The following is a 56,386-nucleotide window of genomic DNA, read 5'->3' as shown; positions in this document are numbered from 1 at the left end:
AGCTGATCCACCGCTGCGACGGGCCCCGCTCGGCGATCACCGGGCGGGTCCGGCCCGCAGGAGCGGCCTGCCCGCCACCGGGGGCGGCCAACCGGCATCCCGGCTGCCCCTTCCGTAGGCTGAAGAGACGCGAAGCTCCCCCGGGAGGTCTCCCCGCAGGCAGGAGACGGCCGTGATCGGACTGGCCGCGGCGTTCGCCGTCGCGGGCGCGGCGAGCAACGCCGTGGGCACCGCCTTCCAGCGCAAGGCCGCGTCGGCGAGCAGCCGCGGCGGGCTCCGGCTGCTCGCGGAGCTGGTCCGCCGGCCCGTCTGGGTGATCGGCATGTGCGGTGTGGTCTGCGCCGCGCTGTTCCAGAGCCTGGCCCTGGTAAACGGCCCGCTCGCGCTGGTGCAGCCGCTGTTCATCCTGGAGCTGCCCTTCGCGCTGCTTGTCGCCGCCCCGCTGATGCACCGGCGGCTGCCCCACTCGGGCTGGTGGGGCGTCGGCGCCTGTGTCGCGGGCCTCGCCGTGCTCCTGGTCGCCGCCGCCCCGCACGGCGCCGTCGACCACGCTCCGCTCAGCCGCTGGATCCCGGCGCTGTGCCTGTGCGTCGGCGGGATGGCCGCCGCGGTGGTGCTGTCCGGCCGCGACCGCTCGCCGGCCCGGCGCGCCGCGCTGCTGGCCGCCGCCTCCGCCACGGGCAACGCGCTGACGGCCGCCCTGCTGAAATCGGCCAGCGGCACCTTCGCCGACCACGGATTCGCGGCGTTCCTGCGGTCCTGGCAGACGTACGGCTTCGCGCTCGCCGGCGTCGCGGCCGTGATCCTGCTGGAGAACGCGCTCCAGGCCGGTCCCCTGGCCGCGGCACAGCCGGCGCTGACCATCGGCGACGCGGTGGTGAGCCTGACGCTCGGCATGACCCTGTTCGGGGAACGGATCCGCACGGGCTGGTGGCTCGTCCCGGAGGCGGCCGGCGCCCTGCTGATCGTCGGCGGCGTGGTGGTGCTCAGCCGGGCCGTCCAGCACATCACCGTGGTGCCGGTCGCGGTGGAGGAACGGGACCTGGCGACCTGAGCCGGGTGAGCCGTACGTCCTCCACGCCCGGCAGGCCTAGGAGCGGGACCCCGCCGACCCGCCGACCGGCGCCGCGGACGCCGCCCCTACCGCCCCGCGATCCCGTCGATCCACAGCTGGAGGCGTTCGCCCTGGTCGGCCATCAGGGCGGGATCGCGCAGGGTGTTGGTGAGGACGGACATGCCCTGGTAGGCGGCGACGAGTTCGACGGCGAGGGCCGCGGCGTCCGCACGGCCCAGCTGGGCGAACTGGGACTCCACCCAGTCGAGCAGGGCCCGCATGACCTTCGCGGCGGCCCGGTCCAAACCGTCGTCGCGCTTGTCGAGCTCGGTGGCGAGGGTGCCGAAGGGGCAGCCGAAGCGGGCCGCGGTCTCCCGCTGGTCGACCCAGCCGGCGACGAGGGCCTTCAGCCGGGCGGCCGGGTCCGGGAGGGCGTCCAACCGGGCTGTGAGCTGGTCCAGGTGCGCGCAGTGGGCGTCCACTGCGGCTTCGACCAGCTGGTCCTTGGTCTTGAAGTAGTAGTAGACGTTGCCGAGCGGCACCTCGGCGGTGCGGGCGATGTCGCCGAGGGTGGTCTTCTCCACGCCCTGCTCGTGGAAGACCTGGACGGCCGCTTCGACCAGGCGCTCACGCTTGCCGCCTCGGCCGGATCGGCCGGGTCGCCCGGCCCGGGCCGCGGCGGGGGAATCTGAGTCAGTCACCTGACTAAGGATAGACAACGCGAGGCGCCCCGGACTAAGGTCTCGACTTAGTTAGTCAACTAACTCAGTTAGCGAAGGAGCTGTCATGATCGTTGTCACGGGCGCCACGGGGAATGTCGGACGGACCCTGGTCGCGACGTTGAGCCGGGCCGGGGAGAGCGTGGCGGCCGTCGCCCGGCGCGTCGGCGCGGCGGACGTGCCGCCGGGAGTGCGCGCGGTGGCCGCCGATCTCGGGGAGCCGCAGAGCCTCGCCCCCGCCCTGGAGGGCGCCGAGGCACTGTTCCTGCTCGTGGCCGGCGAGGATCCGGCCGGCATCCTGCGCCAGGCCACCACGGCCGGGGTGAGGAAGGTGGTACTGCTGTCCTCGCAGGGCGTGGGCACCCGGCCGGACGTCTACGCGCACGCGGCCCGCTTCGAGGCGGCGGTGGCCGACTCAGGGCTGCCGTTCACCGTGCTGCGCTCGGGCGGACTGGCCTCCAACGCGCTGGCCTGGGCCGAGCCGGTCCGCCGGCACCGCATCGCCGCGGCACCCTTCGCCGATGTGGCGCTGCCGTTCGTCGATCCGGACGACGTGGCCGCGGTGGCGGCGGCCGTACTGCGCGAGGACGGACACGGCGGCGCCACGTACACGCTGACCGGCCCGGAGCCCACCACCCCACGACAGCGTGCGGCGGCTGTCGCCGCCGCGCTCGGGGAACCGGTGACGTTCGTGGAACAGAGCCGCGAGGAGGCCCACGCGCAGATGGTCCGCCTCATGCCGCCCGCCGTCGCCGAGGGCACGCTCGCGATCCTGGGCGCGCCCACCCCTGACGAGCAGGCGGTCGGCCCGGATGTGGCGCGCCTGCTCGGCCGCCCCGCGGCCCCCTTCTCCGCCTGGGCGGCACGGAACGTGGCCGCGTTCCGCTGATCCGGTGCGGGCGACGACCTGGAGCCACTGGTGCAGGGCACCGGCCGGGGCACCGTACAGCCGGACGGGTGACGCCCGTGGCGGTTGGCGGCCACTTCGCGCGCCACACCGCATCCAATTAACCAGTTTGTATGTTTATTTCCTCTATGGTGCGAGGCGTCGGGAGTTTCAGGCTGAGGGTGCGCACAACGCGTCACGGCAGGGCGCGGGTTGGGATGGTGGCCATGGGTGGAATCAGCCGCCGTAGCGTGGCACGCCTCGGCCTCGGCGCCGGCATCGGTGTGGCCGCCCTGTCGTTCGCCTCGTGCGAGGGCCGGGGCGGACCGGACGGCTTCCCCGGGAGCCCGGACGAACCGCGGTCGTACCGCCTGATCGGTGACGGCTCGACGGCGTACACCGGTCGCCAGCCGCATCAGCCGGCGTCACCCATGGCTCTCGAACCCGGTCAAACGCCGCCGCAGTTCGTGGTGTTCTCCTGGGACGGCGCCGGCGAGCTGGGCACCGGCCTGTTCCCGCGCTTCCTGGAACTCGCCCGCACCCACGGCGCGCACATGACCTTCTTCCTGTCCGGCCTCTACCTCCTGCCGGAGGACAAGAAGCGGCTCTACGACCCGCCGAACAACCCGCTCGGCGCCTCGGACATCGGCTACCTCACCGACGGACACCTCAAGGAGACGCTGAAGTACGTCCGACAGGCCTGGCTGGACGGCCACGAGATCGGCACACACTTCAACGGACACTTCTGCGAGGGCCCCGGGTCGGTGGCCAACTGGACCCGCGCGCAGTGGCATTCGGAGATCGAACAGGCGAGGTCCTTCGTCAAGTCCTGGCGCACACACACCGGCTGGCACGACGAGCCGTCGCTCCCCTTCGACTACGACAAGGAACTCGTGGGCGGTCGCACCCCGTGTCTGCTCGGGCAGTCGAACCTGCTGCCGGTCGCACGGGAACTCGGCTGGCGCTACGACGCCTCCTCACCGGGCGGGCTGCAGCGCTGGCCGAGGAAGCGGCACGGCGTCTGGGACCTGCCGCTGCAGAGCATCCCCTTCCCCGGGCACACCTTCGAGGTGCTGTCGATGGACTACAACATGCTGGCGAACCAGTCCAAGAACTCGACGCGGGCACCTTCCTACAACTACCCCTACTGGCGGGCCCAGGCGACACAGGCGTACCTGGCCGGATTCCAGCGGGCGTACGAGACCAACCGGGCGCCGCTGTTCATCGGCAACCACTTCGAGCACTGGAACGGCGGCATCTACATGGACGCGGCCGAAGAGGCGCTGAGGCAGATCGCCGACCGGGAGGACGTGCGTCTGGTCTCCTTCCGGCAGTTCGTCGACTGGCTCGACGCCCAGGACCCCGAGATCCTCGCGAAGCTGCGCAGCCTCCAGGTCGGCGAGAAGCCGGAGGGCGGCTGGACACAGTTCCTGCGCCCGGCGAACCGCGAACGAAACGGGGTGGACACCGAGGCGGACGCCGGGGTGGACGCCGGGGCGCAGACTGCCGGGGAGCGGGCGGAGGAGCGCTGAACAGCCGTCCCCCGCACGTCGATCCAGCACTCCGTCTTCAAGGCCACTTTCCGCCGATTGGACTTTGCCCGGGCGGCGTTGGCCTTCCTAGTGTGAGGGTCATGGCACCACAGGAACCCGCCGGTGGCACGCCTGCCGGAGATGTCGTCGTCGGAGTGAGCGACTCGCTCGCCGGGCTGGCCGCGTTGCGCCGCGGCATCCTGGAGGCCCGCAGAACCCGCCGCACGCTGGTGGCCGTGCGAGCCTGGGAACCGCCGGAGGGCGATGCCCTGTACCGGCGGTGGCCGGAGCCGTCGTGGAGCCGGCTGTGGGCCGACGAGGCGCGGCAGCGGCTGGACCGGGCCTTCGAACTGGCAGCCGGCGGAGCCCCGGCCGACCTGCGGATCGTACGGCGGGTCGTCAGGGGCCCCGCGGGGCCGGTGCTGTGCTCGATCGCGGCGTCCCCGGACGACCTGCTGGTCATCGGCGTGGCCAGGCCCCGGGGCCCGGCGGCCCGGCTGCACCGCAGGCCGGTGCACCGGCACGTCCCGGCCCGCGCCCGGTGCGAGGTCCTGGTCGTGGCCGGCCCCCGGCTGCTGCCACGCGAGGCACGGATCCTGCGACGTGGAGAACGGATGCGGCGGCGGGGCCGGGCGAGGGGCCTGGTGTCCTGAGCCGGGCGGGTGCTCGGGCCGTGGACCCGGCCGTGACAGGGGGTGGGATCAACCGGCGCGGCGGCGGGCGACGACCTCGATCTCGATCTTCATGCGGGGGTCGGAGAGGCCGCATTCCAGCATGGTGGCGGCCGGACGGACGGAGCCGAAGCAGCGTCGCAGCACCGGCCAGCAGGGCTCGAAGTCCGCGCGGTCCGGAAGCAGATAGCGCACCCGCACCACGTCGGCGAAGGTGCACTTCGCCTCGGTGAGCGCGGCCTCGATGTTGCGCAGGCACTGCTCGGCCTGCTCCACGACGTCGTCCGCGATGGTCATGGTGGTGTAGTCGAACCCGGTGGTCCCGGACACATGCACCCAGTCGCCGTCGACCACGGCACGGGCGTAACCGATCTGCTCCTCGAACGTCGAGCCGCTGAGGATCGCACGTCGCTCTGTCATGCGCGCAACAGTAGATGACCAGTGCCGGTACGTCTAATACGGACTTCTGGTGATACGGACTTCCGGATGAGCTGATGCCGCCGCCCGTCCGGGCATCGCCCAGCCCCCGTTGAGCGGGCAGATCCGCCGGCCGGAGGAGAAGGTCGGGCTGCGGAGCGGGAGCCCGGCGGCCCGCTGTCCGAGCGGACCCGCCAGGCCGTGCGCCCCGGCGTCCCATCCCCCTCGCCGAGGCGGCGCCCCCATAGGCTGGTCACGCCGGCGCGGCTCAACTCGGCCGTGGACCAAGGCAGACGACCGTCCACACGGCCGCAACCCCCGCCCCGGGGGCGAGTGACATCGCACCCCACCCCTCCAAGGAGCCACATGACCGACACCATCCGACATCGGCCGGTCTTCGCCCACGCCCAGGACGGCACCGCACTCGCCTCTCAGCGGCAGGGCGACGGGCCGCCCCTCGTGCTGCTCGCCGGGCAGGCCAACAACCACCACTGGTGGGATGCGGTACGGGGGGACTTCCACGCCACGCGCAGCACGATCACGCTGGACTACCGGGGCACCGGAGCCAGTGACAAGCCCCACGACGGCTACTCCACCCGGCAGTTTGCCGACGACGTGATCGCCGTCCTCGACGAACTGGGCATAGAACGGGCCGACGTCTACGGCACGTCCATGGGCGGCCGGGTCGCACAGTGGGTGGCCGCCGGCCATCCCGAGCGGGTGCGCCGGCTCGTCCTCGGGTGCACCTCGCCCGGCGGCAGGCACGCCGTGGAACGGGACACCTCGGTACGGCGCGCACTGGCCCAGCCCGACCCGAAGGCCGTGCGACACACCCTGCTCGACCTGATGTACTCCCCCGCCTGGCTCGCCGACCACCCCGGCCCGTACGGCGTCCTCGGCGACCCCGGCATGCCCGCGCACGCCCGACGCGGTCATCTGCGGGCCAGCCACGAGCACGACGCCTGGGACGCGCTCCCCACCATCGGGGCCCCGACGCTGATCCTCCACGGCGGCCAGGACCGCCTCACACCCGTGGCCAACCTCCCCCTGCTCGCCGCCCGCATCCCCGACGCACACACCCATGTGTTCCCCGGGGCCCGGCACGCCTACTTCGAGGAATGCCGTCCAGCGGCGAGCGCGCTCGTCACCGACTTCCTCGAGGGTGAGGTGCGGCCGAAGGCGTAGACCGAGGCGCGACGTGAGCGCGCAGGACTGCAGCTGCAGTGCCGTGCCGAAATTCCCTCGCTGCCCGCTGTCCGATGTGCCAGGCTTGCGGAAGCAGCCCTCTGTGACCAAGGAGACGACCGATGCGCCGACCGTGCATGTCCCACACGAAAGGAATGGCCATCAATCCGAAGGACATGACACTCTGTGCGTACTACGTCTCGCACGCTGAACCTGGGGATCCTGGCGCATGTCGACGCCGGTAAGACGAGCCTGACCGAGCGGCTGCTGTACGCGGCCGGGGTCATCGAGGAGATCGGCAGCGTCGACGCGGGCAGCACCCGGACCGACAGCCTGGAGCTGGAACGCCGACGTGGCATCACCATCAAGACTGCGGTCGCCAACTTCGTGCTCGGCAGCGGCGGTTCGGCCGTCTCGGTGAATCTGGTCGACACCCCGGGACACCCCGATTTCATCGCCGAGGTCGAGCGCGTCCTCGGCGTCCTGGACGGCGCGGTCCTCGTCGTCTCCGCCGTGGAGGGCGTGCAGCCGCAGACCCGAGTGCTGATGCGGACGCTGAAGCGGCTCGGCATCCCCACCCTGCTGTTCATCAACAAGGCCGACCGGCGCGGCGCCGACGACGACCGAGTGCTGCGCGAGATCGAGCGCAGGCTCGCTGTGCCGGTGATCCCCATGGGGCGGATCGCCGACGGTCTCGGCACAGCCGACGCGCGGGCCGTGGCCTTCGCACCGGAGGACAGCGCGTTCACGCGGAACCTCCTGGACGCCCTCACCCTCCACGACGGCACCCTGCTCGACGCGTACGTCACCGACGCGCGCACCGTCACGTACGAGCGGCTGCGTACCGCGCTCGCCGCACAGGCCCGCGCCGGGCGGATCCATCCCGTCTACGTCGGCTCGGCGATCAGCGGCACGGGCATCGCCGAACTCATCGAAGGCGTACGGGAATTCCTCCCCGCGGAGTGTGGGGATGCCGGAGGACCGCTGTCGGGGCGGGTGTTCAAGGTGGAGCGCGACAAGAGCGGCGAGAAGATCGCGTACGTCCGGCTGTTCTCCGGCGAACTCAGGGTCCGCGACCGCGTCCCGGTCGCGGGGCGCGAGGGCAAGGTCACGGACGTGGCCGTCTTCGACCGGGGTGCGGTGGAGCGCCGGATGTCGGTCGGAGCCGGTCAGATCGCGATGCTGCGCGGTCTCGCCGACGTCCGGATCGGGGACGGGATCGGCCGGGAGCCGGACGACCGGCCGTACCGGCATGTCTTCGCGCCGCCCTCGCTGGAGACCGTCGTGGTGCCCGCCGAGCCGGCCGACAGGGGCGCCCTGCACCTGGCCCTGACCCAACTCGCCGAGCAGGACCCGCTGATCGGGCTGCGCCAGGATCCGGAGGGACAGGACCTGTCCGTCTCCCTGTACGGCGAGGTGCAGAAGGAGGTCCTCGCCGCCACGCTGGCCGAGGAGTACGGGCTCAGGGTCGCGTTCCGGGAGACCACCCCGATCTGTGTGGAGCGCGTCACCGGGACCGGAGCGGCGTACGAGATCCTCGACCACGACGGGAACCCGTTCCTGGCCACCGTGGGGCTGCGGGTGGAGCCGGGGCCGGCCGGCGGCGGGGTCGTCTTCCGCCGCGAGGTCGAGCTCGGCTCGCTGCCGCTGGGATACATGCGCGCCGTCGAGGAGACGGTCCACGCCACGCTGCGGCAGGGCCTGTACGGCTGGCAGGTGCCCGATTGCGTGGTGACGATGACCCACTCGGGCTTCTGCAGCATCCGCAGCACGGCCGGCGAGTTCCGCGGCCTGACCCCGCTGGTCCTGATGGCCGCGCTGCGCCGGGCCGGGACTGTCGTGCACGAGCCGATGCACCGCTTCCGCCTGGAGTTCCCGCCGGACGCCTGCGCGGTCGTGTCACCGGCCCTGGCCCGCCGCCGCGCCGTCGCGGACCCGCCCGTGGTGCTCGGGGACGCGTACGTCGTCGAGGGTCATGTGCCCGCCGACCAGGTACTCGGCCTGGAAGCCGAGCTGCCCGAACTCACCGGCGGCGAGGGCGTCCTGGAGACGGCGTTCGACCACCACCGCCCGGCCACGGCTCCGCGAACCCGCACGCGCACCGACCACAACCCACTGCATCGCGAGGCATATCTGCTGCACGCGCACCGCAGGGTGTGAGCCGCCGGGGCCTGCCGCGCAGTCACCACGCCGGGCCGGTGTGCGGCAGGGGCCGCCGGGCGTCCGCCTCGGCGCCCGGCGCTTCGGGACCGGTGTCGTCCCCCAAGGTGCTGAGAGGGGCGGGGCGGTCGGATTCGAACCGACGTCCTCCGAGATGCTGTCGCGGCGCACTACCTCTGTGCTACGACCGGACCGTCCGGGTCGCCGAAGATCAGCATGAGGTGATCGAACAACCAGGCGTGTTCGATCTGCGGGATCGCGTCGGCCTCGCGCCAGACCCGCAGAACGTCCTGGTAGTCGACCTGAGAGGGGGCGGTCATGATTCCGAAGCGAGGCCGGGATGTGTGCGGCATGAGCCGGTAGTCCTTTCGGCATGCGGGGTTTCGTGGTCGGGAACACGGCCCCTGGCGGGCACGGCGCTCACCGGCGTCGCAGTGCCGGGTCGAGCAGCGCGGGCGGAGTGTCGTGCTTCTCCTCGGGGGCGAGGTCGACGCCCGGGGCCACGATCGCGTCTATGGCGTCGAGTACGTCGGCGGTCAACACGATGTCTGCGGCGGCCAGTTGGGACTGAAGGTGGTCAGGCGTCCGGGGTCCGATGAGCGCACTGGTCACCGCGGGGTGCGCGGTCACGAAACCGAGCGCGAGCTGGATGAGCGTGAGCCCGGCCTCGTCGGCGATCCCGGCGAGCCGCTCGACGGCCTCGAGCCTGTTCCTGTTGGCGGGCACGCGGAGGTCGAAGCGCTGCGGCATGAACGCCGAGCGGTTGGTGGTGATGTCCCGGCCCGCGCGGATCGCGCCGGACAGCCAGCCCGAGGCCAGCGGGCTCCACACCAGCACACCGAGCCCGTACTCCTCGGTCACGGGCAGCACATGGCTCTCGATCCCCCGCTGGAGGACGGAGTAGCTGGGCTGTTCGGTGACGTAGCGGCTCAGCCGGTGCTCGCGGGCCGCCCACTGCGCCTGGACGATGCGGTGGGCGGGGAAGGTCGAGGAGCCGAAGTAGCGTATCTTTCCCGCGCGTTGCAGGTCGGTCAGTGCCGACAGGGTCTCCTCGTCGCTGGTGTTCGGATCCCAGCGGTGGATCTGGTAGAGGTCGACGTGGTCGACGCCGAGGCGGCGCAGGCTGTTGTCCAGCGCGGTCACCAGCCAACGGCGCGAGGTGCCCCTGTGGTTGCGCTCGTCACCCATGGGCATGGCGGCCTTCGTCGCCAGGACGATGTCGTCACGGCGACCCGCGACGGCCTTGCCCACCATCTCCTCCGACTCACCGTCACCGTACATGTCGGCGGTGTCGATGAGGTTGATCCCGCTCGCGAGGGCGGCGTCGACGATGGCGGTGGCCTCGCCCTGGGTGGTGCATCCGATCCGGCCGAAGTTCATCGCGCCGAGCGCGAGGGAGCTGACCTGCACGCCGGTGCGGCCCAAAGTGCGGTACTGCATGACCTGTCTCCTCACTGCGAGGGGGAAGCGTCGGGGAAACCGATGACGAGAAGGGGTGGGTCGCGAGAACCGATGCCGGAAGGGGAGCGTCACGGTGCCGGCCATGCCCCGGCCCTGGCCGACCCTCCATGGCGGTGCGCCCGAAGCTCTGACACCATGAGCAAGCGGAACGTCGTTCCGGTAACGACAATACGGAACACTGTTCCGTTTAGCAAGTACGGCTGTGGAAGGAGCGACGCGGTGAGCGACAGCGGCGAGGGGACGAAGCGCGCGGCCCGGTCCAGGCGGAGTGACGCCCGGCGCAACGAGGAGACACTGCTCGAGGCTGCCACGGCGGCCTTCGTCGACTCGGGTGTGGAAGCGCCGGTACGCGACATCGCGACCCGGGCCGGGGTCGGAGTGGGCACGATCTACCGTCACTTCCCGACGCGTGCGGATCTCGTCATCGCCGTGTACCGGCACCAGGTGGAGGGCCTGGCCGAGGCCGGTCCCGCGCTGCTAAAGACAACCACCACCGCCCACGCCGCACTCGGGCGGTGGATCGACCTCTTCGTCGATTTCCTGGTGACCAAGCACGGCCTCGCTGCCGTGCTGAAGCCTGACAGCACGGGCTTCGACGCGCTGCACACCTACTTCCTCGACCGGCTGGTCCCCGTCTGCAGCGAGCTGCTCCAAGCCGCGGCCGCCACCGGCGAGATCCGGTCCGACCTGGAGGCCTATGAGCTCATGCGAGGGGTCGGCAACCTCTGCATCGGCGCGGAGAGCGATCCCCGCTACGACGCACGCCGACTGGTGGCGCTCCTGGTCCAAGGCCTGCACGCCGAACACACCCACCAGGAATCCGGCAGGTGAGCACGACGGGCCACGGCGTGGCCCGTGGCCGGCCGTCCTCTCTCCCTGCGGCCCGCGTGCGCGGCATCCGTATGCTCCCGGCATGAAACTCTTCCGGTCGCGTGGCGCAGACAATGCGGGGAAGCCCGCGACATCGCCGTTGGCCCAGGCCATGAGCCTGTTCAAGGACGGGCGCTACGCCGAGGCGGAGGCCGAGGCCCGCGCCGTGGCCGAGGCCCGGTCGGTGCTGCGCCTCGACACCTACGCGCCACTGGCACTGAGCGTCGCCGCGCTCGCGATGAGCGCCCAGGGCCGCCATGCCGAAGCCCTTGCGCTGTACGACGAACTGCTGCCGGTGTTCGGCAGGACCTTCGGCGCCGAGCATCTGCACACGCTCAAACTCCGCTCGGACCGCGCCCAGACGCTGGTTCCACTCGCCCGGTACGCCGAATGCGAGGCGGAGTGCGCGGCCGTCGCCCGGATCGCCGGCCGGGGCACGGGAGCGCAGATGCCTCTCATAGCGGGGGCCGCCCGGAACGGACTGATCTTCGCCCTCAACAAGCAGGGCCGCTACGAGGAGGCCGAGGCACTCGCCCGCGAGACCCTCGGCGCCCACCCCGCACCGAGCCGGCTGGCCCTGGTCCTGCACCTCGGCCTGGTCCGCAGCCTCAACGGTCAGGGTCGCCACGAGGAGGCTCTTGCCGAGGCCGGACACGCCGACGCGCTGCGCCGGAAAGCGCCCGAGGGCTCCCGCACGGAGACCGGAGCCGTCGAACTGGCCGTCGCCACCGCTCTGTTGGGGCTGGGGCGCACTGCCGAGGCCCGCACCCGGGCCGTGGCCGCCCACGACGCCTGTCGGGCCGAGTTCGGCCCGGACCATCACCGCACCGTCGAGGCCCGGGTGCTGCTCGACCGCATCGACGGGACGTGAAGCGAACAGCCCCTACGGATACCCCGAGAGGCAAGATCAGGGAGGTCCCCCGATGTGCGGGAGCCGACGTGGCGTCAGGCTTGATCCATGACGAATCATCTCCCGCCCAGCGCTCGCCGCGTGCGCCGTAGCCGCCCTGGGGACACTGACCACGGCTCTGCTCGTCGGCGCGACCACCCGCACCGTCCCGTCCCCCACCGACCCCACCCCATGGGCCATGCGCTCCCTTCCCCTTCCTGCCCCAGGCAGCACGAGGCCGCGAACGGACGGTCGCTGTCGGAGGACCTGGCCCGTGCGCCGGATCCCGGCGGAGGTGGGCACGGCGACACGGACACCGGCGCGACACGGACACAGGCCTCGGCCGGGAGTCCTTCCGTGCCCCCCACCCCGGAGACGCCGGGAAGGCAGCGGGAGCGTCACGCGGCTAACAGGAGGGCGCGACATAGCGCGCCAGCTGGTCCTTGACCCACGGGTCGAACACGGCCAGGCGGTGCCGGGCGGCGGGATCGAACGTCGCCAGTTGTCCCGCGACCCATGGGTCGATGCACCGAAGACCATGGTGACGGTGCTGGGCGTGGCCGGCGGGCGCTGCCGTGGCGCCGACGGCCGGGTGCCCGGTGGCACGGGGGGCGGCCGCCGCGGGGCCGCCGCCGGCGAGGAGCGCACCCGCGGCCATCGCGGTGGCAGCGCCGACCGCGCCCGCGTTCCTCGTCAGCCTCTTCATGTTCTTCATGGCCTTCTCCTTCCGATCGGGCCGGTGCCGGGGGACCTATGACCGTCCCTCGCCGGGTACGGGCGTCTACCCCTCAGCTCACTCCTCATTCGTCCCCCGGGCCCGGGCCCGGAACGCGGCGGGGGTCTCCCCGGTGCGCCGCCGGAAGAACCTCGTGAACACGGTGGCGCCGGGAAAGCCGAGGCGGTCGCCGACGGCCGCGGCCGGCAGGTCGGTGTGCCACAGCAGCCGCCGTGCCTCCAGCAGGACCCTGTCGTCGATGAAGGCCTTTGCTCCGGTGCCGGTCGCCGAGCGGGTGGCCCGGGTCAGGGTCCGGACGCTGTAGCCGAGCGCGTGGGCGTAGTCCTCGACCCGGTGGGTCCGGGAGAAGTCACGCTCGACGGCGCGCTGGAAGCGACGGAACGCCTCGCTGCCGGCCCCGGCCGTCTCGCGTACGCCCTGTGCGTGGGACAGCCGGAGCACGAGGACCGACAGCAGGTGCCGTACTACGTCGATCTGGATCTCCAGCGGCAGGTCGGCGAGCCTTCGGTACTCGCTGCGGAGCACCTGGAGTACGGCGTCCAGGGCCGCCCCGTCCGTGTCCGTGGGGGTCAGGGCCGACCGCCAGACGGGCTGGTCGACCCGTGCGGCCTCCACGGTCGCGGGGGTGAGGAACCCGGAGGTGAACAGCACGACGACACCGTCGGCCGCGGCGAGGTCGGAGTCGTACTGGTGGACCTGGCCGGGCCGTACCCACAGCCAGTCACCCGCGGTCATCTCACACGTGCCGAAGTCAAGGAAGCAGCGCAGCCGACCGCCGCGCACCGCGATCAGTTCATGGAAGGTGGGCCGCTTGGCAGCGTAGGGATCAAGGCCGTGGCCGTGGGCACGGCCGGGCAGGGCGGAGAGATCGAGGACCTCCGCGCCGGGCGGGGCGCCGGCTGCGGCACGGTAGGGGACGGGAGTGATCTCGGTCCGGCGGATGGCGCGCGACTGTCCGTTTTTGTCCATGAGCTGTCTTCAGGATACGCCGTCGCCCTCGTAAGGCGCCCTTAGCGTCGAAAAGGCGGTGACCGAAATGGTTGCACCACCGCGCAGGGCCGGACGAATGGAAGGAGCCGAGTCGCGTGCGATTGGTCGTGGGCATGACGGGAGCGACGGGGGCCGTGTTCGGCGTCCGGCTGCTGGAGGCTCTGGCGACGCTCCCGGAGGTGGAGACGCACCTGGTGCTCAGTCGCTGGGCGCGGACCACCATCGAGCTGGAGACCGGCCTCACGGTCCCCGAGGTCACCGCGCTGGCCGATGTCACGTATGCGCCGGAGGACCAGGGGGCGGCCATCTCGTCGGGTTCGTTCCGGACGGACGGCATGATCGTCGTGCCGTGCTCGATGAAGACCCTCGCCGGTATCCGCGCCGGGTATGCCGACGGTCTGGTGGGACGGGCCGCGGACGTGGTGCTGAAGGAGCGGCGCCGGCTGGTCCTCGTCCCCCGTGAGACACCGCTGAGCGAGATCCATCTGGAGAACATGCTCGAACTCGCCCGCAAAGGCGTGCAGTTGGTGCCGCCGATGCCGGCGTTCTACAACCATCCGCAGTCGGTGGACGACATCGTCGACCATGTCGTCACACGCGTCCTCGACCAGTTCGACCTGCCCGCGCCCTCGCCCCGACGGTGGGAGGGCATGCGGGCGGCCCGCGCCCTGCGACCGGCCGGCTGAGGCCACGGTGCCCTCCCGCGCGCCCGGCTCCGGGCAGCACCGGCCCGCTCACCGTCCCTCCCCCCGCGTTCCCGGGTTCCCCCGCGAAAGGACTTCCCCATGCCCTACGACGACCTTCGTGGCTTTCTCGACGCCCTCGACAAGGAGGGTCAGCTTCTCCGGGTCGCGGAACAGGTGCTGCCGGAGCCGGACATCGCCGCCGCGGCGAATGCCGCTCCGCGCCTCGGAGACGCGGCCCCGGCACTGTTCTTCGACAACGTCAAGGGGTTCACTAACGCGCGCATCGCGATGAACGTCCACGGCTCATGGGCCAACCACGCGCTCGCTCTCGGCCTGCCGAAGGAGACCGGCGCCAAGGAGCAGGTCGCCGAGTTCGCCCGGCGCTGGGAGGCGTTCCCGGTCGAGCCCGAGTGGCGCGAGAACCCGCCCTGGGCCCAGAACACCCTCGAGGGCGAAGACGCCGACATTTTCCGGGTCCTGCCGCTCATCCGGCTCAACGACGGCGACGGGGGCTTCTACATCGACAAGGCCGCCGTCGTCTCGAAGGACCCCGACGACCCCGAGCACAGCGGCAAGCAGAACCTCGGCATCTACCGCCTCGAGGTCAAGGGCCGGCGCAGGCTCGCGATCCAGCCCGTGCCGATGCACGACATCGCCCTGCATCTCAAGACCGCCGAGGAGCGGGGCGAGGACCTGCCCGTGGCCATCACCCTCGGCAACGACCCGGTGATCACCATCGCCGCGTCCACCCCCATGAAGTACGAGGAGAACGAGTACGGGCTGGCCGGCGCCCTGCGTGGAGCACCCGCCCCGATCGCCCGGGCACCCCTGACCGGGCTGCCGGTGCCATGGGGCAGCGAGGTGGTGATCGAGGGCGTCATCGAAGGGCGCAGGCGGGAGATCGAGGGGCCGTTCGGCGAGTTCACGGGGCACTACTCGGGTGGGCGCAGCATGCCGGTGATCCGCGTGGACCGGATCTCGTACCGGACCGACCCGGTCTTCGAGCACCTCTATCTCGGGATGCCGTGGACCGAGTGCGACTACCTCATCGCGGCGAACACGTCCGTGCCGTTGTTCCAGCAGCTGAAGGCGGACTTCCCGGAGGTGCAGGCGGTCAACGCCTCCTACACGCACGGACTGGTCGTCATCGTCTCGACGAAGAAGCGGTACGGCGGCTTCGCCAAGGCGGTCGGACTGCGGGTGCTGACGACACCGCACGGGCTCGGCTACGCGACCACGGTCATCATGGTGGACGAGGACGTCGACCCGTTCAGCCTGCCACAGGTGATGTGGGCGCTGTCGACCAAGATGAACCCGGCCGAAGACCTGATCACCGTCCCCCGTCTGCCGGTCGTCGAACTTGCACCGCAGGCGCAGACGCCCGGCATCGTGGACAAGCTCGTCATCGACGCCACGACGCCCGTCGCCCCCGACCGTCGCGGCACCTACGGCAACCCGGTCCGGGACCTGCCCGAGACGGCCGCATGGCTCACGCGACTGCAGGCTCTCGCCGCCCGCCACTGACCGCCCGCACTCCTCTCCCCACACCCCGGCAAGGAGACCCGTCATGGCCGAACCCACCCACCCCGGCTGCCCGCGCTGCGCGCACGGGGAGACCGAGCACATCCACGCCTCCCCCGTCCCCGGGGTCTGGGACGTGCTGCAGTGCCCGCGCTGCCTGTACATGTGGCGCACCAGCGAACCGGCGCGGCGTACCCGGCGCGAGAACTATCCCGAGGGCTTCCGGCTGACCGTGGCGGACCTCGCGAACACCGACGAGGTGCCGGCCGTGCCCCCGCTGCGCCAGGCGCCCTGACCCGGCGCCACGCATGCGCGCACCGGAGGGAGTTGTCCGCCTCCGGTGCGCCCGATGCGGCCGCGCACACTGTGCCGACCGCGGCGGCAGGCTTATGGTGGGCCATCACTTGCGTCCGCTCTGAGGGGAACTGATGGAGCCCGGGACCAGGATCGCGCGCTACGCCGCCGTCTGCGCGGCAGCCCTTCTGCTCTGCACCGGCCTCACCACCACTGCCTCCGCCGGGACACTCACGGCCTCCGCCGGGACACTGACGACGGCCGGCGACAGCCTCCTGCCGTCCGTCGGCGCCACCACGGAGTCCGGCCACGGCGCCATGGACGGCCCGGGCACACTCGCCGACCAGCTCGACGCCTACTGGACGCCGGCGCGCATGGAGGCAGCGCTGCCCGCCGACGCCCGCAAAGGAACCGGAACGGCTGCCCCGGCGGGCGGCGTGTCCCCTGCCGTGGACGGCCCCCGGCCGGGCGAGTACATCCCGCCCAGCAGGAGCTTCGACGGCATCCCCCAGGCCGGCACCTTCTTCTGGACGGACGTCAGTGGTACCGGCCGCACGTGCAGCGGCTCCGTCGTGCGCAGTCCCGGCCATGACCTGGTGCTGAGCGCCGGCCACTGTCTGAAGGGCTACGCGGGCACCTCACCCAAGAGGCACCTGGCCTTCGTCCCGCAGTACCACGACAGCCTCAAGCCGTTCGGGATCTTCCCCGTGCGGACCAACGGCGTCTATGTCGCCCAGCAGTACTACGACCTTGGTGAACACGCGGGCGCCGCCTATGACTTCGCCTTCGCGGTCACGGAGCCCAACCAGGAGGGAACACGCCTTCAGGACGCGGTCGGTGGCGTGCGGCTGCTCACCGGGACCGGCTACTACCACGCCCCGGTGCGGATGATCGGCTACCCGGCGGGGGCGGAGAAGCCGCTGGAGTGCTGGAGCTGGACCACCAGGTGGGACAGCGACGACCCGGCCGACCCGGGCACGTTCCCGCGCATCGCCTGCGACGCCTTCGTGGGCGGGACCAGCGGTGGCCCCATGCTCGTGCCCTGGCCCGGCGGCTGGGCGGTTTTCGGGGTGATCGGCGGCTATCACACCGGCGGCAACACCCCGCAGGTCTCGTACAGCGCCTACTTCGGCGCCGCCACGCAGGCCCTCTACCGCGCAGCGGTCACCGGCGCCCCACCGGCCGGACCGCGCCTCACCTCCGGTTGAGCGCTGAGCGCCTGTGCCCCGGGCAGGCTCGTCCGCGTCGGAAACCGGTGCCTGCACGTCGAGCGCCATGACCGCGTCAGCGTGGCACGATAGTGATGCATATCACCCTATCGAGGGGGTGCTCCATGGCCGTTTCAGAGGCGACGCCCGGCCCGAAGACCCACAAACCCGGGCTTCGGCGGGAGATCGGCTTCATCGGACTCATCTGGGCCTCGGAGGGGTCGATCATCGGATCCGGGTGGCTGTTCGGCGCACAGGGCGCCCTGGCGGCGGCGGGTCCGGCGGCGATCATCTCCTGGGTCATCGGCGGCATCGCGATCCTGATCCTGGCGCTGGTGCACGCGGAGCTGGGCGGCATGTACCCGGTCTCGGGCGGCACCGCGCGCTTCCCGCACTACGCCTTCGGCGGCGCCGCAGGCGCGTCGTTCGGCTGGTTCTCCTGGCTGCAGGCGGCCACGGTGGCACCCATCGAGGTGCTGGCGATGATCACCTACGGCCAGCACTACTCCTGGGCCAGCGGCTGGGAGAAGGTCAAGGGCGGCGAGCACGTCCTGACCCCGCCCGGCATCGCCGTCGCGGTGGGGCTGATGGCGGTCATCACCGCCATCAACTTCCTCAGCATCCGGCTCCTGGCCCGCACCAACAGCGCCGCGACCTGGTGGAAGGTCGGCATCCCCCTGCTGACGATCTTCGTGTTCGCCATCGCCCAGTTCCACACCGCCAACTTCACCGCGGCGGACGGTTTCAACCCGTACGGGGCCAAGGGCATCCTGTCGGCCGTCTCCACCAGTGGCATCATCTTCGCGCTGCTGGGTTTCGAGCAGGCCGACCAGCTCGCCGGCGAGAGCGCCAACCCCAAGCGGGACATCCCGCGGGCGGTGATCGGGTCGATCCTGCTCGGCATCCTGATCTACATCCTGCTGCAGGTCACCTTCCTCGCCGCGCTGCCCGCCTCGCAGATCGGCAGCCACTGGGCCAACTCCGCGTTCACCGCGCTGAGTGGGCCGTTCGCGCAGGTCGCCACGCTCATCAGCCTGGGCTGGCTGGCGACCGTCCTGTATCTCGACGCCGTGATCTCCCCCGCCGGCACCGGACTGATCTACATCACCGGCTCCTCCCGGGTGTCGTACGGCCTCAGCCGTAACGGTTACGTGCCCTCCGCCTTCGAGAACACCAACCGGCGCGGCGTTCCCTGGGTCGGCCTGATCACCGCCTTCGTGGTCGGCTGCATCTGCTTCCTGCCCTTCCCCAGCTGGCGTTCGCTGGTCGGCCTGATCACCAGTGCGAGCGTGCTGATGTACGCCGGTGCGCCGCTCTCCTTCGGGGTGTTCCGCAACCGGCTGCCCGAGGCCCACCGTCCCTACCGGCTGCCCGGCGGCGGCGTGCTGTCGCCGCTCGCCTTCATCGTCGCCAACCTGCTGATCCTGTGGTCGGGGTGGACCACCGACTGGAAGCTCGGCGTCGCCATCCTGATCGGCTACGTCATCCTGATCGCGAACCGGGTGTTCAAGATGAACCCCATCACCCCGCAGCTCGACCTGCGTGCCGCGCAGTGGCTGCCGGCCTATCTGGTGGGCATGGGGCTCATCGTCTACCTCAGCGACTTCGGGCCCCTGAAGCACCCCTGGTTCCCGCTGTGGTGGGACATCGCGGTCACGGCCGTGTTCAGCCTCGCCATCTACTACTGGGCCATGGCGGTGGCCCTGCCCAGCGAACAGATCCAGCGGCTCATCGACCAGGTCGTCGTACCGGAGGAAGAGGACATCCTCTGACGGCGCCTTCCGACGCACCGTCAGATGCCATCGGCGGCCCGGAAGCCGTCCCTGTCACCCCAGGGGGAACTTCTGGGCCGACGAGCCGTTGCAGTCCCAGATCTGCAGCCGCGTGCCATTGGCCGTCGCCCCACTGGGAGAGTCCAGACACCGCCCCGACTGCGGATTCAGCAGCGAACCATCACCCTGCTGCACCCACCTCTGCCCACCCACACCGTCGCAGTCCCACAACTCCACCTTCGTCCCGGCCGCCGTCCCATTGCCGTCGATGTCCAGACACCGGCCCAGCGTGCGCAGGCTGCCGTCGGCATAGTGCGTCCAGTGCTGGTCCTCCGCGTACGACTGGCAGTCCCACAGCTGCACGGCCGCGCCGTCGGTGCCGGTGTCGTCGGCGGCGACGTCGACGCACTTGCCGCCGGGGCCGGTGATGGTGCCCTGGGGGCCGTTGGGGACGTTCGTCTCGCCGGAGTAGCCGACGGAGACGATGTTGGCCTGGACGGCGTTCTCGGCCGCGTCGGCCGGGTAGCCGGAGACCATCACGCCCTCGAAGAACGTGCCCATGTTCCAGTTGCTGTTGTCGCCGCCCGTGCCGAGGATGATGCCGCCCTCCTGGTGCATGGGCTGATATCCGCCGCGCGTGGGCAGGGCGCCGTCCCACCAGGTGGAGAGCCCGCCGGACTGTGCGTCACCGCCCTTGAGCGCGTACCGCGTCCGCCCGTCGTTCTTCAGTACGGCGGTGACGAAGGTGCTCGCGTTGCCCCGGTTGGCGGTGTTGGAGCCGTTGTCGCCCTGGAACATGCCGTTCTCCAGGTCGGCCTCGACCCAGGGCCCGGAGCCGGTGCACGGCGCGAAGTAGCAGGTGGTCGCGAGGCTGACCGCGTCCATGTGGCCGTTGCCGGTGTCGGCCGGTGTGCTCTCGGCGTTTCCGTAGTCGAAGCAGCAGGCGGAGCCCACATGGGTGCCGCTGGCCACCATGTAGGCGCCCTCCGGTTGCCCGTTCACGGCGACACCCGGGGCGGCACCCGTGTACCGGTAACCGACTCCCGGTGAGATCCACACGCCGTACACCTTGTGGCCGCCCGCGGTGACGGCGATCTCGGACGCGTCCGCGCCCCGGTCCGCGCCCATGCCGGAGGTACCCGCCGGGCCCGGGGTGAGGTCGTTGTGCCGGGCTGTCTGGTCGTAGATCTTCGTGATGGCGCATGTGGTGTCCGCACAGAACCTGTCCTGCTGTCCCGCGTCGGCGTAACCGCCCGGCGACAGCAGCCCGATGTCGGCGCCGGCCCCGTCCAAGGCGCGGGTCACCCGGTACAGCGGGCCGTCGTAGGAGGAGAAGAGCGCGCGCACCGTGCTGTGCGCGGCGACGCAGGGGGTGCCGGCGGCGCCGTAGATGTCACAGGGCAGTGAACCAGCGGCCTGCGTCGGTGCGGGCATACCGAGCAACGCGCCCAGGACCAGGCCGATGACGGCCAGGAGCGACGCGAGCGATCTGGGGCTTCCGCGCATGCTGGGCTCCTCGATGGGGGGTGATGGGGGTGGGGAGCGGTCGAGTTGGAGCTCCGGAGCGGCCGCTGCGGAACGTACGCACAGTGGTGGTTGCCGTCAAGATTTGTGGCTTTGGCCTTATGAAAAGTTTTGGACTTGCGCCAAGTCGGCGCCTTCCCCCGTGATGTGATGTCCCGTCAGGCAAGCGGCTGGTTCTGCACCGCGCGTCCTTGACAGCAGGGGCTGAAGGGGCAACCTTCGGGACAACGTTGTCGAAGGGACATGGTCACGATGGTGCCTTTCCGCCTTCTGTCCGTGCTGGCCACTGGCGCCCTGGTCCTGGGTGCCCTCTCCGCCCCCGCCCACGCCGATCCCGTCTCCCTCGTGCCGGTCGCCGATCCGGCCGCTGTCGTGAATCCGTTCATCGGGACCTCGCACGCCGCCGACGACTTCCCGGGCGCCGACACCCCGTTCGGGATGGTCCAGTGGAGCCCCGACACCAGCCCGCACCGGCCGGACGGCGGCGGCTACGAGTACGCCGACTCGGCCATCACCGGATTCGGCCTCACCCATATCGCGGGACCGGGCTGCCGGGCCGCCGGCGACATCCCGGTGCTGCCGACCGTCGGCGCGGTCGACACTCGGGCCACGGTCGGCTTCTCGCACGCCAACGAGTCCGCGAGCCCCGGTGCGTACACGGTGTCCCTGGACAACGGCGTGAAGACGGAACTGACCGCCACCACCCGCAGCGGCATGGCCCGTTTCACCTTCCCGTCCACCGGTCGGGCGAACCTGCTGTTCAAGCTCACGGACAGCGAGAACGGCGTCAGCGCCGCCGAGTTCGACGTGGTGAACGACAGAGAAGTCAGAGGCAAGGTCACCAGCGGCAACTTCTGCGGCGAGGGCAACTCCTACACCGTCTACTACGACATGGTCTTCGACCAGCCGTTCCGCCACAGCGGCACCGCGCTGGCCGCCGTCACGCCCACCACGCCCAGGAGCAACGCCTCCTCCAGCGCACCCGAGGCACCGAACAAGCCCACACTGCACGGCACCGTGCCCCGTACGCCCCGCGGCTTCGCTCCCCGGGCGAGCGGCTCCGACGGTTATGTCACGTTCGACACCACCTCCCACCGGGCCGTTCAGGCCAAGGTCGGTATCTCGTACGTGTCGGCCGCCGGCGCCGTGGGCAACCGGCAGGCGGAGAACAGTGGCTGGGACCTGGACAGGGTGCGCGGCGCGGCGCACAACGCCTGGAAGTCGCTCCTCGGCCGGGTGCGGATCGCCGGCGGGACGCCCGAGCGGCAGACCGTGTTCTACACCGCGCTCTATCACGCGCTGCTGCATCCGAACGTGATCAGTGACACCGACCGCCGCTATCCCGGCTTCGACGGCAGGGTTCACACCGTCGACACGGGCCACGGCGCCGCCTACGCCAACTACTCGGGCTGGGACGTCTACCGCTCGCAGGCCCAGCTCGAGGCCCTGGTCGCGCCGCGGACCGCCGCCGACACCGCCCAGTCGATGGTCGACGACTACCGCCAGACCGGCCTGTTCCCGAAGTGGTCGGAGAACAATGGCGAGACCTACGTCATGGTCGGCGATCCTGCGGACGAGATCATCGCCGACTACTACGCCTTCGGGGCCAGGAACTTCGACACCGCGACCGCGCTCAAGGGCATGATCGCGGAGGCCACCGTGCCCAACGACAACCGGCCCGGGCTCGCCTATCTGGAGCAGCTGGGCCGGCTGCCCAGCAACGGAAAGTACGGTTGCTGCAACTTCTACGGGGCGGCGTCCACCACGCTCGAGTACGACTCGGCCGACTTCGCCGTCTCGGCCTTCGCCGGTGCCCTCGGACACACCGCGGACCAGCACCGGTTCGCCGACCGGGCGCAGGACTGGCAGAACCTGTTCGACTTCGGCAGCGGTTTCGTCCGGCCGCGCGACGCCTCGGGCACCTGGACGGCCGGCTTCTCGCCCACCTCGGGGAAGAACTTCGTCGAGGGCGACTCCTGGCAGTACACGCCGATGGTGCCGTTCAACGTGCACGGACTGGCGACCGCCATGGGCGGTGACGCGGCCCTGGCCAAGTACCTGGACACCGACCTGTCCTCGCTGACCGGCGCCGGCGGATACACCAACCTGGGCAACGAGCCCAGCCTCAACATCCCCTGGGAGTACGACTACATCGGCCGCCCCTATCAGACGCAGAAGGTCGTCCGGCAGGTCCAGGACCAGATCTGGACCGACGAACCGTCCGGTCTGGCGGGCAACGACGACCTGGGCGAGATGAGCTCGTGGTACGTGTGGTCCGCCCTCGGCATGTATCCGGAGACCCCCGGCACCGCCGATCTTGCCCTCGGCAGCCCGCTCTTCGGCCAGGCGGTGATCACCCTGCCGTCCGGCCACACCCTCACGATCAACGGCACGGGGGCCGCGGACGACGCGCCGTACGTCCAGTCCGCCACCTGGAACGGCACGGCATGGAACGCGGCACACGCGCCGGACGGTGCCCTCACCCGCGGCGGCACCCTGACCTACGTGCTCGGCACCTCCCCCAACACCTCCTGGGCGTCGGACGCCTCCGCCGCCCCGCGCTCCTACCCGGGCGCGCCCGGCTACACCGATGTCGGCACGTCCGGCGACGCCGCCGCGGCCTCGGCCAATTTCGACGGCGCGGGCTACAGCTACTCCGCGCACGCCCTGGCCGCCGCGGGAGTCACCCCCGGCTCGAAGGTCACGGTCAACGGGGTCACGTTCACCTGGCCCCAGGTGGCGGCGGGCGCCGCGGACAACTACGAGGCGAACGGGCAGACGGTACGGACGTCCGGCTCCGGCAGCATCTCCTTCCTGGGCGCCGCCAACAACGGCCCGGTGTCCGGCACCGCGACCGTCACCTACACGGACGGCACGGCCCAGTCGGTCGCCCTCGGTCTCTCCGACTGGACGCTGAGCGCCGGCGCGGCCTCACCGCTCGCCGACAACACCGTCGCGGTGACCATGCCCTACCGCAACCACGCGGGCACCGCGTCCGACAGCACGCCCACCTATGTGTTCGCCACGACGCCGGTGGCCCTGAGTCCGGGCAAGACGGTCAGCAGCGTGCGCCTGCCGTCCGATGTCGCCGCCGGGGGCCTGCACGTCTTCGCGATCGGCTTCGGCGGCTCCTCCTCGGCACGGGGACGGAGCTGACCGCGGGAACATGCCGTTGAGTGGAGCAATCACGGGGGTACGGGGGCGCGGCACACCAGGCTGGACGGGTGCAGCACGGACGGACCGGCCGGGAGCCGGAGCAGGACGGAACCACACAGCCCCGGGTACCGGCCCCTCCGGCGTGGCTGCGCTGGCTGCCCGTCCTGTACGTGGCGGCCGTGCTGCTGGTGGAGCCGCTCACGCCCGTCGACTGGCCGGTGAGCTTCGCGCTGATCGCCGTGCCCGTACTGGCCGCCTTCGGCCACGGGCCCGTGGTCGTCGGCGCCGCCACGGTGTTCGCCGTCGGCCTCGAAGCGGTGCTGGCCGGTACTCCCTGCTGTGCCGGCCGGTCCGCCGGCTATCTGTGGGACCGTCACTACATCGCGTCCTACATCTGTACGGCCCTGGTGGGCGGCCTCGGCGCGATCCTGGCCGCCCACCGGATCCGGCGTGAACGCACGCTCGCCGACGTGCGGTTCGTGGCCGAGACCGCGCAGCGCGTGCTGCTCCGCCCCCTGCCGCACCGGATCGGCAACCTCCGTCTGCAGAGCCTGTACCTCTCCGCCGCCGCCGAGGCACGTATCGGCGGCGACCTCTACGAGGCGGTCCCCACCCGGTTCGGAGTCCGCCTGCTCATCGGGGACGTCCGCGGCAAGGGACTGGTGGCGGTCGAGACCGCGGCCGCCTTGCTCGGGGCGTTCCGCGAGGTGGCGTACGACGAACCCGATCTGCTCGCGCTGGCCGACCGGGTGGACACGAGTATGCGCCGCAGGGCGACGCAGCTCGGCGGGACGGAGACGAGCGAACGGTTCGTCACCGCGGTCTTCGCCGAGATCCCTGCCGACGACCACATCGTCCGCATCGTCAACTGCGGCCATCCGCCACCCGTCCGGCTCCGGGCCGGCGAGGTGCGCGAACTGGACGGCGGGCGCCCGGCGCCGCCCCTGAACCTCGGCATGCTGGTCGAGGACCCGTATCACCTCGACACCCACTCGTTCCGGCCCGGCGATCTGCTGTTGCTGTACACGGACGGTGTCACGGAGACGCGGGACGCGACGGGCGCCTTCTACCCGCTGCTAGACCGCCTGCGCTGCTGGGGTCCCCTCCCGCCGGCGGAGCTGCTCGCACGCCTCCACGACGACCTGCTGGCCTACAGCCACAAGGGTCTTCAGGACGACACCGCGGCGCTCGCGGTCTGTCAGCTGCCCGTGGAACCCCCGGAGGACCCGCCGGCCGGGTGAGCGCGGCGCGGGTCAGAACGCGGTGTGGGCGAACCAGTTGTCGAGGACCGCGGCCGGTCCCGAGACCTCGAAGGCGGAGTCCTGGTACGACCGCCGCCCGTAGAGGAGGAGCAGCAGGTCCGCAGCCTGCCCGCGCACCGCCGCCGTGACCGGCTCGGCCTCCCCGGCCCCGGGGTCCACCGGACGGAAGCCGTCCCCCTCCAGCCGCATCCGCCACTCCTCACCCGGGCCGCCCTCACCGCCCGTGCTGCGGAAGGCGAGGGTCTCGCCGTCACCGCGCAGCTTCGTGACACCGGGGGCGAACAGGCCCGCGTGGGGGAGGTTGACGAGGAACTCGTCCACGCCGTCCGCCGCGAGCACGGGGTCGATGTCCGAGGGCAGGCCGACGGCGTGCTCCGCGTCGACCCGGTGCACCAGCGTCTCGAACAGCATCCGGCGGGCCCAGAACCGGGCGTGCCGGTCCTCGCCCCACACCCACATCGGTGCCTCGGGGTCCGTGTCCCGCAGGACGGCCGCGACGTCCGGCACCCCCGCCGCCACCCAGTCGGGATAGTCCCGTACGTCCTGAGGCAGCCCGAGCTCGACGTCCCGGCTGCGCGGAGGCTCCTGCACCCGCCGGGTCAGCAGGGTGGCGAACCAGCGCTGCAGCGCTCCGACGTGCTGGGTGAGGTCGGTCAGGGTCCAGCCGGGGCATGAGAGCACGGGGACCGTCGGGTCGGCGCCCTTGACCACCTCGGAAAAGCGCAGGGTCTCGCGGGCGACGGCCTCGCGGTAGGTGGCGTACGGCAGCGGGTGCCCCGCCCGGTGTGTCACTGTCATCGGCTGGCGCCGTCCTGTTCTGTGCTCGGCCCGGATGGTCGTCGGGGTCAGTCTGGATGCTGGAGTCCACTCGAAGGCAAATCCCGGTGGCGGGGGATCTCCTGATCGGCCCAGATGATCTTGCCGTCGCCGGTGTACCGGGCGCCCCAGCGCTGGGCGAGCTGGGCCACCAGGAAGAGCCCGCGGCCGCCCTCGTCCGTGCTCCTGGCATGCCTGAGCCGGGGGGCCGTACTGCTGGCGTCGGCGACCTCGCAGGTGAGGCGGGTGTCGCGGAGGAGCCGCAGCCGTATGGGAGTCGCGGCGTAGCGGATGGCGTTGGTGACGAGTTCGCTCACGACGAGTTCGGTCGTCATGGCCAGCTCTCCGAGGCCCCAGTCCTCGACCTGGCGGGTGGCCAGGGAGCGCAGGGTGCCGACGGCGGCCGGGTCGGCCGGTACGTCCCAGCAGGCGACCCGGTCGGCTCCCAGGGTGTGGGTGCGGGTGAGGAGCAGGGCGATGTCGTCGGGCTGGGGCACGGGCACGAGCTGCCGTACGGCGGACGCGCACAGCGTGTCCAGGTCGTCCCCGGTGTGGGCGAGGACCTCGCCGAGCCGGGCCATGCCCCGTTCGACGTCTTGGTCGCAGCCCTCGATGAGACCGTTGGTGTACAGCCCCAGGAGGCTGCCCTCGGCCAGTTCCACCTCGGTGGCCTCGAAGGCCATGCCGCCCAGCCCGAGCGGGGGCCCGGCGGGGATCTGCGGGAAGTAGGCGTGTCCGTCCGGTGCCACGACGACGGGCGGCGGGTGGCCGGCCCGCGCCATCGCACACCGCCTGCTGACCGGGTCGTAGACGGCGTAGAGGCAGGTGGCGCCGATGAAGGTGCTGCGGGCGGCCGTGCCGGCGGCCGCCTCCTCGTCGCTCAGCCGGAGCACGAGGTCGTCGAGATGGGCGAGCAGGTCGTCGGGGGGCATCTCCATGGCGGCGAGGGTCTGCACCGCGGTGCGCAGTCGGCCCATGCTCGCCGCCGCGCCGATGCCGTGGCCCACCACATCGCCGATGACGAGGCCGACCCGTGCGCCGGACAGCGCTATCACGTCGAACCAGTCGCCGCCGACGCCGCCGGAGGGGTCGGCCGGCAGATAGGAGGAGGCCACGTCCAGCGCGCTGCCGCCGGTCAGGACCGGGGGCAGCAGGCTGCGCTGGAGGGTGATCGCCGCCGTGTGCTCCCGGGTGTAGCGGCGGGCGTTGTCGACGCACACCGCCGCGCGTGCCACCAGTTCCCGGGCCAGCAGGACGTCGTCGGGCCCGAAGGAGACGGGGTTGAGCGACCGGGCGAACGTGGCGAGGCCGAGGGGGGTGTTCCGCGCCCGCATCGGCACGGCGATGAGCGAGTGCAGGCCGTACTCGCGGATGCGTTGTGTGCGCTCGGCGTCCCGGGCGACCCACAGTTCGTCGGACGGGTCCAGGACCGGGATGAGCAGCGGCTCACCGTCGAGGATGAGGTGCCCGTCGTGCGGCGGCGGGAGGAAGTCGACGCGCCCGCCGATCGCGACGACGGCCTCGGGGGCGCCCTCACGCACGGAACGCAGTGCCGCCCGGCGCATCACGGGCCTGACGGGCGCCGGGCCCGCGTCGGTCAGCCACGCCCCGTGGCCCTCGGTGCTGAGCACGGGTTCCAGCAGGTCGACGATGACGAAGTCGGCGAAGCGGGGGACGGCGAAGTCGGCCAGCTCCTGGGCGGTCCGCGTCACGTCGAGTGTGGTGCCGATGCTGGTGCCGGCTTCGTTGACCATCGTCAGCAGTTGCCGGGCGTTCCACCGCTCGGTGACGTCCTGGACCATGTAGCAGACGCCGGTGATGGAGTCGTCGGCGTCGACCAGGGGGAAGAACGAGGTCGAGTAGGCGTGCCGGCGGTGCGGGTCGGCCCAGCTCCAGCCGGTGTACTCGTAGTCGGTCACCGGCAGGCCCGTCGCGAGCACCTTGCGCATCAGACTCTCCAGGGCCTCCGCCTGCACTCCGGGCAGCAGCTCGTTCAGCCGCCGTCCGAGCCGCTCCTCCCGGGGGACCCCGCCGAACCGTTCCAGGGTGTCGTTCAGCCAGACGTAGCGAAGCTCGGTGTCCATGACGGCCATGCCGACCGGCGAGCGGGTCAGGAACCCGTCCAGGACCGACTGGCCCATGGTCCACCGCTGCCGTTGTTCCCGGGCCGAGACCAGGAAGCACTCGGTGTCGCCGACCCGGAACGAGGCCGAGACCCGCAGCTGTACATCGAGGCTGCGGCCGTCGCGGTGCCGTACGGCGATCTGCCCGCTCCAGCCGTTTCCGCACCGGCACCGCTCCACGACCCCGGCGAGCCGTACGGGATCCTCGGGCATGGCGAGCAGGCGCGCGGCGGAGGTGCCCACGACATCCCGTGCCGTGTGGCCGAGGAACGCCTCGGCGCTGCGGGTCCAGCCGACCACGACGCCGTGTTCCGATATCACCGCTGCCGCGTCGGTGGACGCGTCGAAGAGATCACCCGGTCCCCGTGGCGTGGCTGCGGCGAAGCCCTCAGGCGCAGATTCCATCAGTTCCACCCATACACCACTATGGGACTGTTTGCTCCGTGATGTGCATGGATACAGCGGGAGGTGTGATGCCGCCCGGCCGGTGGAGGTGAACCCGCCATGGCAGTGGACTCCTTCGAAGCCGGCCACGAGAAGCGCGACGGCGAGACCCCCCGGCCGACCGGGCTGCTGGACGTGCTCAGCGTGGCGGCGGTGGCCCTGGACACCCGCGGACGTATCGTCTTCTGGACCCCGCAGGCCGAGGACCTCTTCGGATTCTCCGCGGAGGAGGCCCTCGGCAAGCCCGCGGCGCACCTGCTGGTGCACCCGGAGCATCTGCAGGCCGTGGTGGGTCTGTTCGCCGAGGTGCTGGAGACCGGCCGGGGCTGGGCCGGCGCGTTCCCCATCCGGCACAAGGACGGCAGCAGCCGGCTGACCGAGTTCCGCACCATGCGGCTGCTGGACGACCTCGGGGACGTCTACGCCCTCGGCATCGCCGCCGACCACACCCTGCTCCAGCGGGTCGAGACCGACCTGGCGCTGTGCGAGCGGCTGATCAACCAGTCCCCGATCGGCCTGGCCCTGCTGGACCCCGAGCTGCGGTACGTCCTGGTCAACCCGGCGCTGGAGCGGATCGACGGCACTCTCGCCGAGGACCACATCGGCCGCCATCTCAGGGAGACCCTGCCGTTCCCGGACGTCGACACCGTCGAGTCCGCGCTGCGCCAGGTACTCACCACCGGCACGCCCCTGCTGGACCAGTACCACGTCGGGCGGCCGCCGGCCGATCCCGGCCACGAGCACGCCTGGTCGCTGTCCTTCTACCGGCTGGAGGACCCCGGTGGCCGGGTGCTGGGTGCGGCCGTCTCGGTCGTGGACGTCACCGAGCGGCACCGCGCGGCCGCCGAGGCCGACCGGGCCCGGCGGCGCCTGGCGCTCATCGCGGACGCCTCCGCCCGGGTCGGCACCGCGCTGGACGTGGAGCAGACCGCCCACGAACTGGCCGAGATCGCGGCGCCGGCGCTCGCCGACGTGGTCGCCGTGGACGTCCTGGACTCCGCCCTGTCCTGCCGTCGTATGCGCAGACCGGACAACGGCCCCGAGCTGTTCCGCGCCCTCGCCCTGAAGGCGGCCCACCCCACGGTCGCGCTGCGCGCCGCCGACCCTCCCGGCGATGTCGCCTGCTACGAGGGCGACCGCCTGGTCACCCTGTGCGTCCACACCGGGCGGCCGGTTCTGGTACGGCAGGTCGGGCCGCACGATCTGCCGCGAATCGCCCGGGACGCCGCGGCCGGCACCCTGCTCGCCGAGGCCGGCGTCCACTCGTATCTCGCCGTGCCGCTGATCGCCCACGGCGAGGTGCTCGGCGTCCTCGACCTCAAGCGGACCCGCAACGCGGCACCGTTCGACGACGACGACATCGTCCTGGCCACCGAACTCGCCGGCCGGGCCGCGGTGGCCATCGACAACGCCCGCTGGTTCCAGAGCGTCCGCAACACCGCCCTCACCCTGCAGCGCAGTCTGCTGCCCGAGCACGCGGCGCACCACACGGGCCTGGAGCTCGCCTCCCGCTACCAGCCCGCGCAGGCCACCAGCGAGGTCGGCGGCGACTGGTACGACGTCATCCCGCTGACCGGCGAGAAGACCGCCCTGGTGGTGGGTGACGTCATGGGCAACGGCATCGACGCGGCCGCCACCATGGGCCGGCTGCGCACCGCCACCTGCGCCTACGCCGATCTCGACCTCGAGCCCGGCGCGGTGCTCCAGCACCTGGACAAGATCACCTGCGATCTGGAGCACTACATCGTCACCTGTCTGTACGCGGTGTACGACCCCGCGACCGGGGAGTGCAGCGTCGCCAACGCCGGACACATGCCGCCCGCGCTCGCGCGGCCCGGTGACGCGCCGAGATTCCTGGACCTGCCGACCGCGGCACCGCTCGGTGTCGGCGGCGTCCGGTTCGAGACCACGGCGGTCGCCCTGCGCCCCGCTGATGTGCTGGTCCTCTATACCGACGGGCTCGTGGAGACCCGTCAGCACGCGATCGACGACCGGCTGAACGCCCTGCTGGACCTCCTGGACGAGCCGCGCCGTCCGCTGGAGGAGACCTGCGACGTGCTGCTGTACGGCCTGCGCCACCCGGACGACCACGACGACGTGGCCCTGCTGATCGCCCGGGCCCTGTAGGCCGCGCGCCCAGGCGAGTCGGGGCTCGCGGGTCGGCTGCTGCCGGCGCCCGGACGCCCTACTGTGGCCTCGCCTCGCCCGACGCGGCCGCGGACGGCCGGTCGGCGGATCCCCGCACGAGCAGCAGGAGGGCGTCGACCAGGTCCTCGGCGGGGCTGCCCGTGGCCAGACGCCGCAGTTGCAGGCCCATCACCAGGGCGACCGTCGTGGCGGCCAGACGCTCGGCGTCGGGGACGCCCAGCGCGGTCAGGATCCGGGCGGCGAGCAGGTCGTAGGCCCGGAAGGCCTCGGCCGCCGCCTCGCGCAGCCGCTCGTCACGCCCCGCCTGGAGGTACAGCTCGAACGGCGCCAGATGGGCGCTGTCCAGCGCCGAGCCGCAGGCCACCTGGCCGGCCAGCGAGGCCGCTTCCTCGACGTCCAGGCCCTCGGTCCGGCACTGGTCGGCCAGTTCGGTGAAGTGCCGGGCCTCCTCGCGCACGAAGTGCAGCAGGCTCTCCCGCAGCAGTTCGTGCTGGGTCTCGAAGTGGTAGGTGACCGAACCGAGGGACACGCCCGCTTCCCTGGCGATCCGCCGGTTGGTGACCGCCGCGACTCCGTCCTCGCCGATGATGCGCAGGACGGCGGTGATGATGCGCTGGCGCATCGGGGCGGCGGGGGCGGCGTGCGGCATGGCGTGCATTCTTCCATCACCGGTTTCCCTCGCCGGTGGACAGGGCTGCCGGACCTCCCTATTGTTCGTTCGAACGAACAGGACTGTGGAGGGTGGTAGTCGTGCACATTGCCGGGTCAACCGTTCTGCTCACCGGTGTCACCGGCGGCATCGGCGGCGCGCTCGCCGCCGACCTGTCCGCCCGCGGCGCACGTCTCGTGCTCACCGGCCGCCGGGTCGAGGCGCTCGCGCCCCTCGCCGATCGCTACGGCGCCCGCACCGTCGCGGCGGACCTCGCCGACCCCGACGATGTGCGGCGGCTGGCCGAGGAGGCCGCGGGCGCGGACATCCTGATCGCCAACGCGGCCCTGCCGTCCAGCGGCGACGTCCTCGACTACACGCCGGAGCAGATCGACCGGGCCCTGGCCGTCAACCTGCGGGCCCCGGCGATGCTCGCCCGGCTGCTCGCCCCCGCCATGGTGGCCGCCGGTCGCGGTCACATCTGCTTCGTCGGGTCGCTGTCCGGCATGGCCGCCACCAAGTCGTCGTCGCTGTACACCGCGACGAAGTTCGGGCTGCGCGGCTTCTCGCTGGCGTTCCGCCAGGATCTGCACGGCACGGGCGTCGGCGTCTCGATCGTCCAGCCGGGTTTCGTACGCGATCTGGGCATGTTCGCGAAGACGGGCTCGGGGACACCCGGCGGGGTCCGCACCGTCTCCCCGGCGCAGGTCTGCAAGGGCGTGACGCGGGCGATCGAACGCGATCTCGCCGAGGTCAACGTGGCGCCGCCCGAGCTGCGTTTCCTCACCAAGGTCGCCTCGCAGTTCCCCGGATTCGCGGAGCGGGTGCAGCGGCTGGCCGGGGCGGAGCCCACGGTGAAGGCGATCGTGGCCGCACAGCGCTCGCGCCGCTGACCCGCGCGGCGCGTCCAGCTCACTTGTCATGCACACCCACGCCATGGCAGGATCCGGTGACTTCACCAGCACGTCCGACCACTCGTCACGAAGGACTGAGGTCCATGGTTCCGGCGTCCCCCAGCGGCCGCCGTCGGTACTGAGCCGCCGCCCGACGCCGGCGCTCCGCGGTACCGTTCCCGTCTCCTCACGGCGGCCCGACGACGCGGTGTCCCACACCGCCCGCCTCCTCGCGGAGGTCTTTCCCTTGTGCCCGTCCACACCGTGAGGTCCTCATCGTGCGCACCGATGTCCAGAGCTTTGCCGTCGCCCACCTCCTGCGCCGCCCGGCGGCGCGGGAAGTCGGCGGCTTCGTCGTGGGGTTCGACCCCTCGACGACCAGCTCCTACGTCAACTACGCCACCCCCCACCCCGGCGCCGAGCCCACCGCCCGGGACATCGCCGACCTGATCGCCGCGTTCCGCGAGCGCGGGCTCAGGCCCCGGCTGGAGTTCGCCCCGGACGCCGCCCCCGCCGTCGAACCCGCGCTGCGCCGGGCCGGTTTCGGTACGGAGGCGATGCACGAGTACCTGGTCTGCACGCCCGCCACGCTGGTCACGCCGGGCTCCGGCCCCGGCCCGGCGGGGCCGGTCGAGGTGGTGGCCCCGGCCACGGACGCGGACTACCGCGCGATCGACCTCGCGCTGTCGGAAGCCTTCGGCGGCGAGTGGGCCCCGTCACCTCAGGGCGCGGCACGGTTGCGGCGCACCGAGGAGGGCGGCGGAGCCGTCCGGTTCGTCCGCGCTCCCGGCGGAGGCTGCGCCGGCGGCGCGATCTGCTCGGCGCCGGCCGAGGGCACGGCGGAGCTGGCGGGCGTGGGCACGCTTCCCGCGTACCGGGGACGCGGCATCGCCGGCGCGGTCACCGCGACCCTGGCCGGGACCTTGTTCGGCCGGGGAGCGCGATCCGTGTGGCTCGAGTACTCGGGCGAGGGCTCCCGCCGTGTGTACGAGAGGGTCGGCTTCCGGCCCGGCGGCACACGGCTGTACGTCTCGCTGGACGCGTGACCTGCCGGGCCGGCGGGGCCCGTGTCCCCGCCGGCCCGCGTCGTCGGCCATCGTGGGGCGGTCGTCAGCCTTCGTGGGGCAACGGGTTGTCCTTCACGAACCGGCGGATCTCCTCCGTGAGCGCCGCCGGGTTGTCCAGCTGGACCAGCGTGCGGGCGTCGGGAATCTCCACATACCGGGCGGCCGGCAGCAGTGCGGCCAGACGGCGGCCCGTCGCGGGCGGCATCATGCGGTCCTCGGCGCCCCAGGCGACCAGTGCCGGGCGGGTGAAATCCGGGAGGTTCCGGGCCGCTTGCAGGTAGCAGTCCTTCCGGGTCGACCGGAGGAACTTGGTGAAGTCCCGTCGGATGTGACGGCTCGCCAGCAGAGGGCCGTACCAGCGTGCGACGAGTTCCCTCGGGAGCCGCTTCTTCGCCATTCCGCCGAGCGAGGTCTGCATGCGGGCGAGGAAGGGGAAGCGGAAGGACTGCAGAAGGAGGAAGACGCCACCGGGGATCCGGCGGGCGGCGTTCAGGATGCGGCCCTGGACGCCGGGCGGGTAGTTGTCCAGGGCCTCGCACGAGGTCAGGACCAGCCGGGCGATGCGTTCGTCCCGTACACCGACGAGGAGTTGGGCCGTGCCGGTGTCGTTCTGGACAAGAGTGACGTCCCGCAGGTCCAGGCGGTCCATGAACTCGGCCAGCAGGCGGGCGACGCCGTGCGCGGAGAGATCCGCGTCCGGCCGCATGGGGCGCCGGTGGCTGCCGAGGGGCAGCACGGGGACCAGGACCCGGAAGTCGGGGCGCAGGGCGGAGACGACGTCGGCCCAGACCGAGTCGTCGAAGCCGAGGCCGTGGACGAGGACCACGGTGGGACCGTCACCTCCGGTGTCCTGGTAGTCGATGGTTCCCGCGCTCAGCTCGATCTCCGGCATGCCCGTGCCTCCGCCCGTCCGGCCGCCTCGACTGTCTCTTGATAGATCGTTCTAGTGACAGAATAGGCGCCGACCGCCCTTGGGCAACAGCGGCTCCCCGGAGGTGCCAACGATGAGCGACGGCAAGGCCGTCAGCACGCATGAGACCCGCCGGCGCATCGTGCACGCGGGCACCGAGCTCTTCCGGCGCTCGGGCTACACCGGCACCGGGATGAAGCAGATCGCCGAGGCCGCCGAGGCGCCCTTCGGCTCGATCTACCACTTCTTCCCCGGCGGGAAGGCACAGCTGGGCGAGGAGGTGATCCGCACCTCGGGGGCCGTCTACCTGGAGCTCATCACCACGCTCATGGAGCCGTACGAGGACCGGGTGGCGGCCACCGCCGACGCCTTCACCGCCGCGGCCGGCACCCTGGCCGAGCTGGACTTCGCCGACCCGTGTCCCATCGCGACCGTCGCGATGGAGGTCGCGAGCACCAACGACACGCTGCGACGGGCCACTTCGGAGGTCTTCGACAGCTGGATCGACCGTCTGGCCGCCTACTACGCCCAGGGCGGCATCCCCGGGCCCGCCGCCCGGGAGACGGCGAGTTCGGTCATCGCCCTGCTGGAAGGCGCCTTCATGCTGGGCCGGGCCGCGCGCAGCACGGAACCGGTACTGGCCGCGGGCACGGCGGCCGCGGCGATCGTACGAGCGGCGGTGGCCGGGAGTTGATCCGGCGCGGCCGTCAGATCCGCCGGATCCGCCCGCTCACCCGGTAGAGGTCGCGCAGCAGGGCGATCTCGGCTCCGTGGTGCAGCACCTCCTGGTTGACCCACCACACGATGTCGAGGAAGGGCTCCTCCGCGTCGCTGCCGTACGGATAGCTGCAGTACCCGACCGCGTCGAGCGCCGCGTCATCTGCGCCCAGCAGTGCCTGCCGCCAGGCGGCGACTCCGGTCTCGAACGCCGCGATCGCGCCGGTGGCGTCCCCGCTGACCGGATGGTCTTCCCGGGTCGCCGAGCGGCTGCCGGAGGTGTGGTCGGCGCGCAGCGACAGCATCTCGGTGAGGTGGCTGAGCCGCCAGGCGAGGGTCGTGACGGGCGGTGGCCAGGGGTGCGGGTACGGCGCGGCATCCCGAGCCCACGGGCCACTGCCGTCCAGGGAGGTCGCCCGCGGACCGGGCCCGTCCGCGCGTCGTCGGACCGACCAGCAGCCGGGCACCGGTTCCCAGAAGTACTCGTCATCGGTCATGGGCTCGACCCGGGTGTCCCCGCCGTCACCGCTGTCCATGACGGGCCCGGCCAGGCGGCGCAGCAGGCGCTCGCACGCGAAGTCGAACTGGTCCAGCAGCGGGACGAGCCGGGGCGGGGTTGTCGTCATCGGACACTCCTGGCTGGGCGGTCCGGCCCCTGCGGAGCCGGCCGGTGCGTCGGACGGGGCGGACGTCGTGCGACCGGCCAGCCTGACACAGCCGGTCCCGCGGTCGCGCGCCTTTTTCGGCGCGCGCCACTCCTCGGCGGCTAGCCGCGGGCCGCGTACCGGTCGGTCGCCGCGACCAGCGCCTGCGCCACACCCGGCGTCCCGGTCGTGTGACCGGTGTCGTCGACGATCACCAAGTCGCTGTCGGGCCACGCCCGTTGAAGGCGCCAGACGATGCCGAGGAGGTTACCGAAGTCGAGACTTCCCTGCACCAGGGTGCCGGGGATGCCCTTGAGCAGGTGGGCGTCGCGCAGGACCACGCCTTCGTCGTTGCCCTCGCCGACGAAGTGGCCGTTGCCCCAGTAGTGCGTGACGGTGCGGGCGAAGCCCATGCGGAAGACGGGGTCCGCGTAGCGGGCGACGGAGCGCGGCGGCGCGGGGATGGTGGCGGTCTCCCAGTCGGTCCAGGCCCGGGCGGCGCGTTCCCGCACCTCGGGGTCGGGTGATTCGAGCAGCCGGTTGTAGGCGGCGGCGAGGTTGCCGTCCCGCTCGCCGGCCGGCAGCAGGGACCGGAACCCGGCGAAGGCGTCCGGGAAGATCTGCCCGAGCCCGCGGGTCAGCAGCTCCACCTCTGTCGTCAAACTCCCGTCTGCCCCGCGACGACGGGAGTTTGACGACAGGACCTAGCGTGCGGTGTGGACCGGCCGCAGCCGAGCTGGTCGAGGAGGACGATCCGGTAGGCGGCCGGGTCGAAGAGGCGCCGGGGGTACGGGGTGCACCCGGATCCCGGTCCGCCGTGCAGGACGACGGCGGGCTTGCCGTCGGGGTTGCCGCAGGTCTCCCAGTGGACGTGGTTGCCGTCGCCCACGTCGAGCATGCCGCGCGCGTACGGTTGGATCTCCGGATAGAGGGCCATCCGGGCACCGTAGCGCCGCCCGGGGCGTCCTCCCCAGCCGTTTCCGGCCGCCCCCTGTCCTGCGCGCTCACAGCTGCCGTCGTACGCCGGCCTCCCGTTCCGCCTGGTCCAGTTGGTGGCCGAGGTCGCCCTGCAGGGAAGTTCGGGCGCGGCCCCGGCGGCCCAGCGGGAGGACGGTGCGCTGGGCGGTCTCCTCCAGCAGGAGGGCCAGGCCGCCGTACAGGGCGAAGACGGCCAGGGCCACGCCGGTCCAGCCGGACGCGGTGCGCAGGACGGCCGCACCGCCCGCCTCGTACGCTCCGGTCAGGGCGAATCGGCACGCTCCGATCAGCAGCAGCGCGGCGAACAGCGGCTTGCCGGGAATCGCGGCGGCGCTCAGCACGAGCATCAGCGGGGCGACGCTCAGCAGGAACACCGCCAGCCCGGCACTGGGCCGGCCCGGTGGCCCGGTCAGGGTGACCAGCGCGGTGCCCGCCCAGGCGCAGCCCAGCACGGACAGGGCGCAGGCCGCGCCACTGTCGCGGGCCAGGAAGGCGAACACGCCGGAGAGCAGTTCCAGGGGCACGACGAACACCAGGACCAGCAGTGTCACCGGCCGGGTCTGCATCAGGGGCACCCACTGCAGCTGCACGGCGCTGAGCAGGACGCTGCCGGTACCGAAGGCGAAGAAGCCCAGCGGAAGGCTGCTGGCCAGCGGCCTGAGCATGATCCGCGTCAGCGCCTCGGGCCGCGGCGGCCCGGTGTCCGTGTCGTACCTCCGCGCTCCTGGTGGCGGCATCCGGATCACCCCGTCCCTGGCGTCTGAGCCGTAGTACCGCATCGGTCGTACGACACGGTGTACCCCGTTCTCCAGGGTGTCCTCCGCCCCTCCGGTGCCGTTGGTCATGCGTGGCATCTGTCGCGGAAGTGCCCCGGAATTGTCCGTGATCGGTAACAGCCGGATCCCGCGCTCAACCCTGGCCGTCCTGACAGGTGCACGGAACACCGGTGCACAAGAAAACAGGGACACGGCACGGAACGGGGCGGGGCATGGCGCGGCACGGTGGGCGGGGTTGGTACGGCCGGATGGTCGCGGCGGCGGTCGGGGTCACCGCGGTGGCGGCCGCCGCGTCGGTGTGGACCGCGCAGGCCGGCCAGCCCGGTGGCGGTCCGGCGAGGGCGGGTGGCTCGACCGGCTCGGTCCGGCACGCCGCGCCGAGGACGACGACCGTGTCCGCCGACATCGCCCATGCCTCGGAGGCGGGCGCGCACGCGGTCAACATCACGATCGACGACGGCCCGGACCCGGTCTGGACCCCGCAGGTGCTCCAAGTGCTGCGCGAGAACGGCGTGAAGGCGACGTTCTGCATGATCGGCCCGCAGGCCCAGGCCCATCCGGACCTGGTCCGGCAGGTGGTGGCGGCCGGGCACCGGCTGTGCGACCACACGGTGTCGCACGACACCACGATGGACAAGAAGCCCGAGGCCTACCAGTCGCAGGAGATCCTTCGGGCGCAGCAGCAGATCACCCAGGCGTCCGGCGGGGTAGCGCCGATGTACTACCGGGCTCCGGGCGGCGCCTTCACCCCGTACAGCCGGCACCTGGCGGCTTCGCACGGGATGCGTCCGCTCGGCTGGAACGTGGACTCCAAGGACTTCGAGCGGCCGGGCACGGGCGCCATCGTCGCCACCGTCCAGCGGGAGGTCGCCAACGGGCCGACGATCCTCTTCCACGACGCGGGCGGCGACCGCTCGCAGACGGTGGCCGCGCTGCGCACCCTGCTGCCGTGGCTGAAGCAGCAGGGCTACTCCTTCGGTTTCCCGGTGCGCTGAACGGGCCTGTCGACATACCTCTATGACGATGGGAGTCGTGCGCCCGTACTGAGAGGGGAGCCGTACGCCCGCTTTCGGCCACGCGCCGGTGAACCCCGGGGGAAATCTCGGTCATCGAAGTCCCGGGACGGCTGTTCGGATCCGGACGGGTGCCTACCATGAGGCCGCTGCGTACTACGTCGTCCCGGAAAGGCTCGCCATGCCGTTGCCTCGCCTCGGCACGCGGTCCGCTCGTCTCCGGACGGCGCCCGCCGTGTTCGTCGTCCTCGGCGTGGCCCTCGGGGGCACGCTCCTGGCGGTCTCTCCGGGCGGGCCGCGGCACGGCCGGGCCGCCGGCGATCCGTCGGGGCACACCGTCATCGAGGTGTCGGAGAGCCACTGCGGCCGTGGCTGGACCCGGCCCGGGCCCGGGGTACGGACCTTCGACCTGCACAACACCTCCGACGGCCCCGCCGAGGTCTACCTGGAGGACCCGGGCAGCCAGGCGGTGTACGGCGAGGTGGAGGGCATCGGCCCCGGCACGACACGGCAGTTGACGGTCCGGCTGGGCAAGGGGGCGTACGCCTTCAAGTGCGTGCCCGACGACGCCGACGCCGTGACCGGCCCCACGGTGCACATCACCGCCGGTCGGCGCGGCCCGGGCGTCGCGCCGGTCTCGGAGCACGACCTGATCCCGCCCGCGCTCGCCTACCAGAAGTGGGTCGGCGGCGGGCTCGACGAGGTCGTCCGGCTGACGACCCGGCTGAAGGACGCGATCGACCGGGCCGACCTCGCCGCCGCGCGGTCGGCCTGGCTGCCGGCGCATCTGGAGTACGAGCGGCTGGGCGCGGCGTACGACGCCTTCGGGGACGCCGACGCGGCGGTCAACGGCACCGACGCAGGGCTGCCCGGCGGGGTGCACGACAAGGACTTCGCCGGGTTCCACCGCCTCGAGTACGGGCTGTGGCACGGCGAGCCGGCCGGTGGGCTGCGGGCCCCCGCCGCGGCGCTGGTGAAGGCGGTGACCGGGCTGCGGGACACCTGGTCGCAGACCCGTATGGACCCCGCCCAGCTGGGTCTGCGCGCGCACGAGATCCTGGAGAACACCGTGCAGTTCGAGCTGACCGGCCGCACCGACTACGGCAGTGGCAGCAACCTCGCCACCGCCCGCGCCAACCTCGACGGCACCCGGGAGGTGCTGGACCGGCTGCGCCCGCTGCTCACCCCCCGGTACGCCGGTCTGCCGGGCCTGGACAAGGACCTGGACCGGGCCCGGCAGACCCTCGACGGGCTCCGGCACGGCGACCGCTGGACCCCGCTCGGCGAACTGAGCCGCGCCCAGCGCGAGCAGACGGACGCGGTCCTCGGCGACCTGGTCGAGCGCCTGGCGTCGGTGGCCACCCTGTGCGACCCCCGGAGGACCGTGTGAGCGACATCGAACGGGCCGCGGAAACGGTCGGGCGTGAGGGTCGCCCCGCGGAACCGGGCCGGCTCGGCACCGACCACCCCGAGGGACGAAGCCGGCGCTCCCTCGGCCGGTCTGACGGCCTGGCCCGGCGCGGTTTTCTGCGCGGTGCCACGCTGGCCGGTGCAGGGCTCGCCGCCGGTGCCGCCACGCCCAGCAGCTCGGCGACCGGCGCCCCCGAGGCCCGCTCGACGGCCGTCGCCCCCTTCCACGGCGTCCGTCAGGCCTCCGCGGTCGCCGCCCCGCGCCGCTGTTGCGTGTTCGCCTCCCTCGACGTGACCGCCGAGAGCCGAGCCGAACTCACCGACCTGCTGCGCACGCTCACCGACCGGGCCCGCTTCCTCACCTCGGGCGGTATGCCGTCCCCGGTGGGCATCACCGGCCCTCCCTCCGACTCGGGCGTCCTCGGCGGCCGGCTGCCCGCCGGGCAACTGGCCGTGACGGTCGGCGTCGGCGCCTCGCTGTTCGACGACCGGTTCGGGCTGGCCGCGCTCAGGCCCCGGCGGCTGACCGCCATGCCCGCGTTCCCCGACGACGACCTGCAGGCCGACTGGTGCCACGGTGACCTCAGCCTCCAGCTGCACGCCGACGAACCGGACACCACCCTGCACGCGCTGCGCGACATCGCCCGGCACACCCGGGGCGCCGCTCAGGTCCGCTGGCGGCTCGACGGCTTCGCCAGCCCGCCCCGGCCCTCCGGCACCCCGCGCAATCTGCTGGGGTTCAAGGACGGCACCGCCAATCCGGACGCCGGCAGCGCCCGCGAGATGGACCGGCTGGTGTGGGTGGGCCGGGGCATGGGCGAGCCGGACTGGGCGGTCGGCGGCAGCTATCAGGTCGTACGGCTGATCCGGATGCTGGTGGAGTTCTGGGACCGGGTCTCGCTCGGCGAGCAGGAGCGGATGTTCGGGCGGGTGAAGGAGTCCGGCGCGCCGCTGGACGGCGACCACGAGCGCGACACGCCGAAGTACGCCGACGACCCCAAGGGTGACGTCATCCCGCTGGACGCGCACATACGGCTCGCCAACCCGCGCACCCCGGCCACCGCCGACCAGCGTCTGCTGCGCCGCGCGTACAACTACGACCGGGGCATGGACGCGAGCGGCAACCTCGACATGGGTCTGCTGTTCACGTGCTACCAGCAGGATCTGAGGCGGCAGTTCGAGACGGTGCAGCACCGGCTGGCGGGTGAGCCGCTGACGGACTACATCAGCCCGTTCGGCGGCGGCTACTTCTTCGCGCTGCCCGGCGTGCGGGACGCCCAGGACTGGTACGGGCGTGGCCTGTTCGGCTGAACCTGTCCGGACAACTCGGAACCCGAATGGGTCAACACACAGTCAAGTTTTGCCCCAGCATCCCTGACTCGGTGTTCACCCGCACGCCATCATGGCTCCTTCGGCGCGTCCGGCAACGGGCGCAGCATCCCTGCTCGTACGACGCACAGACGTTCAGTCCGGAGGGGTTGACCACCATGGCCAGCAGAGGAAGACGAGCCGCTATGCGGAGCCTGGGAGCGCTCGCGGGAGCCGCGGCGCTCACCGTGCTCGGCAGCAACGCGCCCGGCTGGGCGGCGGCGCCCGCCGCGGCGCAGGGCGGGAACTCCTCGACCGTGACGCCGATCAAGCACGTCGTCGTGCTCTTCGACGAGAACATCTCCTTCGACCACTACTTCGCCACGTACCCGAAGGCCGCCAACACCGACGGCACGAAGTTCACCGCGTCGAAGAACACCCCGAAGGACATCGACACCCTCGCGCACGCCGGGCTGCTGAAGAACAACCCGAACCAGTACGCGCCGAAGCGGCTGTCCCCGTCCCAGGCGATGACCTGCGACCAGAACCACAACTACGGTGCCGAGCAGCTGGCGTACAACGGCGGCAGGGCCGACCAGTTCGTGCAGAACACCGAGGTCGACAAGTGCAGCGGCGGCCTGTTCGGCGAGCCGGGCCTGGTGATGGACTACTACGACGGCAACACCGTCACCGCGCTGTGGAACTACGCCCAGCACTACTCCCTGTCCGACCGCAGCTTCAGCTCGGTCTACGGCCCCTCCACGCCCGGCGCGCTGAACCTGATCTCCGGTCAGACGCACGGGGTCGTCTCCATGGACCCGGCCAGCGGCACGGAGAACCCGAAGCAGACGTCGACGCCCGACGCGTACACGGTGAAGTCCCCCGACGCCAAGGGCGTGGGCACGGTCATCAACGACCCCGACCCGGCCTACGACGACTGCTCGGACAAGGACCACACCAGCACCAACGCGCTGGCCTCGATGCAGGGCAGGAACATCGGTGACCTGCTCAACGCCAGGAAGGTGAGCTGGGGCTGGTTCCAGGGCGGCTTCCGCCCGTCGACCGCGTGGAACGGCACGTCCGGCTCGTACGCCAAGTGCGACACCACGCACACCAACCTGGGCGGGGCCGCCGTGGCGGACTACAGCCCGCACCACAACCCGTTCGCGTACTACAAGTCGACGGCGAACCCGCACCACCTGGCGCCGAAGACCGTCTCGGAGATCGGCCACAACGGCCAGGCCAACCACAACTACGACCTGACGGACTTCTCCGCCGCGCTGAAGGCGGGCAAGCTGCCGGCCGTCAGCTTCGTCAAGGCCGGTGAGTACCAGGACGGCCACGCCGGCTACTCCGACCCGACCGACGAGCAGCACTTCCTGGTGAACCAGATCAACGCGATCCAGAGCTCGCCGCAGTGGAAGTCCACCGCGATCGTGGTCGCCTACGACGACTCCGACGGCTGGTACGACCACGCCTACGTCGCCCCGAAGAACGGCTCGGCGGACACCTCGCTCGGCTCCAACGGCAAGGCCACCGACAGCCCGGCCTGCCAGAACGGCCCGCAGGCGTCCGGCGGTTACGCCGACCGCTGCGGCCCGGGCACCCGCCAGCCGCTGCTCGTCATCTCGCCGTACAGCAAGGTCAACAAGGTCGACCACACGCTGACCAACCAGGCGTCCATCACCCGGTTCATCGAGGACAACTGGTGCACCGGCCGCATCGGCGACCACTCCTTCGACGCCACGGCCGGCTCCCTCGCGGGCATGTTCGACTTCCGGCACCCGAACAACAAGCAGGTGCTGCTGAACGCCGACGGCTCGGTCCGGCACGTCGGCCCGATCCGGCACGTCGCCGCGGTGTCCACCAGCATCACTCCGGGCCCGGCCATGCAGAACACGGCCGCGACGACCGGCACCTCCGGCTTCCCGGTCCTGCCGGTCGGCCTCGGCGTGGGCGCCCTGCTGGCCGCGGGTGCGACCGGCACGTACCTGACGCTGCGCCGCAAGCAGCAGGCCTGATCACGCGGTCCCGCACACCATGACGCGCCCCCGGTCGGTGACCGGGGGCGCGTTCGTCCGCCCGGAGGCGCTGCCCGGGGCATGACCTGCGGCAAAAACAGGGTGACCGGGTCCCCACCGTGGTGGTGGGATGGCACCGTGCAACGTGAGTTCTCGATCGTCGTCGACCGGAGCAAGTACCAGTACGCCCCGACTCCGTGGGAGCAGGAGTCGTGGCGGGCCTCGGCCCTGGACTGGGTGGTGGAGCAGCTCGCCTCCCACGGCCTGCGGGCGAGCGGCGAGTTGAGGGTGCGGCTGCGGCCGTGGTCCGTGCTGGTGCGGGTGGCCGTGCAGGGGCGGGACGCGGTCTGGTTCAAGGCGAATCCGCCGGCCAGCGCCTTCGAGGGCCCGTTGACCGCCGCACTGGCCCGCTGGGTCCCGGAACACGTCCTGCGGCCGCTGGCCCTCGACGCCGAGCGTGCCTGGGTGCTGCTGCCCGACGGAGGCGAGCTGTTCCGCGACGTGCTCGCCCGGGAGCCGGTCGAGCCGCGGACCTGGGAGGAGCTGCTGCGCCAGTACGCGAGCATGCAACAGGCCCTCACCCCGCACGCGCACGAGATCGAGCGGCTCGGGGTGCCCGCCACCCGGACCCCCGACCTGCCCGAGGCGTTCGACGAGCTGCTCACCCACAGCACCGCGCTGCGCCCGGAGGCCCGCGAACGGCTGGAGCGGCTGCGGCCCCGGCTCGTGGACTGGTGCGCCGAACTCGCCTCCCTCGGCGTCGAGGACAGCCTCGACCACGCGGACCTGCACGACGGCCAGCTGTTCCGTCCGGTGCCGGGCCGGTTCACCTTCTTCGACTGGGGCGACGCGGTCGTCTCGCACCCCTTCTGCAGCCTGCGGGTCCCCGCCGAGAAGGCACGCGTGCGGTACGGGCCGCAGGTCGTGGCCCGGCTGCTCGACGCCTACCTGGAGCCCTGGACCGGCCACGGCCGCTCGCCGGCGGAGTTGCGGCGCGCCGCGCATCTCGCCTGGCGCCTGAGCGTCCTGGGGCGGGCCGCGTCCTGGGGCCGCGCGTTTCCCGACGCGTCCGGCACCGGCCCGGGCGCCGAGCAGAGCTCCGAGTCCCTGCTGGAGATCTTCGTCGACCCGCCCTTCTAGGTGAGTTGGGTCCCGAGCCTTCGATCGCGTCCGGGCGCCGCCGCGCCGGGTGCCGCCGCGCCGGACGCAGGACGGCCGAGGAGCCGGGGGCAGCGCGGGGTGCCGATCCGGAGGTCCGGGACCTCGGTCGGCCCCGGTCGGCGGCGGCGATCGCTCGCCCCTGGCGGCGAGGCGGGGCGCGAGGCCGGTAGCCGGTGCGCCGACCCGCCGTGGCCGCTTCGAACGCCTCGGCCGCCGGCGCCCGTGCCCGCGGCCACTCGCCGAGCCCCTGCCGCGCGGCGGACACTGGGCCGTATGACCCGTAGCCGTCCGCCCGCCGCTCCCCCGCCCGGCCGCCGTACCGTGCTGGCGGCCTTCGCCGGTGTCGCGCTCGGCACGGCGGGCTGTTCCGGCCGCACGCCCCGGGCCGCGAACCCGTCCCGGAAGACCACGACCGCGCACCCGTTCCCGCAGTCCACCGCAGGCGCCGGGCCGCCGTCCCCCTCCCCCGCCCTGCCGCGCACCACCCCCTGGCGGCCCACGTCCGCCGAGGTCCAGCCGGCCGCGAAGCTGCGCGCCGTGCGGCTGGTGGAGGCGATCGGCGCCTGGGCCGGCGGGCACGGCGGCGCGGCGGCGGCGCGGACACGGGTCGCGGCGCTCGGGCTGTCCCCGGCCCTCGTCGGGCAAGCCGGGCCACTGCTGCCGGCGGCCGACCAGGCGGCGCTGCAGGTCGTGGACGCGCAGTACGGCGGGATCCTGTCCCGGTCGGCCAGCGTGCTGGTGGTGTGCCGGCAGTGGACCCGGCACGCCGGCACGGTGAGCGCCGGCGGGACCACGGTCGATGTACGCCTGTCCCGGTCGTCCTCGGGCTGGACCGTCGATGCCCTGCATCCGGCGCAACCGGGACCGGCCGCCCGCTCGTTGGTCCCGGACGTCCGGGGCGTGCTGTCCGACGACCGGATCGTGCTGCCGCCCGCCGCCGTGGCGGACCTGCGCAGTGGTCAGGTGCACACGAGTGTGGCGACGGCGATGCTGGCGCTGGCGCGGACGTACCGGCTGGAGGTGAGCGTCGTCCGCTCCGGGCACCCGCTGGACGTGTTCGGCACCAGCCGGCCCAGCGACCACCCGCGGGGCCGGGCCTTCGACGTGTGGCGGATCGACGGCCACCCGGTGGTGGATCCGCCGACCTCACGCGCGCTGATCGAGCGGTTCATGCGGGACGCGGCGGCCACCGGGTCGTACAACGTGGGCGGCCCCGTGCTGCTGTCGGGCGGCGGTGCCGGTCAGTTCTTCAGCGACGCCACCCATCACGACCACGTGCACATCGGCTTCCGCACCTGACCGCACCCCACGGCGTCACCCGTTCGGCCGTACCGCCGGTGGCCCCGGTCCGGCGTGCTCGCGCGGCCCGCCGACCGGTGCTCCCGCGCCTCCGCGGGTTGCGCGGGCCGCGCGGGCGTCGGGACGCTGGTGCGAACACGTATCCGGGAGGCGAAGTGGGTCCAGCACACGACACCACGCCGCCGGACGGCCTCGGCCGCCGGCGGTTCCTGGTCCTCTCCGCGGGCCTGGGCCTGGGCACGGCCGCCGCGTGCACGGCGGCACCGCCGCATCGGCATGCCGCCGCGGCCCCCGACGGACGGCTGCGGCCCGAGGCGGAGCGGGACGCGCCGGGCACCGCCGACTGGCGTCTGGCCTCCACCGGCCCGCCGGACGCGGTGGCGGGCTACCCGGACCGGGTGAGCGTGACCCCGGGCGAGCAGTTCGGGCTGCATGTGTCGACCACCGCCGCCGCGTTCCGGGTGTCCGCCTTCCGGGTCGGCTGGTACGGCGGCCGGCAGGCCCGCCGGATCTGGAGGTCCGAGCGCATACCCGGCCGCGCCCAGCCGGCGCCGCGCGTGCTGCCCGCCACCCGCACGGTGCGCGCCGACTGGCCGGTGACCCTCCGGGTGGACACCGCCGGCTGGCCGGAGGGCGCCTATCTGCTGCGGCTGGAGGCGGAATCCGGCCACCAGCGGTACGTTCCGCTGATCGTCCGCTCCACCGACGGCACGGGCCGTACGGTCCTGCTGCACGCCCCGGCCACCTGGCAGGCGTACAACCGCTGGGGCGGCAGCAGCCTCTACAACGGCGCGTCCGGCGCGTACGCGACCCGCTCCCTCGCGGTGAGCTTCGACCGCCCCTACGACGGCGAGGGAGCCGAGAAGTTCCAGGTGTACGAGTGGGCGCTGGTGGTGCTGGCCGAGCGCCTCGCCATCCCGCTGGCCTACACGACCGGCGTCGACGTCCACCGGGACCCAGGGGTGCTGCGCGGCGCGCACGCCGTCGTCTGCCTGGGCCACGACGAGTACTGGACGCCGGAGCAGCGGGCCCATGTGACCGCCGCCCGGGACGCCGGCACCAACATCGCCTTCCTCGGCGCGAACACCTGCTTCCGCCGCATACGGCTGGAGCCCGGGGAGGCCGCGGACGACCGTACGGTGGTCTGCTACAAGACCGCCTACCGCGCCGACCCCTGCTACGACTCGCACCCGGCCCTGGTCACCACCGACTACCGGCTCCCGCCCGCCCCGGACCCCGAGTCCTCCCTGACCGGCGTGCTCTACGAGGGCTATCCGGTCGACGCCCCCTATGTCGTCCGGGCCGCCGACCACTGGCTGTACGAGGGCACCGGCGCACGTCCCGGCGAAGGCTTCGCCCATCTCGTCGGTGTGGAGTACGACCGGGTCACCCCCGGTGCCCCCACGCCCGGCCCGCTGGAGATCATCGCGCACTCCCCGCTGATCTGCGGCGGGCGGGCCGGCCACAGCGACTCGGCGTACTACACGGCCCCCAGCGGCGCCGGGGTGTTCGCGACCGGCACCATGCGCTGGGTGGAGGGTCTGGTGGCGGGGACCGGCATGTTCGGGCGTGACCACGGCATGGACGCCCGCACCCGCGCCTTCGTCACCCGCACGACGGAGAACCTCCTGCGCACGTTCGCGAAGGGTCCCGCTGCCCGGCACGCCCCGCCGCCGCGCGCCAACGTCCGTACGGTGTACGGCGCCTGAGGCCAGGGCACGTCCGTACGGTGCGGCGCCCGGGATCAGGGCAGCGGGGTGCCGCCGGTCGCGTTGAGGATCTCGGCGGTGATGTAACTCGCCTGCGGGGAGGCCAGGTACACATAGGCCGGGGCCAGTTCGGCGGGCTGGGCCGGGCGGCCGAGCGGGGCCTGCTTGCCGAACTCCTTGGTGTCCGGAAGGGTCGAGGGGATCAGCGGTGTCCACACCGGCCCCGGCGCCACCGCGTTGACCCGGACACCGCGCTCGGCGACCATCTGCGCGAGACCCTGGGTGAAGGTGACGATCGCGCCCTTGGTCGTGGCGTAGTCCAGCAGGTGCGGGCTGGGCTTGTACGCCTGCACGGACGTGGAGTTGATGACGCAGCCGCCGGCCGGGATGTGCGGCAGGGCGAACTTGGTGAGCCAGAACATTCCGTACAGGTTGGTCCTCATCACCCGGTCGAACTGCTCCGTGCTGATCGCCTCGATGCCCTCTGGCTGGGACATCTGGTAGGCGGCGTTGTTGACGAGGACGTCGATGCGGCCGAACTCGGCGACGGCCCGCTCGATCAGCGCCCGGCAGTTGGCCTCCTCGCGGATGTCGCAGGAGACGGCGACCGCCTTGCGTCCGGCGTCCTCCACCAGGCGGGACGTCTCGCGGGCCTCGTTCTCCTCCTCGGCGAGGTATGTGAACAGCACATCGGCGCCCTCGCGGGCGAAGGCCAGGGCGACCGCCCGGCCGATGCCGGAGTCCCCGCCCGTGATCACGGTCTTGCGGCCGTCCAGCCGGCCCGCGCCGCGGTAGGAGTCCTCGCCGTGGTCGGGCGGCGGGTCCATCGGGCCGGTCCAGCCCGGGTGCGGCTGGTCCTGGGAGGGAAAGTCGGGGCGTGGGTGCTGTGTGACCGGGTTCGGCCGGTCACCGCGCTGGTCCGTCACGGCGGCCTCCTGCGTCTTCGGCGGACGGGACGGCGACCGGGTTCCCGGACCGCGCGGGCCGAAAAGCCGGTCAGTCCCTCCCGGGGTGCCCGCCGGAGCGCAGGTGGTCCCGGCGGGCGTTGTTGTAGATCCGCAGGAGATGCTTGGCGACGGCACAGGCCGCGCCGTCGGCATGGCACTGGCGGCAGGTCCGCACGTGCTGCTCGTAGGTGAGGCGCGCGTTGTGCAACGCGTCGTTGGAGGACTCGGACATCTCGGCATCTCCGGGCAGGGCACGGCCTGGGACCGCGCCAAGTTGACTGACTGGTAACCCGGAACCAAGGTGATCATGTTACTGGCGGTACTGGGAAACCCGTGCCGAAACTCACCGCTGCGCGGTGGTGTTCGCGCCGTCGAGCGCCTCCCGGATGATGTCCGCGTGCCCGGCGTGCTGGGCGGTCTCGCGGATCAGGTGCAGCAGGATGCGCCGGGCGGACCAGTGGACGGTCTCGGGCGGCGACCAGGGGGTCCTGGGCAGCGGCACGGTCCGGCCCAGGCCGGGCAGAGCCGCGACGGCCGCCTCGAGTGCGCGGGTGCCGGCCGCGTACTCCGCCAGCAGCGCGGCGAGGGTGTCGCCGTCGGCCATCCGGTACCGGCCGAGGTCGAGCATCCCTTCCGGCAGCTCGCCGTCGCCCTTCGCCATGATCCGCGCCCACACCCGCTCTCCGCGCGCCAGGTGCTTGACGATCCCGCCCAGGGTCAGTTCGCTCACCGTGGTCCGGCGGGCGGCCTCGGCATCGGTCAGTCCGCGCACGGTGATCAGCAGCAGCTCCCGCTGCTCGGCCAGGGCCTGCAGCAGCTCGGCGCGCTCGTCGGACGTCAGAGACTCGTGGTGCTCCGAAGAAGTGACCATGGGCCGACCGTAGACCGCAACTAGGCCAGATTCTGTCCGCTACGCCCGCGGGACTTGTCGAGGACGTGGCGCATCAGGCGTCCGACCGGGCCAGGAGGGCGCGTGCGTGGTTCATGACGGCAGCCAGGCCCACCTCGAAGGCACGGTCGGCGCGGCCCTCGCCCACGGCGGCGAGCGCTTCCGCCAGACGCGGGGTGGGTATGCGGTCCGTCAGCTCCCACATCGTCTCGGGCGCGGCGAGATCGAGGGCGGAGCCCAGCACCAGGTTCTCCAGGGCGATGATCAGCGGCATGATCCCGGCCCGGTCGAAGCCGGCGTCGAGCAGGAGGCTCACCGCACGCTCGTACTGCTCCAGCACCCGGGGCGCACGCACCGGCGAGGTCATGAGCAGCGGGATCGTGCGGGGGTGAGCCGCGAAGGCGGCGCGGTAGGAGCGGGCCCAGGCCTCGACGGCCGTGTCCCAGGGGGTCAGTTCCAGGGTCCCCGGGTCGATCGCCGCGCAGACCCGCTCCCGCAGCAGTTCCACTATGCCGTCGCGGCCTTCCACGTGGTGGTACACCGAGCCCGTCTGCGCGCCGAGCCGCCGGGCGATCTGCGGGACGCTGAAGTCACCGGTCTCGTCGACCAGTTGCAGCGCGGTGGTGGTGATGCGCTCGCGATCGAGGAGCGGTGTGCGCGGCCGTGCCATGGTCAGCGTTCTCCCTGAGGTCTTCCCGGATGCCCACCGGCAGGCTACATTGCCGAAACCGAAAGGCTTTAGGTTTACGGCTCCGGGCGCCCGCCATCCCTCCTGCGCACCCGGAGACGCGGGCATGGGCGGCCCACCCCCGGCCCGGCCTGCCGACACCGCGAACCCGGCTGCCCCACCACCGGCGCCCCCTCCTTTCCGCTGCCAGAAGGGCTCCCCCGTATGTCCGTGTCCTCCTCCGAGCCCCCGGAGCCGCCGGCGCCGTCCGGTGCGGCCGGCCTCCGGTCCGGTTCGCTCGGCACCGCCGACATCGCCTTCTTCGTCGTCTCCGCCGCCGCTCCCCTGACCGTCATGGCCGGGGTCGCACCGCTCGCCATCCTGCTCGGCGGCATCGGCGCGCCGGTCGGCTATCTCCTGGCCGGCCTGACCCTCGCCGTCTTCGCCGTGGGCTTCACCACCATGAGCCGCCATGTGACCAGCGGCGGTGCCTTCTACGCCTACATCAGCCGCGGCCTCGGCCGCCCGGTCGGCATCGGCGCCGCCCTGCTGGCGCTGATCGGCTACAACGGCATGGAGATCGGCGTCTACGGCCTGCTCGCCACGACCAGCCGCGACACCCTGCACACCCTCTTCGGCGCCGCCGTGCCCTGGCTGCCCGTCTCCCTGGCCGGCCTGCTGCTGATCGGCTACGGCGGCTACCGCTCGATCGACTTCGGCGCCAAGGTCCTCGGCGTCCTGCTCGTCTGCGAGACGGGGATACTGGTGCTGCTCGCCGGCGGGGTGCTGGCGAAGGGCGGCGCCCACGGGCTGTCCCTGGCCTCACTGGCTCCGGCGCATGTGCTGGTGCCCGGGATGGCGGCCGTACTCGCCTTCGCCTTCGCCGCGTTCACCGGCTTCGAGTCGACCGTGATCTACCGCCGCGAGGCCCGCGACCCCGGGCGCACGGTCCCGCGCGCCACGTACCTGGCCGTCGGATTCCTCGGCCTGTTCTACGCGTTCGTCGTCTGGATCGCCGTACAGGCCTTCGGTGACGACCAGGTGGTGCGCGCGGCCGGCATGGATCCGGCCGGCCTGTTCTTCACCGCGATCAGCACCTACGTGGGTGGCTGGGCCGCCGACCTGATGCACGTCTTCATCGTCACCAGCGTCATCGCCTCCCTCCTCGCCTTCCACAACGCCATCAACCGCTATGTCCTGGCTCTCGCCGAGGAGGGGGTACTGCCCCGCCCGCTCGGCCGGATCCACCCGCGCCACCGCTCCCCGTACCTCGCCGGCATCGCCCAGACCGTCCTCGGCGCCGTCGTCGTCCTCGCGTTCTGGTCCGCGCACGCCGACCCCTACCAGCAGCTGCTGCTGTGGGTGAACACCCCCGGAATGATCGGCCTGTTGCTGCTGCAACTGCTCGCCGCGATCGCCGTGCCGTGCTACTTCCGGCGGGTACGCCACACCGAGGGAGCCGTGCGCACGGTGCTGGCGCCGGTGCTCGCCACCGTCCTGCTGGCCACCGCGATCGCGCTGGTCGTGACCCACATCGACCTGTTCACCGGCGCGTCCGCGACCGTGAACATCCTGCTCGTCGTCGTGGCACCGGCCGTGTTCCTGCTCGGCCTGCCGCTGGCCTGGTGGCTGCGCCGCTCCCGACCGGAGGTCTACGCCCGGTTCGCCATGGACCCCGGTGAACAGACCCGGCCGGGCGCGGACTCGGCTCCCGGTCGGAGCCGGCGCACCGGTCCCGGCCAGGACACCGTTCCCGGCCAGGACGCCGGTCCGGCCGCAGTCGTCGCACCCGCCGAGTGACCCAGAACGCCCGCTTCCCCCCTACAGGAGTTGACCGATGCCCGCTGCCGACCTCGTCATCGCCGGCGCCCACGTCCGCACCCTCGACCCCGCCCGCCCCACCGCCTCCGCCGTCGCGGTGCGGGACGGGGTGATCACCGCGGTCGGCGAGGCGGAGGACGTGCGGGACTGGCGCGGCCCCGGCACCGAGGTCGTCGACCTGCACGGCGCCCACCTCGTGCCCGGCCTGGTCGACGCGCACAGCCATCCGGTGTGGGGGCTGGACATGGCGACGGGCACGGACCTGTCGGGCGTCACCGACCTGGCAGGGCTGCGCGCCGCGCTCGCCCGGGCCGAGCGGATCGAGGGCTGGGTCGTCGGCCACGGCCTGGACCACAACGCGTTCGAGGACCGCCCCATCCACCACGGCCTGGTGGCGGAGGTGCTCGACGGCACCCCGGCCTTCCTGCGCCTGTACGACGGCCACTCCGCCCTCGCGAACGCCGCCGCCCTCACCGCGGCCGGGGTGACCGGCCCGCGCACCTTCGCCCAGCACGCGGAGGTGGTGTGCGACCCCTCGGGCCGGCCCACCGGCCATCTGGTCGAGCACGCCGCGATGGACCTGGTCGCGGACATCGTGCCCAGGCCGTCGTACGCGCAGCGGCGGGCTCGGTTGCTGGAGTTGCTGTCCGCCATGGCCGCGACGGGGCTCACCGGCGCCCATGTGATGGACGGCGGCGACCTCGACCTGGTGGCGGCGGTGGCCGAGGAGACGGTCCTGCCGCTACGGCTGCGGTTCGCGCCCTGGTGCATGCCGGGCGCCGACGAGGACGCGCTGCGCGAGTTGGTGGGGCTGCAGGGCCGGGGCGGGCGGCACTGGCTGGTCGGCGGCGTCAAGTTCTTCATGGACGGCACCGTCGAGGGCGGCACGGCCTGGCTGGAGCATCCCGACTGCCACGGCCGGGGCACCACCGCGTTCTGGCCGGATCCGCGCGCCTACGCCGAGGCCGTGCGCACCCTGCACGCGGCGGGCGTCCGCACCGCCACCCACGCCATCGGGGACGCGGCCGTACGGCATGTCCTGGACACCGTCGCCTCCCTCGGGCCGAGCGGGCGCGGCGCCCACCGGATCGAGCACATCGAGACCGCTCCGGACGAACTGCTGCCGCGCTTCGCAGAGTTGGGAGTCGCTGCCTCGCTGCAGCCGCCGCACACCGGGTACACGCGCGACGACGGCAGCGACGAGTGGTCCCGCCGACTGGGCGGCGACCGGGCGGCCCGTGCCTGGCGGCTGCGCGATCTGCGGGAGGCGGGCGCCACGCTCGCCCTCGGCTCGGACTGGCCCATCGCTCACTACGACGTCCGGGCCGTGCTGGCCACGGCCCGCCGGCCGAAGGGCGCCGCGGCCCACCGGCCGGGCCTGACCCCGGCGCAGGCGCTGGAGGGCTGCACCAGCCACGCGGCGGCCGCCGCCGGCGAGTCCGCCGTCGCCGGCCGTGTCGCGCCCGGCTGCCGGGCCGACCTCACCGCACTGGCCGTGGACCCCCTGCACGCGCCCGGCGACGAACTCGCCGAGTCTCCGGTGGCGTTGACGGTCACCGGCGGGCACGTGACGCACCGGGGCGTCTGACGGTGGCCTTCGGCACGGCGGCAGGCTTGAACGCTGTCGACGCGCCCTGGCGTCCCCGGCTAGGATCGTCGGTGGCATCGCGTGCCGGTCACCGGCCGGGTGAGGCATGGAGGTGCCAGGACATGCCGTGGAGGCATTCCTTGTCGGTCCAGTTCAACCACACCATCGTCCATGCCCGGGACAACCGGGAGTCCGCCGAGTTCTTCGCCGGACTGCTCGGTCTCGAGATCACCGCGGAATGGGGCCCGTTCGTCGCGGTCGCCCTCGCGGGCGGAGTCACCCTGGACTTCGCCACCCTCCCCGAGGAACACATCACCCCCCAGCACTACGCCTTCCTGGTCTCCGAGGAGGAGTTCGACGCCGCGTACGCGCGGATCGTCGAGCGGGGCATCGAGCACTACGCGGATCCGCACCGCAAGCAGCCCGGCACGATCAACCACAATGACGGCGGCCGCGGCGTGTACTTCATGGATCCGGCGGGCCACGCCATGGAGCTGATCACCGTCCCCTACGGCGGTTGGCCTTCGTAACCGGCACGCTTCACCTGCCGAACCCCTCCTTCCTTACGAGGTCGAGGAAGGCACTCACATGCCCCTCGGTGACGGCCTCGCGCACCAGCGCGTGTGCGAGGCCGGCACGGGAGGTGAAGCGCCCGGGCAGGCGGCCGGGGGCCAGCCGGTAGTCGCCGACCTCGGTCGTGTCGAAGAGGCCGGCGGGCCGGCGGCCCACCCCCGGGTCCGGCGGCAGGCGACGGAACGGTTCGTGGCCCCGCCGCGCTCGGCGGGGATCTCGGGGCGTTGCTGCAGATCCTGGCGCCCGAGGCCACGCCGTGGACGGACGGCGGCGGCAAGGCGCAGGCGGCCCCGCGGCCGATCCGCGGCCGGGACAAGGTGGCACGGGCACTGACCGGCTACGCCACGCGTTCGGCGGCGGGGCTGGAGTCCAGCACCGGGAGATCAACGGCGACGCGGCGCGGGCCGCGAGGTCTACCTGGTCACCACCCCGGCGAAGCCGCCTGGATCAGCGTGATCACTCACCGGGCGCCAGGATCCGGGCCACGATCCGTGCCGCCTCCGCGACCAGCGCGTCGTCCGCCGGTGCGTCCTGGGCGGGCTTGGCCGACAGCACGGTCAGCAGGACCGGCGTTCCCCGCGTCGTCCAGGCCACGCCGATGTCGTTGCCGGACCCGTAGTCGCCCGTTCCGGTCTTGTCCGCCAGCACCCAGTCGCCCGGAAGTCCGGCGCGGAACCGCGCGGCGCTGGTGGTGTTGCCCTTGAGCCATGTGACCAGCTGTTCCCGGTCGGCGTCGGCCAGGGCCCGACCCAGCGTCAGCCGCTCGAAGCTGCGGCCGAGGGACCGTGGGGTCGTGGTGTCGCGCGGATCGCCGGGGATCGCGCTGCCCAGGTCCGTCTCCCACCGGTCGAGCCGGCTCACCCGGTCGCCCAGCGACCGGAAGAAGCCCGTGAGGCCGGTGGGGCCGCCGATCTGGCGCAGCAGCAGATTGCCCGCCGCGTTGTCGCTGTACTGGATCGCCGCCGCGCACAGCTCCGCCACCGTCATGCCGGTGTCCACGTGTTCCGCGGTGCGGGGGGAGTTGGGCAGGATGTCGTACGGCGGATAGTGGATCACCTTGTCCAGCGGGGCGCAGCCGCCGTGGTCGCGCAGCACGGCCGCAGCGGCGAACGCCTTGAACGTCGAACACATCGCGAACCGCTCCCCCGCCCGGTGGGACACGGTCCGTCCGGTGCGGGCATTGCGCGCGTACACGCCGAGCCGGGCCCCGTGCCGCCGCTCGAGTTCGGTCAACTCGGCACCGACACCGGGAACTTCACTGTCCGGCACAGCCGACGCGGACGGGGCGGAGACGGCGGTGGCGGCCACGGCCGCCGTGGTGAGGGCGAGGCCCGCCTTGAACAGGCGCCGCCGGGCGAGGGAGTGGGAGTGGTCGGGGCTGGTCATGAGCACAGTCCTCCTGGGCGTCCGTGCCTGATCGCCTTCCTGCGATCTTCGACGGGGACAGCGAAACAGCCGGGCACCACTCATGTCCAAGAGCCAACTTTGAACCCTCCATGTCTTATTGATATGAGTTCGGGATGGATCTCCTCGCGCATCTCGAGGCCTATGTCGCGACGGCCGACGAAAAGAGCTTCTCCAGAGCCGCGGACCGGCTGGATGTCGCCCAGCCGCTGCTCAGCCGCCGAATCAAGACGCTGGAGGAGCACTTCGGCGGCCTGCTGTTCGACCGCTCGCGGCGGCAGATCACGATCACGGAGCTGGGCGCGCTGCTCCTGCCGTACGCGCGTGACGTGCTCGACCGGGTCCAGCGGCTGGGGCAGGTCGCCGGTGCGGCCGGACGGGCACGTGTGCGAGCCGTCGGGGTGCCCACGCACTGCGCCCCGGCGGCGCTGGCACGCGCGATCCGCGCCGGCGCCGGGCGCGGGATCACCCTCGGCATACGCGAACTGGCGCCCGGGGAACGGGTTGCCGGGCTGGCCGACGGCTCGCTCTCCTACGCACTCGTGCGGGTTCCGCCGGAGCGGGGCGCCCTCCGGGTGCCGCTGGGCCTGGCGTCGGCGCCGGAGCCGGGGGCGCCGGACGAAGCGGGCCCGGAGTGCGCAGGCGGGCGGCGCGCGGTCCATCTGGAGGATCTGCGGCCGCGCCGCGGCCGTGGCGCCGAAAGTGCGGCTGCGCTGCCGGTGTTGACCCTGCCGGAGGACCAGGTGGCGTCCCACGAGGACCGTCTGGAGCGCGCCGTGGCCCGGGCCGGGCTGCCGCCTGGCCGGTTCCGGCCGGCCGGGCCCGCGGCCACCGCACTCGCCGAGACCCTGGCCGGGCGGGCGCTGCTGCTGTGCGCCGAGCCCTTGGCCCGGCAGTACGGGGCGCGCTGGGCTCCGCTGGGCGACCGGTCGCTGCACCGGGGGTACGACGTGAACGCCGGCCAGGGCCGGAACGGCGCGGCGGACGTGCCGGGCTGGCTGGTCCCGCTGCTGGCGTCGGCCGTGGGGGCCGCCGGCCGCGGCTCCGGCGCGGCACCCTCCGAAAGCGGCGCCGCGCAGGCGTCGGCACGGCTGGCGGCCCGCGGATGAGCGCGCTGCCCGTGCACCGCCCTGCGTACGTCGGGGACGACGGCGCCCTGCTGGACGTCGCCGAGGCGATCGCCGCGGACTGGGCGGCCCTCGGCGTGCGTGGCTCGTTCCTCGCCAGGAACCTGGACACTGGTGAGCAACTCGGCTTCTGCGTAGATGAGTTGATGCCGCTCGCGTCGGTCGTGAAGGTTCCCCTCGCCCTCGTCGTACTGGACCGGATCGCGGCCGGCGAGCTCGATCCGGCGCAGCCGGTGACGGTCGATCCCGCGAGCAGCAGCGTCGGTCCCACCGGGCTCGCCGCGTTCGCGC

General features: G+C 72.4%; 50 protein-coding genes, 1 tRNA gene and 2 pseudogenes (2 of these 53 cut by a window edge). 32 read left to right on the top strand and 21 right to left on the bottom strand.

The genetic code is table 11. The annotated features are described in order from the left end of the window. Both FB563_RS38680 and FB563_RS38675 read left to right on the top strand, forming a co-directional pair. On the top strand, positions 1-6 hold the final stretch of the coding sequence (locus FB563_RS38680; RefSeq protein ID WP_055707530.1) for a glycosyl hydrolase family 18 protein. It extends 1,743 nt beyond the left edge of the window; only the last 6 of its 1,749 coding nucleotides appear in the window; its start codon lies beyond the left edge, outside the window; it ends in the stop codon at positions 4-6. A gap of 166 nt (positions 7-172) precedes the next feature. Further along, entirely contained in the window at positions 173-1,054 is an 882-nt protein-coding gene (locus FB563_RS38675) for a DMT family transporter (RefSeq protein WP_055707529.1), read from the top strand. Positions 1,055-1,140: 86 nt separating this feature from the next. Here the strand turns inward: FB563_RS38675 and FB563_RS38670 are convergent, their stop codons facing one another. Beyond that, complete coding sequence (locus tag FB563_RS38670) at positions 1,141-1,755, bottom strand: TetR/AcrR family transcriptional regulator (RefSeq protein ID WP_079048895.1); 615 nt, start codon at positions 1,753-1,755, stop codon at positions 1,141-1,143. Between the two features lie 85 nt (positions 1,756-1,840). On the opposite strand from FB563_RS38670, the gene FB563_RS38665 reads away from it, so the two are divergent. From FB563_RS38665 to FB563_RS38655, 3 genes are all read left to right on the top strand, one after another. Next, positions 1,841-2,662, top strand: coding sequence for an SDR family oxidoreductase (locus tag FB563_RS38665; RefSeq protein WP_055707528.1), 822 nt, complete (start codon positions 1,841-1,843; stop codon positions 2,660-2,662). Between the two features lie 224 nt (positions 2,663-2,886). Beyond that, on the top strand, positions 2,887-4,191 hold the full coding sequence (locus tag FB563_RS38660; protein WP_055707536.1) for a polysaccharide deacetylase family protein: 1,305 nt from the start codon (positions 2,887-2,889) through the stop codon (positions 4,189-4,191). A 101-nt stretch (positions 4,192-4,292) separates the two neighbouring features. Then, positions 4,293-4,844 carry a universal stress protein gene (locus FB563_RS38655; RefSeq protein ID WP_079048894.1) on the top strand — a complete coding sequence of 184 codons (552 nt, stop codon included), beginning with the start codon at positions 4,293-4,295 and terminating at the stop codon, positions 4,842-4,844. Positions 4,845-4,892: 48 nt separating this feature from the next. Here FB563_RS38655 and FB563_RS38650 read toward each other — a convergent pair whose 3' ends face one another. Then, the gene (locus FB563_RS38650; RefSeq protein ID WP_055707526.1) at positions 4,893-5,282 is read right to left on the bottom strand and encodes a RidA family protein; all 390 of its coding nucleotides are present in this window, start codon (positions 5,280-5,282) and stop codon (positions 4,893-4,895) included. Positions 5,283-5,645: 363 nt separating this feature from the next. Between FB563_RS38650 and FB563_RS38645 the strand changes: the two genes are divergently transcribed. Together FB563_RS38645 and FB563_RS38640 are read left to right on the top strand one after the other, a co-directional pair. Next, positions 5,646-6,464, top strand: a complete 819-nt coding sequence (locus FB563_RS38645) for an alpha/beta fold hydrolase (RefSeq protein WP_055709912.1) — start codon at positions 5,646-5,648, stop codon at positions 6,462-6,464. A gap of 186 nt (positions 6,465-6,650) precedes the next feature. Then, positions 6,651-8,624 carry an elongation factor G gene (locus FB563_RS38640; RefSeq protein ID WP_055709911.1) on the top strand — a complete coding sequence of 658 codons (1,974 nt, stop codon included), beginning with the start codon at positions 6,651-6,653 and terminating at the stop codon, positions 8,622-8,624. A gap of 119 nt (positions 8,625-8,743) precedes the next feature. Here the strand turns inward: FB563_RS38640 and FB563_RS38635 are convergent. The 3 genes and pseudogenes from FB563_RS38635 to FB563_RS38625 all read right to left on the bottom strand — a co-directional run bounded on the left by FB563_RS38635 (position 8,744) and on the right by FB563_RS38625 (position 10,064). Continuing rightward, positions 8,744-8,819: transfer RNA gene (locus FB563_RS38635), tRNA-Leu, on the bottom strand. Further along, a pseudogene (locus FB563_RS38630) lies at positions 8,813-8,977 on the bottom strand (LLM class flavin-dependent oxidoreductase); the annotation flags it as partial. The pseudogene FB563_RS38630 and the gene FB563_RS38635, both read right to left, overlap by 7 nt. 67 nt (positions 8,978-9,044) lie before the next feature. Beyond that, a complete protein-coding gene (locus FB563_RS38625) occupies positions 9,045-10,064 on the bottom strand; it encodes an aldo/keto reductase (protein WP_055709910.1) in 1,020 nt (339 codons plus the stop codon). A 240-nt stretch (positions 10,065-10,304) separates the two neighbouring features. On the opposite strand from FB563_RS38625, the gene FB563_RS38620 reads away from it, so the two are divergent. Together FB563_RS38620 and FB563_RS38615 are read left to right on the top strand one after the other, a co-directional pair. After that, entirely contained in the window at positions 10,305-10,916 is a 612-nt protein-coding gene (locus FB563_RS38620) for a TetR/AcrR family transcriptional regulator (protein WP_055709909.1), read from the top strand. Between the two features lie 151 nt (positions 10,917-11,067). After that, positions 11,068-11,826, top strand: a complete 759-nt coding sequence (locus FB563_RS38615; protein WP_324615888.1) for a tetratricopeptide repeat protein — start codon at positions 11,068-11,070, stop codon at positions 11,824-11,826. Between the two features lie 424 nt (positions 11,827-12,250). Here the strand turns inward: FB563_RS38615 and FB563_RS38610 are convergent, their stop codons facing one another. After that, positions 12,251-12,559, bottom strand: a complete 309-nt coding sequence (locus FB563_RS38610; RefSeq protein ID WP_142219221.1) for a hypothetical protein — start codon at positions 12,557-12,559, stop codon at positions 12,251-12,253. Between the two features lie 78 nt (positions 12,560-12,637). Further along, positions 12,638-13,549 (bottom strand): helix-turn-helix domain-containing protein, encoded by a 912-nt coding sequence (locus FB563_RS38605; protein ID WP_055709388.1) that lies wholly within the window; start codon positions 13,547-13,549, stop codon positions 12,638-12,640. Positions 13,550-13,665: 116 nt separating this feature from the next. On the opposite strand from FB563_RS38605, the gene FB563_RS38600 reads away from it, so the two are divergent. The 5 genes from FB563_RS38600 to FB563_RS38580 all read left to right on the top strand — a co-directional run bounded on the left by FB563_RS38600 (position 13,666) and on the right by FB563_RS38580 (position 19,051). Next, on the top strand, positions 13,666-14,256 hold the full coding sequence (locus FB563_RS38600) for a non-oxidative hydroxyarylic acid decarboxylases subunit B (protein ID WP_055709387.1): 591 nt from the start codon (positions 13,666-13,668) through the stop codon (positions 14,254-14,256). 99 nt (positions 14,257-14,355) lie between these two features. Then, on the top strand, positions 14,356-15,780 hold the full coding sequence (locus FB563_RS38595; RefSeq protein WP_055709386.1) for a non-oxidative hydroxyarylic acid decarboxylases subunit C: 1,425 nt from the start codon (positions 14,356-14,358) through the stop codon (positions 15,778-15,780). A gap of 43 nt (positions 15,781-15,823) precedes the next feature. Next, positions 15,824-16,072, top strand: coding sequence for a non-oxidative hydroxyarylic acid decarboxylases subunit D (locus FB563_RS38590; RefSeq protein WP_055709385.1), 249 nt, complete (start codon positions 15,824-15,826; stop codon positions 16,070-16,072). 133 nt (positions 16,073-16,205) lie between these two features. Then, positions 16,206-17,279, top strand: a complete 1,074-nt coding sequence (locus FB563_RS38585; RefSeq protein WP_055709384.1) for a trypsin-like serine peptidase — start codon at positions 16,206-16,208, stop codon at positions 17,277-17,279. Between the two features lie 125 nt (positions 17,280-17,404). Further along, complete coding sequence (locus FB563_RS38580; RefSeq protein WP_055709383.1) at positions 17,405-19,051, top strand: APC family permease; 1,647 nt, start codon at positions 17,405-17,407, stop codon at positions 19,049-19,051. A gap of 54 nt (positions 19,052-19,105) precedes the next feature. Here FB563_RS38580 and FB563_RS38575 read toward each other — a convergent pair whose 3' ends face one another. After that, positions 19,106-20,557 (bottom strand): arabinofuranosidase catalytic domain-containing protein, encoded by a 1,452-nt coding sequence (locus FB563_RS38575; protein WP_055709382.1) that lies wholly within the window; start codon positions 20,555-20,557, stop codon positions 19,106-19,108. Between the two features lie 270 nt (positions 20,558-20,827). Between FB563_RS38575 and FB563_RS38570 the strand changes: the two genes are divergently transcribed. Together FB563_RS38570 and FB563_RS38565 are read left to right on the top strand one after the other, a co-directional pair. Beyond that, positions 20,828-23,731 (top strand): lectin, encoded by a 2,904-nt coding sequence (locus FB563_RS38570; RefSeq protein WP_079049047.1) that lies wholly within the window; start codon positions 20,828-20,830, stop codon positions 23,729-23,731. 68 nt (positions 23,732-23,799) lie between these two features. After that, the gene (locus tag FB563_RS38565; RefSeq protein WP_234357989.1) at positions 23,800-24,972 is read left to right on the top strand and encodes a PP2C family protein-serine/threonine phosphatase; all 1,173 of its coding nucleotides are present in this window, start codon (positions 23,800-23,802) and stop codon (positions 24,970-24,972) included. A gap of 12 nt (positions 24,973-24,984) precedes the next feature. On the opposite strand, the gene FB563_RS38560 is transcribed toward FB563_RS38565, so the two are convergent. After that, positions 24,985-25,791 (bottom strand): maleylpyruvate isomerase family mycothiol-dependent enzyme, encoded by an 807-nt coding sequence (locus tag FB563_RS38560; RefSeq protein ID WP_055709380.1) that lies wholly within the window; start codon positions 25,789-25,791, stop codon positions 24,985-24,987. Between the two features lie 47 nt (positions 25,792-25,838). After that, positions 25,839-28,337 carry a SpoIIE family protein phosphatase gene (locus FB563_RS38555; protein WP_055709395.1) on the bottom strand — a complete coding sequence of 833 codons (2,499 nt, stop codon included), beginning with the start codon at positions 28,335-28,337 and terminating at the stop codon, positions 25,839-25,841. A 99-nt stretch (positions 28,338-28,436) separates the two neighbouring features. Here FB563_RS38555 and FB563_RS38550 point away from each other — a divergent pair, with 99 nt between their 5' ends. Next, positions 28,437-30,503: a SpoIIE family protein phosphatase gene (locus tag FB563_RS38550; RefSeq protein WP_079049045.1), complete on the top strand. Its 2,067-nt coding sequence runs from the start codon at positions 28,437-28,439 to the stop codon at positions 30,501-30,503. A 58-nt stretch (positions 30,504-30,561) separates the two neighbouring features. Here FB563_RS38550 and FB563_RS38545 read toward each other — a convergent pair whose 3' ends face one another. Beyond that, complete coding sequence (locus FB563_RS38545; RefSeq protein WP_055709393.1) at positions 30,562-31,173, bottom strand: TetR/AcrR family transcriptional regulator; 612 nt, start codon at positions 31,171-31,173, stop codon at positions 30,562-30,564. A 101-nt stretch (positions 31,174-31,274) separates the two neighbouring features. On the opposite strand from FB563_RS38545, the gene FB563_RS38540 reads away from it, so the two are divergent. Together FB563_RS38540 and FB563_RS38535 are read left to right on the top strand one after the other, a co-directional pair. Then, positions 31,275-32,066, top strand: coding sequence for an SDR family NAD(P)-dependent oxidoreductase (locus FB563_RS38540; RefSeq protein WP_055709392.1), 792 nt, complete (start codon positions 31,275-31,277; stop codon positions 32,064-32,066). Between the two features lie 278 nt (positions 32,067-32,344). Then, positions 32,345-33,112, top strand: coding sequence for a GNAT family N-acetyltransferase (locus tag FB563_RS38535; RefSeq protein ID WP_055709379.1), 768 nt, complete (start codon positions 32,345-32,347; stop codon positions 33,110-33,112). A gap of 64 nt (positions 33,113-33,176) precedes the next feature. Here FB563_RS38535 and FB563_RS38530 read toward each other — a convergent pair whose 3' ends face one another. Then, entirely contained in the window at positions 33,177-34,025 is an 849-nt protein-coding gene (locus FB563_RS38530; RefSeq protein WP_055709378.1) for an alpha/beta fold hydrolase, read from the bottom strand. 112 nt (positions 34,026-34,137) lie between these two features. Here FB563_RS38530 and FB563_RS38525 point away from each other — a divergent pair, with 112 nt between their 5' ends. Continuing rightward, a complete protein-coding gene (locus tag FB563_RS38525) occupies positions 34,138-34,737 on the top strand; it encodes a TetR/AcrR family transcriptional regulator (RefSeq protein WP_055709377.1) in 600 nt (199 codons plus the stop codon). Between the two features lie 13 nt (positions 34,738-34,750). Here the strand turns inward: FB563_RS38525 and FB563_RS38520 are convergent, their stop codons facing one another. From FB563_RS38520 to FB563_RS38510, 3 genes and pseudogenes are all read right to left on the bottom strand, one after another. Beyond that, complete coding sequence (locus FB563_RS38520) at positions 34,751-35,386, bottom strand: DinB family protein (RefSeq protein WP_055709376.1); 636 nt, start codon at positions 35,384-35,386, stop codon at positions 34,751-34,753. 140 nt (positions 35,387-35,526) lie between these two features. Next, positions 35,527-36,341, bottom strand: a pseudogene (locus tag FB563_RS38515) (alpha/beta hydrolase family protein). 67 nt (positions 36,342-36,408) lie between these two features. After that, on the bottom strand, positions 36,409-37,227 hold the full coding sequence (locus FB563_RS38510) for a GPR1/FUN34/YaaH family transporter (protein ID WP_234357988.1): 819 nt from the start codon (positions 37,225-37,227) through the stop codon (positions 36,409-36,411). A gap of 143 nt (positions 37,228-37,370) precedes the next feature. Here FB563_RS38510 and FB563_RS38505 point away from each other — a divergent pair, with 143 nt between their 5' ends. The 7 genes from FB563_RS38505 to FB563_RS38475 all read left to right on the top strand — a co-directional run bounded on the left by FB563_RS38505 (position 37,371) and on the right by FB563_RS38475 (position 47,079). Next, the gene (locus tag FB563_RS38505) at positions 37,371-38,153 is read left to right on the top strand and encodes a polysaccharide deacetylase family protein (protein ID WP_055709375.1); all 783 of its coding nucleotides are present in this window, start codon (positions 37,371-37,373) and stop codon (positions 38,151-38,153) included. A gap of 199 nt (positions 38,154-38,352) precedes the next feature. Continuing rightward, positions 38,353-39,561, top strand: a complete 1,209-nt coding sequence (locus FB563_RS38500; protein WP_055709374.1) for an EfeM/EfeO family lipoprotein — start codon at positions 38,353-38,355, stop codon at positions 39,559-39,561. Positions 39,562-39,680: 119 nt separating this feature from the next. Further along, complete coding sequence (gene efeB, locus FB563_RS38495; RefSeq protein WP_055709390.1) at positions 39,681-40,892, top strand: iron uptake transporter deferrochelatase/peroxidase subunit; 1,212 nt, start codon at positions 39,681-39,683, stop codon at positions 40,890-40,892. Positions 40,893-41,095: 203 nt separating this feature from the next. Then, positions 41,096-42,910: a phospholipase C gene (locus FB563_RS38490; protein WP_234357987.1), complete on the top strand. Its 1,815-nt coding sequence runs from the start codon at positions 41,096-41,098 to the stop codon at positions 42,908-42,910. A 138-nt stretch (positions 42,911-43,048) separates the two neighbouring features. Continuing rightward, complete coding sequence (locus FB563_RS38485) at positions 43,049-44,050, top strand: phosphotransferase (RefSeq protein WP_234357985.1); 1,002 nt, start codon at positions 43,049-43,051, stop codon at positions 44,048-44,050. 294 nt (positions 44,051-44,344) lie between these two features. After that, on the top strand, positions 44,345-45,370 hold the full coding sequence (locus FB563_RS38480) for a hypothetical protein (RefSeq protein ID WP_244329074.1): 1,026 nt from the start codon (positions 44,345-44,347) through the stop codon (positions 45,368-45,370). A gap of 155 nt (positions 45,371-45,525) precedes the next feature. Further along, positions 45,526-47,079 (top strand): N,N-dimethylformamidase beta subunit family domain-containing protein, encoded by a 1,554-nt coding sequence (locus FB563_RS38475; protein WP_234358084.1) that lies wholly within the window; start codon positions 45,526-45,528, stop codon positions 47,077-47,079. 35 nt (positions 47,080-47,114) lie between these two features. Here FB563_RS38475 and FB563_RS38470 read toward each other — a convergent pair whose 3' ends face one another. The 4 genes from FB563_RS38470 to FB563_RS38455 form a co-directional block, all read right to left on the bottom strand. Beyond that, entirely contained in the window at positions 47,115-48,005 is an 891-nt protein-coding gene (locus FB563_RS38470) for an SDR family oxidoreductase (protein WP_055710362.1), read from the bottom strand. A 70-nt stretch (positions 48,006-48,075) separates the two neighbouring features. After that, a complete protein-coding gene (locus FB563_RS38465; protein ID WP_055710363.1) occupies positions 48,076-48,258 on the bottom strand; it encodes a hypothetical protein in 183 nt (60 codons plus the stop codon). A 111-nt stretch (positions 48,259-48,369) separates the two neighbouring features. After that, positions 48,370-48,897, bottom strand: a complete 528-nt coding sequence (locus tag FB563_RS38460) for a DinB family protein (protein WP_055710364.1) — start codon at positions 48,895-48,897, stop codon at positions 48,370-48,372. Positions 48,898-48,970: 73 nt separating this feature from the next. Next, positions 48,971-49,585, bottom strand: coding sequence for a TetR/AcrR family transcriptional regulator (locus FB563_RS38455; RefSeq protein ID WP_055710365.1), 615 nt, complete (start codon positions 49,583-49,585; stop codon positions 48,971-48,973). 222 nt (positions 49,586-49,807) lie between these two features. Here FB563_RS38455 and FB563_RS38450 point away from each other — a divergent pair, with 222 nt between their 5' ends. From FB563_RS38450 to FB563_RS38440, 3 genes are all read left to right on the top strand, one after another. After that, positions 49,808-51,382, top strand: a complete 1,575-nt coding sequence (locus FB563_RS38450; RefSeq protein ID WP_079049130.1) for an APC family permease — start codon at positions 49,808-49,810, stop codon at positions 51,380-51,382. 37 nt (positions 51,383-51,419) lie between these two features. Continuing rightward, positions 51,420-52,991, top strand: a complete 1,572-nt coding sequence (locus FB563_RS38445) for an amidohydrolase (RefSeq protein WP_142219220.1) — start codon at positions 51,420-51,422, stop codon at positions 52,989-52,991. Positions 52,992-53,131: 140 nt separating this feature from the next. Further along, positions 53,132-53,521 carry a VOC family protein gene (locus FB563_RS38440; protein ID WP_055710421.1) on the top strand — a complete coding sequence of 130 codons (390 nt, stop codon included), beginning with the start codon at positions 53,132-53,134 and terminating at the stop codon, positions 53,519-53,521. A gap of 10 nt (positions 53,522-53,531) precedes the next feature. On the opposite strand, the gene FB563_RS38435 is transcribed toward FB563_RS38440, so the two are convergent. Continuing rightward, entirely contained in the window at positions 53,532-53,720 is a 189-nt protein-coding gene (locus tag FB563_RS38435) for an NAD(P)-dependent oxidoreductase (protein ID WP_055710420.1), read from the bottom strand. A gap of 300 nt (positions 53,721-54,020) precedes the next feature. Further along, positions 54,021-54,950 carry a class A beta-lactamase gene (gene bla / locus FB563_RS38430; RefSeq protein WP_055710419.1) on the bottom strand — a complete coding sequence of 310 codons (930 nt, stop codon included), beginning with the start codon at positions 54,948-54,950 and terminating at the stop codon, positions 54,021-54,023. 134 nt (positions 54,951-55,084) lie between these two features. Between bla and FB563_RS38425 the strand changes: the two genes are divergently transcribed. Both FB563_RS38425 and FB563_RS38420 read left to right on the top strand, forming a co-directional pair. Continuing rightward, positions 55,085-56,077 (top strand): LysR family transcriptional regulator, encoded by a 993-nt coding sequence (locus FB563_RS38425; RefSeq protein ID WP_055710418.1) that lies wholly within the window; start codon positions 55,085-55,087, stop codon positions 56,075-56,077. Continuing rightward, positions 56,074-56,386, top strand: the 5' end (the start) of a protein-coding gene (locus FB563_RS38420) for a serine hydrolase (protein ID WP_055710417.1). The gene runs 623 nt beyond the window's last position; only the first 313 of its 936 coding nucleotides appear in the window; it begins with the start codon at positions 56,074-56,076; its stop codon lies beyond the right edge, outside the window. The genes FB563_RS38425 and FB563_RS38420 overlap by 4 nt, the downstream gene beginning before the upstream one ends.

This window comes from Streptomyces puniciscabiei (assembly GCF_006715785.1).
Classification (GTDB): Bacteria; Actinomycetota; Actinomycetes; order Streptomycetales; family Streptomycetaceae; genus Streptomyces; species Streptomyces puniciscabiei.
Note: the sequence above shows the minus strand (reverse complement) of the source record. Positions and strands in the feature narration are given on the sequence as shown.

What these genes read in the sequence shown, in the direction of transcription:
- FB563_RS38665 (WP_055707528.1), top strand. Translation starts at nt 1,841, where the DNA reads ATGATCGTTGTCACGGGCGCCACGGGGAATGTCGGACGGACCCTGGTC.
- FB563_RS38660 (WP_055707536.1), top strand. Translation starts at nt 2,887, where the DNA reads ATGGGTGGAATCAGCCGCCGTAGCGTGGCACGCCTCGGCCTCGGCGCC.
- FB563_RS38655 (WP_079048894.1), top strand. Translation starts at nt 4,293, where the DNA reads ATGGCACCACAGGAACCCGCCGGTGGCACGCCTGCCGGAGATGTCGTC.
- FB563_RS38650 (WP_055707526.1), bottom strand. Translation starts at nt 5,282, where the DNA reads ATGACAGAGCGACGTGCGATCCTCAGCGGCTCGACGTTCGAGGAGCAG.
- FB563_RS38645 (WP_055709912.1), top strand. Translation starts at nt 5,646, where the DNA reads ATGACCGACACCATCCGACATCGGCCGGTCTTCGCCCACGCCCAGGAC.
- FB563_RS38625 (WP_055709910.1), bottom strand. Translation starts at nt 10,064, where the DNA reads ATGCAGTACCGCACTTTGGGCCGCACCGGCGTGCAGGTCAGCTCCCTC.
- FB563_RS38615 (WP_324615888.1), top strand. Translation starts at nt 11,068, where the DNA reads ATGAGCCTGTTCAAGGACGGGCGCTACGCCGAGGCGGAGGCCGAGGCC.
- FB563_RS38610 (WP_142219221.1), bottom strand. Translation starts at nt 12,559, where the DNA reads ATGAAGAACATGAAGAGGCTGACGAGGAACGCGGGCGCGGTCGGCGCT.
- FB563_RS38605 (WP_055709388.1), bottom strand. Translation starts at nt 13,549, where the DNA reads ATGGACAAAAACGGACAGTCGCGCGCCATCCGCCGGACCGAGATCACT.
- FB563_RS38595 (WP_055709386.1), top strand. Translation starts at nt 14,356, where the DNA reads ATGCCCTACGACGACCTTCGTGGCTTTCTCGACGCCCTCGACAAGGAG.
- FB563_RS38590 (WP_055709385.1), top strand. Translation starts at nt 15,824, where the DNA reads ATGGCCGAACCCACCCACCCCGGCTGCCCGCGCTGCGCGCACGGGGAG.
- FB563_RS38585 (WP_055709384.1), top strand. Translation starts at nt 16,206, where the DNA reads ATGGAGCCCGGGACCAGGATCGCGCGCTACGCCGCCGTCTGCGCGGCA.
- FB563_RS38580 (WP_055709383.1), top strand. Translation starts at nt 17,405, where the DNA reads ATGGCCGTTTCAGAGGCGACGCCCGGCCCGAAGACCCACAAACCCGGG.
- FB563_RS38575 (WP_055709382.1), bottom strand. Translation starts at nt 20,557, where the DNA reads ATGCGCGGAAGCCCCAGATCGCTCGCGTCGCTCCTGGCCGTCATCGGC.
- FB563_RS38570 (WP_079049047.1), top strand. Translation starts at nt 20,828, where the DNA reads ATGGTGCCTTTCCGCCTTCTGTCCGTGCTGGCCACTGGCGCCCTGGTC.
- FB563_RS38560 (WP_055709380.1), bottom strand. Translation starts at nt 25,791, where the DNA reads ATGACAGTGACACACCGGGCGGGGCACCCGCTGCCGTACGCCACCTAC.
- FB563_RS38555 (WP_055709395.1), bottom strand. Translation starts at nt 28,337, where the DNA reads ATGGAATCTGCGCCTGAGGGCTTCGCCGCAGCCACGCCACGGGGACCG.
- FB563_RS38550 (WP_079049045.1), top strand. Translation starts at nt 28,437, where the DNA reads ATGGCAGTGGACTCCTTCGAAGCCGGCCACGAGAAGCGCGACGGCGAG.
- FB563_RS38545 (WP_055709393.1), bottom strand. Translation starts at nt 31,173, where the DNA reads ATGCCGCACGCCGCCCCCGCCGCCCCGATGCGCCAGCGCATCATCACC.
- FB563_RS38530 (WP_055709378.1), bottom strand. Translation starts at nt 34,025, where the DNA reads ATGCCGGAGATCGAGCTGAGCGCGGGAACCATCGACTACCAGGACACC.
- FB563_RS38525 (WP_055709377.1), top strand. Translation starts at nt 34,138, where the DNA reads ATGAGCGACGGCAAGGCCGTCAGCACGCATGAGACCCGCCGGCGCATC.
- FB563_RS38520 (WP_055709376.1), bottom strand. Translation starts at nt 35,386, where the DNA reads ATGACGACAACCCCGCCCCGGCTCGTCCCGCTGCTGGACCAGTTCGAC.
- FB563_RS38510 (WP_234357988.1), bottom strand. Translation starts at nt 37,227, where the DNA reads ATGACCAACGGCACCGGAGGGGCGGAGGACACCCTGGAGAACGGGGTA.
- FB563_RS38505 (WP_055709375.1), top strand. Translation starts at nt 37,371, where the DNA reads ATGGCGCGGCACGGTGGGCGGGGTTGGTACGGCCGGATGGTCGCGGCG.
- FB563_RS38500 (WP_055709374.1), top strand. Translation starts at nt 38,353, where the DNA reads ATGCCGTTGCCTCGCCTCGGCACGCGGTCCGCTCGTCTCCGGACGGCG.
- FB563_RS38490 (WP_234357987.1), top strand. Translation starts at nt 41,096, where the DNA reads ATGCGGAGCCTGGGAGCGCTCGCGGGAGCCGCGGCGCTCACCGTGCTC.
- FB563_RS38480 (WP_244329074.1), top strand. Translation starts at nt 44,345, where the DNA reads ATGACCCGTAGCCGTCCGCCCGCCGCTCCCCCGCCCGGCCGCCGTACC.
- FB563_RS38465 (WP_055710363.1), bottom strand. Translation starts at nt 48,258, where the DNA reads ATGTCCGAGTCCTCCAACGACGCGTTGCACAACGCGCGCCTCACCTAC.
- FB563_RS38460 (WP_055710364.1), bottom strand. Translation starts at nt 48,897, where the DNA reads ATGGTCACTTCTTCGGAGCACCACGAGTCTCTGACGTCCGACGAGCGC.
- FB563_RS38455 (WP_055710365.1), bottom strand. Translation starts at nt 49,585, where the DNA reads ATGGCACGGCCGCGCACACCGCTCCTCGATCGCGAGCGCATCACCACC.
- FB563_RS38450 (WP_079049130.1), top strand. Translation starts at nt 49,808, where the DNA reads ATGTCCGTGTCCTCCTCCGAGCCCCCGGAGCCGCCGGCGCCGTCCGGT.
- FB563_RS38445 (WP_142219220.1), top strand. Translation starts at nt 51,420, where the DNA reads ATGCCCGCTGCCGACCTCGTCATCGCCGGCGCCCACGTCCGCACCCTC.
- bla (WP_055710419.1), bottom strand. Translation starts at nt 54,950, where the DNA reads ATGACCAGCCCCGACCACTCCCACTCCCTCGCCCGGCGGCGCCTGTTC.
- FB563_RS38425 (WP_055710418.1), top strand. Translation starts at nt 55,085, where the DNA reads ATGGATCTCCTCGCGCATCTCGAGGCCTATGTCGCGACGGCCGACGAA.